Source organism: Pseudoruminococcus sp. (assembly GCF_047012705.1).
Taxonomy (GTDB): domain Bacteria; phylum Bacillota; class Clostridia; order Oscillospirales; family Acutalibacteraceae; genus Pseudoruminococcus.
This window is the reverse complement of record NZ_JBKXNW010000011.1, coordinates 57,672-104,814: the sequence shown is the minus strand read 5'-3', so window position 1 is coordinate 104,814 and position 47,143 is coordinate 57,672. Positions and strand designations below refer to the sequence as shown.

42 protein-coding genes, 1 CRISPR repeat array and 1 other annotated feature (1 of these 44 running past the window's edge) are annotated in these 47,143 nt (G+C 36.6%); of the genes, 38 read left to right on the top strand and 4 right to left on the bottom strand.

From position 1 onward, the window contains the following. Nucleotides 1–24: 24 nt before the first annotated feature. A complete protein-coding gene (locus ACLU24_RS11430; RefSeq protein ID WP_412612767.1) occupies nt 25–357 on the bottom strand; it encodes a plasmid mobilization protein in 333 nt (110 codons plus the stop codon). A 223-nt stretch (nt 358–580) separates the two neighbouring features. Then, the gene (locus tag ACLU24_RS11425) at nt 581–1,663 is read right to left on the bottom strand and encodes an AAA family ATPase (protein ID WP_412612762.1); all 1,083 of its coding nucleotides are present in this window, start codon (nt 1,661–1,663) and stop codon (nt 581–583) included. Nucleotides 1,664–1,824: 161 nt separating this feature from the next. On the opposite strand from ACLU24_RS11425, the gene ACLU24_RS11420 reads away from it, so the two are divergent. From ACLU24_RS11420 to ACLU24_RS11350, 15 genes are all read left to right on the top strand, one after another. Beyond that, nucleotides 1,825–2,973, top strand: a complete 1,149-nt coding sequence (locus ACLU24_RS11420; protein WP_412612760.1) for a DUF6076 domain-containing protein — start codon at nt 1,825–1,827, stop codon at nt 2,971–2,973. Nucleotides 2,974–2,983: 10 nt separating this feature from the next. Next, entirely contained in the window at nt 2,984–3,793 is an 810-nt protein-coding gene (locus tag ACLU24_RS11415; RefSeq protein ID WP_412612759.1) for a sigma-70 RNA polymerase sigma factor region 4 domain-containing protein, read from the top strand. Between the two features lie 149 nt (nt 3,794–3,942). After that, nucleotides 3,943–4,377, top strand: a complete 435-nt coding sequence (locus ACLU24_RS11410) for a GNAT family N-acetyltransferase (RefSeq protein WP_412612757.1) — start codon at nt 3,943–3,945, stop codon at nt 4,375–4,377. Between the two features lie 10 nt (nt 4,378–4,387). After that, nucleotides 4,388–4,831, top strand: coding sequence for an aminoglycoside 6'-N-acetyltransferase (gene aac(6') / locus ACLU24_RS11405; protein ID WP_412612756.1), 444 nt, complete (start codon nt 4,388–4,390; stop codon nt 4,829–4,831). Nucleotides 4,832–4,842: 11 nt separating this feature from the next. Continuing rightward, entirely contained in the window at nt 4,843–5,352 is a 510-nt protein-coding gene (locus ACLU24_RS11400) for a GNAT family N-acetyltransferase (protein ID WP_412612755.1), read from the top strand. Nucleotides 5,353–5,354: 2 nt separating this feature from the next. After that, entirely contained in the window at nt 5,355–6,128 is a 774-nt protein-coding gene (locus ACLU24_RS11395; RefSeq protein WP_412612754.1) for a class I SAM-dependent methyltransferase, read from the top strand. Between the two features lie 233 nt (nt 6,129–6,361). Next, entirely contained in the window at nt 6,362–6,682 is a 321-nt protein-coding gene (locus ACLU24_RS11390; RefSeq protein WP_412612753.1) for a TfoX/Sxy family protein, read from the top strand. After that, nucleotides 6,682–7,311, top strand: coding sequence for a GyrI-like domain-containing protein (locus ACLU24_RS11385; RefSeq protein WP_412612751.1), 630 nt, complete (start codon nt 6,682–6,684; stop codon nt 7,309–7,311). Before ACLU24_RS11390 ends, ACLU24_RS11385 begins: the two co-directional genes overlap by 1 nt. Nucleotides 7,312–7,335: 24 nt before the next feature. Continuing rightward, on the top strand, nt 7,336–7,824 hold the full coding sequence (locus ACLU24_RS11380; RefSeq protein WP_412612749.1) for a GNAT family N-acetyltransferase: 489 nt from the start codon (nt 7,336–7,338) through the stop codon (nt 7,822–7,824). 41 nt (nt 7,825–7,865) lie between these two features. Beyond that, nucleotides 7,866–8,774 (top strand): hypothetical protein, encoded by a 909-nt coding sequence (locus ACLU24_RS11375; RefSeq protein ID WP_412612747.1) that lies wholly within the window; start codon nt 7,866–7,868, stop codon nt 8,772–8,774. 67 nt (nt 8,775–8,841) lie between these two features. Then, the gene (locus tag ACLU24_RS11370) at nt 8,842–9,720 is read left to right on the top strand and encodes an AraC family transcriptional regulator (protein ID WP_412612745.1); all 879 of its coding nucleotides are present in this window, start codon (nt 8,842–8,844) and stop codon (nt 9,718–9,720) included. 299 nt (nt 9,721–10,019) lie between these two features. Beyond that, complete coding sequence (locus tag ACLU24_RS11365; RefSeq protein WP_412612744.1) at nt 10,020–11,393, top strand: AAA family ATPase; 1,374 nt, start codon at nt 10,020–10,022, stop codon at nt 11,391–11,393. A 10-nt stretch (nt 11,394–11,403) separates the two neighbouring features. Beyond that, nucleotides 11,404–11,709 (top strand): hypothetical protein, encoded by a 306-nt coding sequence (locus tag ACLU24_RS11360; protein ID WP_412612742.1) that lies wholly within the window; start codon nt 11,404–11,406, stop codon nt 11,707–11,709. Nucleotides 11,710–11,858: 149 nt separating this feature from the next. Next, on the top strand, nt 11,859–12,836 hold the full coding sequence (locus tag ACLU24_RS11355; RefSeq protein ID WP_412612741.1) for a hypothetical protein: 978 nt from the start codon (nt 11,859–11,861) through the stop codon (nt 12,834–12,836). 241 nt (nt 12,837–13,077) lie between these two features. Then, complete coding sequence (locus ACLU24_RS11350; RefSeq protein WP_412612739.1) at nt 13,078–14,832, top strand: hypothetical protein; 1,755 nt, start codon at nt 13,078–13,080, stop codon at nt 14,830–14,832. Nucleotides 14,833–15,793: 961 nt separating this feature from the next. Here ACLU24_RS11350 and aroB read toward each other — a convergent pair. Together aroB and ACLU24_RS11340 are read right to left on the bottom strand one after the other, a co-directional pair. Continuing rightward, a complete protein-coding gene (aroB, locus tag ACLU24_RS11345) occupies nt 15,794–16,903 on the bottom strand; it encodes a 3-dehydroquinate synthase (protein ID WP_412612738.1) in 1,110 nt (369 codons plus the stop codon). 60 nt (nt 16,904–16,963) lie between these two features. Beyond that, complete coding sequence (locus ACLU24_RS11340; RefSeq protein ID WP_412612736.1) at nt 16,964–17,407, bottom strand: hypothetical protein; 444 nt, start codon at nt 17,405–17,407, stop codon at nt 16,964–16,966. 294 nt (nt 17,408–17,701) lie between these two features. Between ACLU24_RS11340 and ACLU24_RS11335 the strand changes: the two genes are divergently transcribed. The 23 genes from ACLU24_RS11335 to hcp form a co-directional block, all read left to right on the top strand. Beyond that, nucleotides 17,702–18,037 (top strand): anti-sigma factor antagonist, encoded by a 336-nt coding sequence (locus tag ACLU24_RS11335; protein WP_412612733.1) that lies wholly within the window; start codon nt 17,702–17,704, stop codon nt 18,035–18,037. Then, the gene (gene spoIIAB / locus ACLU24_RS11330; protein ID WP_412612732.1) at nt 18,021–18,461 is read left to right on the top strand and encodes an anti-sigma F factor; all 441 of its coding nucleotides are present in this window, start codon (nt 18,021–18,023) and stop codon (nt 18,459–18,461) included. Before ACLU24_RS11335 ends, spoIIAB begins: the two co-directional genes overlap by 17 nt. After that, on the top strand, nt 18,454–19,107 hold the full coding sequence (locus tag ACLU24_RS11325; protein WP_412612731.1) for a sigma-70 family RNA polymerase sigma factor: 654 nt from the start codon (nt 18,454–18,456) through the stop codon (nt 19,105–19,107). The genes spoIIAB and ACLU24_RS11325 overlap by 8 nt, the downstream gene beginning before the upstream one ends. Before the next feature lie 335 nt (nt 19,108–19,442). Continuing rightward, nucleotides 19,443–20,462, top strand: a complete 1,020-nt coding sequence (gene galE, locus ACLU24_RS11320) for a UDP-glucose 4-epimerase GalE (RefSeq protein ID WP_412612729.1) — start codon at nt 19,443–19,445, stop codon at nt 20,460–20,462. Nucleotides 20,463–20,468: 6 nt separating this feature from the next. Next, complete coding sequence (locus ACLU24_RS11315) at nt 20,469–21,020, top strand: NUDIX hydrolase (protein ID WP_412612727.1); 552 nt, start codon at nt 20,469–20,471, stop codon at nt 21,018–21,020. A 2-nt stretch (nt 21,021–21,022) separates the two neighbouring features. Next, nucleotides 21,023–21,793 (top strand): histidinol-phosphatase, encoded by a 771-nt coding sequence (locus ACLU24_RS11310; protein WP_412612725.1) that lies wholly within the window; start codon nt 21,023–21,025, stop codon nt 21,791–21,793. Nucleotides 21,794–21,966: 173 nt separating this feature from the next. Further along, complete coding sequence (locus tag ACLU24_RS11305; protein ID WP_412612723.1) at nt 21,967–22,164, top strand: hypothetical protein; 198 nt, start codon at nt 21,967–21,969, stop codon at nt 22,162–22,164. A gap of 136 nt (nt 22,165–22,300) precedes the next feature. Then, a complete protein-coding gene (locus tag ACLU24_RS11300) occupies nt 22,301–22,477 on the top strand; it encodes a DUF4250 domain-containing protein (protein ID WP_412612722.1) in 177 nt (58 codons plus the stop codon). A 66-nt stretch (nt 22,478–22,543) separates the two neighbouring features. Beyond that, nucleotides 22,544–23,152, top strand: a complete 609-nt coding sequence (locus ACLU24_RS11295; protein ID WP_412612721.1) for an acyl-CoA thioester hydrolase/BAAT C-terminal domain-containing protein — start codon at nt 22,544–22,546, stop codon at nt 23,150–23,152. A gap of 20 nt (nt 23,153–23,172) precedes the next feature. Next, complete coding sequence (locus tag ACLU24_RS11290) at nt 23,173–23,973, top strand: SDR family NAD(P)-dependent oxidoreductase (protein WP_412612720.1); 801 nt, start codon at nt 23,173–23,175, stop codon at nt 23,971–23,973. Between the two features lie 504 nt (nt 23,974–24,477). After that, nucleotides 24,478–24,691: a binding site (T-box leader), on the top strand. Nucleotides 24,692–24,732: 41 nt separating this feature from the next. Next, nucleotides 24,733–25,932, top strand: coding sequence for a threonine ammonia-lyase (gene ilvA, locus ACLU24_RS11285; RefSeq protein WP_412612719.1), 1,200 nt, complete (start codon nt 24,733–24,735; stop codon nt 25,930–25,932). Nucleotides 25,933–25,960: 28 nt separating this feature from the next. Then, a complete protein-coding gene (locus ACLU24_RS11280) occupies nt 25,961–26,335 on the top strand; it encodes a RidA family protein (RefSeq protein WP_022265660.1) in 375 nt (124 codons plus the stop codon). A gap of 352 nt (nt 26,336–26,687) precedes the next feature. Continuing rightward, nucleotides 26,688–29,078: a CRISPR-associated helicase Cas3' gene (gene cas3, locus ACLU24_RS11275; RefSeq protein WP_412612717.1), complete on the top strand. Its 2,391-nt coding sequence runs from the start codon at nt 26,688–26,690 to the stop codon at nt 29,076–29,078. 227 nt (nt 29,079–29,305) lie between these two features. After that, complete coding sequence (cas5c, locus tag ACLU24_RS11270) at nt 29,306–30,064, top strand: type I-C CRISPR-associated protein Cas5c (RefSeq protein ID WP_412612716.1); 759 nt, start codon at nt 29,306–29,308, stop codon at nt 30,062–30,064. Further along, nucleotides 30,048–31,976: a type I-C CRISPR-associated protein Cas8c/Csd1 gene (gene cas8c / locus ACLU24_RS11265; protein WP_412612714.1), complete on the top strand. Its 1,929-nt coding sequence runs from the start codon at nt 30,048–30,050 to the stop codon at nt 31,974–31,976. Before cas5c ends, cas8c begins: the two co-directional genes overlap by 17 nt. 2 nt (nt 31,977–31,978) lie before the next feature. Further along, the gene (gene cas7c / locus ACLU24_RS11260; protein WP_412612713.1) at nt 31,979–32,827 is read left to right on the top strand and encodes a type I-C CRISPR-associated protein Cas7/Csd2; all 849 of its coding nucleotides are present in this window, start codon (nt 31,979–31,981) and stop codon (nt 32,825–32,827) included. Next, nucleotides 32,824–33,483, top strand: a complete 660-nt coding sequence (gene cas4, locus ACLU24_RS11255) for a CRISPR-associated protein Cas4 (RefSeq protein ID WP_412612711.1) — start codon at nt 32,824–32,826, stop codon at nt 33,481–33,483. Before cas7c ends, cas4 begins: the two co-directional genes overlap by 4 nt. Nucleotides 33,484–33,486: 3 nt before the next feature. Further along, nucleotides 33,487–34,518: a type I-C CRISPR-associated endonuclease Cas1c gene (gene cas1c / locus ACLU24_RS11250; protein ID WP_412612709.1), complete on the top strand. Its 1,032-nt coding sequence runs from the start codon at nt 33,487–33,489 to the stop codon at nt 34,516–34,518. Nucleotides 34,519–34,529: 11 nt separating this feature from the next. Next, on the top strand, nt 34,530–34,820 hold the full coding sequence (gene cas2 / locus ACLU24_RS11245; RefSeq protein ID WP_412612708.1) for a CRISPR-associated endonuclease Cas2: 291 nt from the start codon (nt 34,530–34,532) through the stop codon (nt 34,818–34,820). 163 nt (nt 34,821–34,983) lie between these two features. After that, a CRISPR array of direct repeats spans nt 34,984–43,724; the repeat unit is 33 nt; unit sequence GTCGCTCTCCTCACGGAGAGCGTGGATTGAAAT. Between the two features lie 452 nt (nt 43,725–44,176). Continuing rightward, nucleotides 44,177–44,353, top strand: coding sequence for a hypothetical protein (locus ACLU24_RS11240; RefSeq protein ID WP_412612707.1), 177 nt, complete (start codon nt 44,177–44,179; stop codon nt 44,351–44,353). Between the two features lie 118 nt (nt 44,354–44,471). After that, nucleotides 44,472–45,002, top strand: coding sequence for a hypothetical protein (locus tag ACLU24_RS11235; protein WP_412612706.1), 531 nt, complete (start codon nt 44,472–44,474; stop codon nt 45,000–45,002). A gap of 602 nt (nt 45,003–45,604) precedes the next feature. Further along, the gene (locus ACLU24_RS11230; RefSeq protein ID WP_412612704.1) at nt 45,605–45,790 is read left to right on the top strand and encodes a ferredoxin; all 186 of its coding nucleotides are present in this window, start codon (nt 45,605–45,607) and stop codon (nt 45,788–45,790) included. 13 nt (nt 45,791–45,803) lie between these two features. Then, on the top strand, nt 45,804–47,143 hold the 5' portion of the coding sequence (gene hcp / locus ACLU24_RS11225; protein WP_412612703.1) for a hydroxylamine reductase. The gene runs 226 nt beyond the window's last position; the window shows 1,340 of its 1,566 coding nt (coding positions 1–1,340); it begins with the start codon at nt 45,804–45,806; its stop codon lies off the right edge, out of view.

Below are 47,143 nucleotides of genomic sequence, written 5' to 3'. Positions count from 1 at the left end.
TGAATCTTTTGTAAATTTGCTCTTTTACTTGTCTACTTTATTGACTATGGTCCACTCCGACAGTTTTATGATTGCATCATAGATTTTTCTTTGCATAGCAATCATTTCACTAAAGTTGTATGAATTAAAAGCACCGCTGTTTATCTTTCTCGTTATCTGATTCAGGTTGTTGCCAATCCTTTTTAGCTCAACAAGCAACGGTTGTAAATCAACTACTTTGATTTCACTTTTTAATGAAGATTTCAAAATATACTCAGTCAATGTCAGCTGAGCTTTCTTTGACATTTTATAGATTGCAGACTTTTCAGATTGAGTTAATCTTATACTCAATGTTTGATTTCTCTTACGATTTTCTATTTTTATGCACCTCCGTATTAAAGTGGGTCCGGGCTTCGCTCGGTTTTATGTGTTCGGCGGACAGCCGGGCGCTCTGCTTGCCCCGGACAAGTCCGGGAAATGTAGCCCCAACCTCTGCTACTGAAAATAAACTTTCAATTCTGCCGTAAATCCGCCCCAATTGCGATTTTTACTTGCAGTCGGATACTTCCTCCACCTCTGCAAAATAATCGCACAAATCGGCTCACGTTGGCTGACACAGCTCGTCAGGGTCGCAAGTGACGAAAGGAACGCAAGTTTTGGCGCTAATAATATTTACGTCACTTACGGCACTTGAGTCACTATCGGGCAGATAGTGAACATTTACAAACCTTTTACCGTTACTTCTGTATGAGCTAAAGAAAACATCGTTATCCTCTAATTCGTAGCGCCATTTATTCATCATCTGTTTTAACGCTTTTGCAGAGATTTCTTTACAGCAGAAAGAATTAAATTCTTCTGCGAATTCGGTATTCGTACCTTTGAAGATTTTTACCTTTTTCATAAACTCAATCAACTGAATCATCTCATCCGACAAAAGTATTTCAGGACTTTCTACACTGTCCGAAACTAAATCCCATATATGATTGTCTTTTGAAAAGTTCAGTTCCAACTCTCTGTATTCAATATCCCTGCCCGTGCAAATCATAGTTGCGTTGTTCTGACTTCTCTTGCTCTTATCAAGAATAAATGTTGTATCAACCGCACCGCTGATTCCTGTTGTGCCTGAGATTTTATTTAGAGGATCATTGTCACCTTGCTTGCGCAGATGATGTACAAGCAGAAGAGAAATTTTCAGCTTGTCCGCTAATCTTTTCAGTTCCTCAATTTCCTGATAATCATTTGCGTAAGTAGTATCCTTATTTTTACTTCGTATCATCTGAAATGTATCTATGACAACAAGAACCGTATCTTTATGCTCTGCGACAAAACTTTCAATCTGTTCTGCAAGTCCGTCCGACAGCGAACACGAAGATGTTGCAAAGAATACATTGTTCGGAACTTCATCTGTAATTTCATTTAGCCTTTGTTGGATTCTGCTCAAATTGTCCTCAAGACAAAGATACAAGGTAGTTCCCTTCGTAGTTTTAAAATTCCACACCTCCTCTCCTTTGGCTATGCGAACACACCAATCAAGCACTAACCACGACTTACCTATCTTCGGAGCACCGCAGAGCATTGATACTCCCTGCGGAAGCAACGAGTCAATGCAAAAGCTTATCGGCTTGATTCGCATATTCATTAATGTTTCACCGTCAACGACAGCAAGATTTTTGTTGTTACGCACTATAACTACTCCTTCCATAAAATATTAGAAGCTTTTTGCTCCCAATATATAAATGTCAGAAATTTTCAAAAAGCCGTAAAAGTCCGTGACAACACAATTTGCTTTCCTATACACTTGTGATTTTATTTTCAAAGTGATATAGTATAAACGGAGTTGATACTATGGACTTAAAGGACAATGTGCTGAAAAAGCTGAATACTACTAATCTTTTTAGCATCACATATAGAAAAGATAAGTTTTCAATCAGCGATAAGGAATATCCTATCGGTTACACAAGTTTTCTTGTAATGGACACCGACAGTCGCTTTATTGATGAAAATATTTTTGAAGATTTAAGAAATTTCACGGAAAAATTATTAGACAAGGATTTTAGCAGAACTGATTTTTTAGATTACCATTCAAAAATAATTTCAGCTATCGATGTTTTGAGTCAATATGAAGTTTTTAAAATATTTGATATAAAGAAATGCAAAGAGGAAATAAATAAGCTTTTCGCAGAAGAAAAAATCAAGCTTTATGAAGAATATGACCGATTCACGAAGAATGAATATAGAATAAAGATTTCAGAAAAATTAGACGAGTTAATCAAAGCGTCTGTTGATTTGGAAACGGCTTTCTCAATCGGTTTCTATATCTCGTCGGCTGTAAAGGAAGTAGAATATTATTCATCTGTCGTGTTTCAGATTACAAATAAAATAGTAAAAAATAACGCACGAACAAAAGCAAAACTTGCAGAAGCATTCAATGATTTTGTAAAAGACCCGTATATGAATTTTATATTTGATGTTAACAGCCACCCATTCGGCACGAGAGCAACAATAATTCCGGTGGTAGAAGTTGCAGACGGCACAAGCAAGATTTATCGAAAGGTTTATTACAATAATCTGAAAGACTTTTTGATGACAGACTTGTTTGAAGGATATATTCACGGTCACTATCTTTGGAGATGCGATATTTGCGACAGATATTTCTTTATGACAACAGCACGCAATCAACTGTATTGCAGTACGGTAAATAAGAAATACGGTGTGCCTTGTTCATACATCGCTAAACACCCGGAAGTCACAAAAAGGAAAATGAAAAAACAGAGAAAATCCGACAGCCCATATTATGTTCTATGGAAAAATCGTTACGATTCTATCCGTAAAAATAAAAGCCTTAGCAAATACAGTGCGAATGTATCTGCCAAGGCAAAGGAGCTTATTGATTATTATTTTAATTTAGCAAATGTTGATTTTGACTATGCCGAAAATCAATACGAGAAAGATATGGAGCTTTCAAAAATTTATGAGGAGGCTATGAAAGATTAAGGAAAATAAAATGTATCAGCTTAATTATGTTCCAATCAGGCTTGCTAACTTGAATGATTATTTTGTACGCTACAAAGAAACAAAGGACGAAAAATACTTTAATGAATTTCTCTATTTTTATGAGCCTGTACTCAACAGAAATGCCCAACTGTTTATAAATAAATACAGCTTGGATAATAACAGAATTAACGACTTGAAACAAATCTTTTCATCTCTGCTGTGGAGCGAACTGCAAAGCTATGATTCGGATTTACCTTTACTACAGCTCATAAAATATAAAGCGCTCAAAGCTTGGCACAAATATGTCCGTACTGTTTGCGGTAACGTACATATCAATAATGATAATCTGTATCAGAATTTAAGGAAAGTAGCATTGCTGTACTCGCAACAACCGAATGACAAACCTCTTGAAGAAGCAGTCACGGACATTGCAAATGAATTGAATATTTCAAAGAACACAGTTCGCAACTGCATTATTACTTCAACTCAGTTTAAGCAGAACAATAATCTTGATATTCACAATAAAGATAATGAAAATTATTTTATTTCTTCAATCACTGATATTGAGATAGATACACTGTCCCCCGAAGAAATATATTTCAAAAACGAACAGCAAGAAGAGTTAAAAACGGCTTTGAGCAAACTCAAGCCACAGGATTTAAGATTGATTGAGTTAGTATTTGGTATCTGTCCCAACTGCCTGAAAAGTAAGGAGAAAACAACAATCCGTAAAGCATCATTGATAGTTGGTATGACAGCCGAGGGAGCAGAAAAGAGATTAAAGAAAATTCTAAAGCGATTAATAGAAAATTTAGAATAATAAGGGTATGAACCACACTTCGATTCACATTTTTGCTTTGTTATTTTTTGTGAAATTTATAGCGTTTTAATTTTCAAAATAATTGCTATATTATTGTTTTGATGGTAGAATTTAAATAAATATTGATATTAGTAATTACGGTGATGAAAGTGATTAGAGAAATCAAGACAAACGAATTGAACAAATTGCTTGAATTATATACTCATTTGCACGAGCTTGGTGTTCCTGAGAATACAGAACATTTAGAAAAAACATGGAATACAATTTGCAATGACGAAAATCATCACATTATTGTTTCTGAGATTGAAGGCAAAATTGTTTCTTCCTGCGTGTGCGTTATAATTCCAAATCTTACAAGAAATATCCGTCCATATGCATTTATAGAAAATGTGGTCACGCACACTGATTACAGAGGAAAAGGCTATGCAACCGCTTGTCTGAATTATGCAAAGGAGATTGCACAGAAAGCGGATTGCTACAAAATGATGCTACTTACAGGCTCAAAGAACGATAAAACTTTAGATTTCTATAAAAAATCAGGCTACAACTCAGAATACAAAACTGCATTTATCCAATGGTTATAGGGGTGATATTTTGAAAATAGAGTACAGACAAGCAACGAATACCGATAGTGAAGCTATTGCCTTATTAGCTGTTCAGATGTGGGCAAGCCATACAGTAGAAGATTTGTCAAACGGTTTTTCTTCGTTAATGAAGAGCGATAATAATGCTTTATTCCTGTTGATTATTAACGGTACTATACAAGGGTTTGCACAATGCGGATTAAGGCACGATTATGTTGAAGGCACAAACAGCAGTCCAGTAGGATATTTAGAAGGAATTTTTGTACAAGAAGAATATCGAAAACAAGGCTATGCAAAACAGCTTTTGAATTACTGTGAGAAGTGGGCAAAAGAAAAAGGTTGCAGTGAATTTGCCAGTGACTGCGAACTCGATAATGAAATCAGTCGCCAATTTCATATAAATTTAGGCTTTGACGAAGCAAATAGAATAATCTGCTTTACAAAGAAAATATGATGAGGAAAACAATGAATATACAATACAGAAAAGCAACTTCAGAAAATTTTGATAAAATAATGGAGCTTATCAAATCCGCTATAATTAATATGAATGAAGCAGAAATATATCAGTGGGATGCAATTTATCCCGATGAAGCTACTATAAAACAGGATATTGACAATAATGACTTATACATAGGAATTGTTGACGAAAAGATAGCTGTCATTTATGTAATAAACAATTCCTGTGACGAAGAATACAATAATGGAGATTGGCAGTATCCCGATACAAAATATAGAATCATTCACAGGCTTTGCGTTCACCCTGATTTTCAAAATAAAGGTGTCGGCAAAATCGTAATGGAATATATTGAATCCAAACTTAGCAATGCAGGTATTGAATCTATACGGCTGGATGCTTTCACCAAAAATCCTTATGCACTAAAGCTTTATAAAAACCTCGGCTACAAAATCGTAGGCTATGCCGATTGGCGTATGGGAAGATTTTATCTAATGGAAAAATATTTAACAGGTAACTGAATATGGACTTACGAAAAACCTTCAATACAGATGAATACAATTACGACAAGTCAAGACCTGCTTATCCGAAAGATTTATTTGAGGATATTTTTGATTATGTAAATTTATCAGAAAACAGTAATGTACTTGAAATTGGAATTGGCACAGGACAAGCTACTTTGCCGTTCTTAAATAAAGGTTGTAATGTGACTGCTGTTGAACTTGGCGACAAGCTTTCAAGATATTGTGCGCAGAAATTTTCATATTTTGATAAATTCAATATTATTAATTCAGATTTCATTGAAGCTGATTTGCCTGAAAAGAGCTTTGACCTGATTTACAGTGCAACCGCTTTTCATTGGATTCCAAAAGACAGCGGATATGCAAAAATAAAATCATTGCTAAAGTCTGACGGTGTTGTCGCCTTATTCTGGAATCATCCATTTGTCAGCAATGTAAGTGACGAAACAAATCTTGCGAGTATAGCTGTTTATAAAAAGTACCGTTCGAATGATAAAATACCTGTTGAATTTGATTCGATAAAATGTCAGGAGCAAATCAATGAGCTTAAGCAATATGGATTTACCAATGTAAAATCAAAAGTATATAAACGAATCCGCAGGCTGACAAGTGAGGAATACATATCTTTAATCAAGACTTATTCCGACCATAACGCTTTACCAAAAGAAGTGCGGAAAGCTTTTGAAAAGGATATGAAGAAAGCTATTGATGATGTCGGCGGAGTTATTAATATTTACGATACGATTGATTTGTATTTAGGGAGATATTCACTATGAACAAAATTACGGAATCACTGATTAAATCACGTTTGAAGATTGTTTATGCATCTTGCTTGCATATTTTCCGCCATTTTGGCCAAAATTCCGCACACTTCTAAGGATGCGCAAAAATTTTGAACAATCTGACAAAAAATCTGACGGCGCAATATGCACAAACGATTTAATCAGTGCTTCCTTAGAAAAATAAATTCTGTCTTAACAGTTTATCGGACAGAATATAAGAGGTAAATATGGCTTCAACAAAAGATTATTTAGACTTTATTCTAGAACATCTCAGCACACTTGATGAAATCACCTACCTTGCTATGATGGGAGAGTATATTATTTATTATAGGGGCAAAGTAATTGGCGGCATTTATGATAACCTATTTCTCGTAAAGTCATCAAAATCCGCAAAAGTGCTGATGCTTGATGCACAGTTTGAATTACCATATGAGGGTGCAAAAGAAATGCTCTTGGTAGAAAATATTGAGGACAGGGAGTCCTTAGCGGAACTGTTTAACGCAATGGTTGATGAACTGCCTGCACCAAAAAAGAGGGGAACAAAATAATGGCTTTCGATTACAAAAAAGAATACAAGGAATTTTATATGCCTAAGAACAAGCCGGGTATTGTAGATGTACCGGCTATGAATTATATAGCCGTCAGAGGTAAAGGCGATCCAAATGACGAGAACGGCGAATACAAGCAGTCTATCGGTTTGCTGTATGCTATTGCCTTTACAATCAAAATGAGCAAAATGGGCAATCACAAAATTGAAGGCTATTTTGATTATGTTGTTCCGCCGCTTGAAGGCTTCTGGTGGCAGGAGGGCGTGCAGGGGATTGACTACACTCACAAGGAAAACTTTTGTTGGATTTCGCTGATACGGCTGCCTGATTTTGTGACTAAGGCAGATTTTGATTGGGCAATTGCCGAAGCAACTGCAAAGAAGAAAACCGATTTTTCAAAGGTGGAATTCTTTACCTATACCGAGGGGTTGTGCGTTCAATGTATGCACCTGGGCTCTTATGACAGCGAGCCTGCAACGGTTGCGTTAATGCACGAATATGCCGCAGATAACGGCTATGAAATTGACATCACTGAAAGCCGTTATCACCACGAAATTTACCTCAGCGACGCAAGACGGGTTGCCCAGGAAAGGCTGAAAACGGTCATCAGGATACCGATTACAAGATAATCTTAATAAAATAACGGAGTAAATATGGACTACACCATAAGAGAAATGAGAACTGATGAATACCCTCTGCTTGATGATTTTTTATATCAGGCAATTTATCAGCCTGATACAACGGACTTAGCACCAAAATCAATTATCAATAAGCCCGAGCTTCAGGTTTACATAAAGGACTTTGGAAAGCAAAAGGATGATTATTGCTTTTGTGCTGAAGTTGACAACAAAGTTGTCGGAGCTGTATGGGTGCGTAATATCAATGGATACGGCAGTGTTGACAATGTTACAGTTGAGTTTGCTATCTCGGTTTTTGACAAATATCAAAAAATGGGGATAGGCACTACACTGATGAATAAAATGCTTGAGCATCTAAAAGAACTGCATTATCCAAAAGCCTCTCTTGCTGTTCAAAAGGTAAACTACGCTGTCCGAATGTACCAGAAAGTAGGTTTTGAAATCGTCTGCGAAAACGAACAGGAATATATTATGATACATAGGTTAGGTTACGAAAATGACTAATTCGGATACTATAATTTGCTAAATTATTGAGGAGAATGATTATGAACAATTTTAAAAAAGCAAAAGGATTTGTTTACAGAAACGCCCGTCCACTCGACCTCGCCAGATTCCGATTCCATTTTGAAAACGGAAGTGCTGATGAAGTGCTTTATGCACTGTCCTTTTATCAGAATGACGACGGCGGTTTTGCCTATGCGATTGAACCTGACAATTGGAATGAAAGTTCAACTCCAATCGGCACTTGGGCAGCAACTATGATTTTACGGGAAATAGGATTTTCAGATACTTCTCACCCTATTATCAGTGGTATTCTGAAATATCTTGACAGCGGAAAAGATTTTGCCGACGGCAAGTGGTTTAATACCGTTCTCGGCAATAATGATTATCCTCACGCTGTTTGGTGGAAATGTGATGGAGCCGGACTGCCTGCGGATAACCCCACCGTCAGTCTTGCGGGATTTGCACTGCGCTTTGCAGATAAAGCAAGTGCGCTTTACAGAAAAGCGTGCGAAATAGCGACAAAATCTGTGGCTGAATTTATGAAAAATCCCACTGACGAATGTCATACCGTCAGGTGCTTTGCTGATTTACTCGGCTATTGCGAGCAAATTGAGGAATTCAATCTATTTGACATTAATGCCTTTCGCAATGCGATAATAAAAAAAGTGAATGAAACCATCTGCAAAGATACAAGCAAATGGGCAAAAGAATATGTATGCACACCGTCCTTCTTTAATTTTAAGAAGAACAACATTATTAAGTGTATCGACCTTAAGCTTTGTGAATACGAGGCTGAAATCATCAGGAATGCCCAGTTACCTGATGGTTCTTATCCTGTTACCTGGCAATGGTACACTGATTACAAGGAATTTGAAATCGCCTCAAATTGGTGGAAGTCGGATATTATCATAGGGAATATGCTTTATTTGCGAGAGCTTGGAAAGATATGATTATGTCCTCAAAAAGTCGGACAATAAATAGAAAATCCTGATATGATACTATCAGGAGGTAAACATTATGGATATTCTAAAACAGCTTAACAATACAGTTATTTATATTGAGAATAACCTATGCGGTGAGATAGATACTGACAAAATTGCAGAAATCGCTCTTTGCCCTTATGACAAGTTCAAACGCTTTTTCAGCTATATGACAAATATGTCGGTAAGCGAGTATGTCCGAAAACGCAGGCTCTCGCTTGCGGCATATGAATTGTTGAATAACAAAGTAAAAATCATAGAACTTGCTGTCAAATATGGATACAACAGTGCTGATTCATTTACGAGGGCATTCGCAAAACAACACGGAGTATTGCCGACAGAAGTGAGTGCAGATACATCGCTGAAGGTTTATCCGCCGGTTTCATTCCACATTGCAATTAAAGGTGCAAATGAACTGAATTTCAGAATCGTAAACACAGATGAAATCAAACTCAAGGGTATCTCACGACAGTTTACAGGCTTAGCCGCTGACCGCTTTGAGCAGGAACATATTATGTGGTCAAATCAGCACGGCGATGTTCAAAATCAAGTCTGCACTACCGTTGAAGGTGTTTGGTACGGTATATGGGATAACGGAGTTTATTCAATAGCCAAGAAAGCCAATGAAATTGATAATCCTAACCTTGAAAGCATTAAAATTCCAGCAGGCAAATATGCAGTATTCTCAACCGACTTTGGCGGTTTTGCCGGCGATGTTCTCCCAAAACTCAGAGAGAGAATATTTGATTGTTGGTTTCCTGATTCAGAATATGAACAGACTCATGATTACGAAGTGGAAATTTACTACCTTTATCCCAAAAACGAAAAGAATAAACGGTACTATGAAATTTGGATTCCAATTATAAAAATAACTATGGAATCTGAAAAATTTTGCCTGCCGAATGCTTGGCTTTAAAGGGATTCCCTAAAGATTTTAGAATTGTCGATATTCCCATTAAGGGTGCGTATAAATTGATTGGCAACTAGATATGTATGCCAATAATTGAAGCAATTGCAAATAACATAAAAAAACAGCGTATAAGCTACAAAATCGTGCTTATACGCTGTTTTGCTCGGATTTTTACAGCGTTATTTTGTTGTAACAAACAAAAGCTTGACAAATATAAGATGTTATGATATGATTGAATCAAATTAAAACGCTGAATGCGTTTTAATTCTACTCAGATTACTAAGAATGTTCGGAGGTTGTTTATTATGTTGATGAGTTTTTCGGTTGAAAACTTTGGCTCTATCGGTCATATGCAGACATTAAATCTAATGACCGGCAAATCAAGAGGAAAATCAAGCCATCTTATGCCTGTATATAAAAAGAAATCCCTAAAATTTTCGTCTATATACGGCGGTAATGCATCAGGAAAATCCACTCTAATTCGAGCTATTCATTACGGGAAGATGGTGATTCAGAACGGATATATGGACAAAAGATTTATGTCTGTTAATAAGACTAATTCTAAGTGGATTGAAAAGCCTTCAACTTTTATTTATTCGGTTTTCATAAATAAAAAAATCTATGAGTATGGTTTTTCTTTGATATGGGATCAAGAAAAGATTGTTAAAGAATGGTTAAAAGAAAAAAACTCTCGTTATGAGGAACAAACAATTTTTATAAGAGATTCACTTGAAAACAAATTTGAAATAAGTTTAGCTAAAAGCCTTAATGACGAGATTTATAATAGAGTTTGTATCTACTTCAAAGATTCTGCTCAAGAGGATAATAATTTATTTCTCAAAGAAATCAACTATAAAAAAGGAAATTTGTTTGATGAATCCTCACTACAGTTTTTACGAATATTGTATAATTGGTTTGATACAAAGCTTAAATTTGTATATCCAAATGACGATTCCGATTTGGGCCAATACAATTTCATTAACTATCCCGAAAACAATGATAAATTGTATGAATGCCTTTTTAGATTAGATATCCCCATAGATAGAATGTCTTATATTGACACTACATTTGAACACGCTTTCAAGAGTACGCCTAGACCTATAATTGAAAAAATACAAAACGATATTAAAACTTTATATGAAAGAGAAGAAATGAAAGACAAAGCTCCTACTTCCTTTGTACTACGTTTAGGAGATAGCTATTACATTTTAGAAGCGGGTTCAGATGGGTTAACCAAGATTAAAACAATAGTTTTCTCACATAATTCTTTTGGCAACTATGAGTTTAGCGAAGAATCTGATGGTACAAAAAGAATTTTAGAATTATTGGAAATAATTACTTCCCCTGAAAAGGATGTAACATATTTTGTTGATGAAATTGATAGAAGTTTACACCCCTTGTTAACGGAACAGTTTATAACTATGTATCTTAATCCGGAAGAAATAAATTTCAATCAATTGATAATTACTACGCACGAATCACGTCTTTTGAATCTTAAGACATTGAGGAAAGATGAGATAAATTTTATTTCCAATATTAATGGTGAATCACACATTGTCAGATTAGATGAATTTGAAGCCAGTGAATCTCGCTCTGATATTAATTTAGAATTAGCATATTTAAACGGGAGATATAACGGGATTCCAAACATTATAAAGCCTGAATGTGGCAATAAGTAGGTGAGTTTTTGTGAGACCAAATAAGATCATTTACATTTATTGCTCATTAAGTGATTGTATGCTCATCAAAAAAACGCTACCAATGATCCAAAACGGCTATATTCTATCACTTTATATAGCACAAAAAGAGACGTCAATCAAACAGATTAGAAAAGTTCAGTTAAAATCAAAATATACTCAGGGAGATTATTTAATTTTAATTGATACTCCCAAAAGACTGAGTTTTAGAGATGACTATGCTTCAGCAAATATTTTACACTTTTCAAATGTTGACGCTTTTTTTATTTGGATTTCTTCGATTGAAAGGGGTGATTAATTTGATTGTAATAAAAAAGCATTGATATCTGCGACAATAGACATCAATGCAAATGGCATCAACCCGTAAACACAGGAACTATGATACCCTATCTAATTTAATTATATCATAGATTTCCTGAAATTCAAGATATTAACGAAAATTTTTATATGAAAGGAAAATTTATGCATATAAGTAAGCTATTTTACTTAAGAACAACAGGTCATAAAGACCTTGACTTTGTTGATATTGATGAAGTAAAAGACACAAAACTTTTTATTGACCCTTATGTCATTCAAGCTTTAGACGATGGTTTTTGTATTGAAGCGCAAAAAAGTATTAACTCCTTCTTTAGAGAACTGTTTATTGCTTGTAAAAAGCGTGATCTTCATCGCTTGAGAGAACTTTTGGAACACGCAACAGAACCTAACGAAACAAATTTAGGTATGAAAACCAAAAGTATCTATGGAAAAGGTGCTACAGCAAGTGAACTATCATCTCTCTTTTTGGAGTTTTTCAAATTAGTCTGCAAAAATCCCACGCTTGAGAACGATCCATTAGCTCTATGTATCTATATCAAAAATTTTGATAAAGACAAAATGTCTGACTTAATAACCAACATTATTAGAAAACATCTTTATTATTTCACGATGCAACAGGTTGATAAGCATAAAATTCAATTATCTGATGAAATTGTTCCGATTGGATATTATTGGAACGATAAGTCTTTAATGTGGGAAGAATTAAAAGGAAAAGCTCTCTGTACAGGTTATGGATTAGTTTTATTAGTACCAAAAAACATAGTTCGTAGTCGATATATTTTTAATGTTGAATGTTACATAAAGCAGTATATTATGTCCGTACTTCAGAAGAAACACCTTGATAACAGAACTGACCTATGCACAAAGCGCGAGATGAAAAACGGCACCGTCAAACTTCTTCCTCCGACGAAGAAAGAACTGTATGCCAAAGAAGTTAATGGTACTATACACAAGGACTATGCTTTTAATTACAGTATAAATGATAAAGATACCGAAAATAAATTTTTAAATAATATGCTATTGCGTATCAAAAAAGGGGAAGGAAAACTCTCCGATGATGAACTAGATAGATTAGTTTATGAAAAACGAACTAAAATAGCTTCATAATTCATTTTTTAACATAAACAACAACTAATAAGTAGCAATGGATATTCACTAGTAAATCCGTTTGGTATTAGGAAGCCTTTTCTTATGAGAAGGCTTCCTGAAATGACTTCAAATATCAAATTAGACATTATAGCTTTATTAAGAGTTTTTAACAAGGCATCAGTCGAATTACAAACATAAAAAGCGGTTTATAAAACGAATAATTATAACTAAACAAAAGGAACGGGAGGTATATAATAGTATGAAAAAAGACAAAGCAATAGACAACATATATGAAGAAAGAGAAAAATTTATTATTGTAGGATTGACGGGTAGAACAGGATCTGGGTGTACTACTGTTTCAAAAATATTGAGCACTGAAATATTTGAAGAGCTAAACTTACACGAACCCAAAACAACTGATTTTGATACTAACGAGCAGAGAAAGTATCAAATAGTATACAGCTATATAAAACAACATTGGAGTCCTTTCTTTAGAATAAGCATGACTGACGTTATATTTTCTTTTATAATTCAAGAATCATTTGATAATTTAATAGACAAATTAAGTGGCATTATAGGGAAAGAACTTGCAAAAAATATTAGTAACGAATTAAACGCCAAATTTCCTAATCTTAGAGCTGAGTATTTTTATCTGAATAAAGAAATATCTAAGATATTTGGAACAGATATTCATCTTGATAGATCTAATCGCAACAATTTAAAAATCGCGTATAATATTCTCATAAGATTGTCTAGCATTCAATCAAAATTCAGAGAAGTAATGAATAATAATATATACATTGATAAATCTAACAACACGACAGTAAGCACATTTACTTATTGTTTACAAGAGTTTGGAAATAGGATACGCAATCACGGGGATATAAACCCCGATAAAGAATTTAGTGGAATTCATATGTTTGCATTAGCAAGGAGAGCAAATGATTTTATAAAGGCTGTACAGGCAGTAAATAAAGCAAACAACCATCCAACATTTATTTGCCTTGATGCTATACGCAGTCCGTACGAAGCAACATATTTCCAAGACAGATATTCATCTTTCTATTTAGTTGCCGTTAGTACAGATGATAACGAAAGAATAAGAAGATTAGGAGAAAAACTAAGTCATGAACAAATAAAAGCTTTAGATTCAAAAGAATATCCTTCTAAGCTAAAAGATGAATCAAGATTTACTAATCAGGATATCGGTGCGTGTCTACAACTAGCGGATATATATCTGTATAATCCATACGAATCAACAAATGAAAAGTATTTTATTACAGAATTAATCGTTAAATATATTACTCTTATGAAGCATCCTGGATTAATTACGCCAACCAGTGTTGAACGCTGTATGCAAATTGCATACAACGCTAAATTAAACTCCGGTTGTCTTTCAAGACAAGTTGGCGCAGTAATTACAGATTCTCATTATAGCGTTAAGGCTGTCGGATGGAATAGTGTAGCTGAGGGACAAGTTCCGTGCAACTTAAGGAATGCTGAAAATTATTTGATAAATAAAGATAAAAGTTCATTCAGTACCTATGAACTTGAAAACCAAGAATTTATCGATCACATGCACAAAGAATACAAAAGAAAAATTGGGCTTTCATCATTAAAAGGACGCTTATGTTCATATTGTTTTAAGGATGAGTATGAACAAATTACACTACAAAAGAATCAAGTTCATACCCGTTCACTTCATGCAGAAGAAAATGCTTTTTTACAAATTGTAAAGTATGGCGGAGAAGGAATACAAGGCGGTAAATTATTTACGTCTGCAAGTTCGTGTGTCTTATGTTCCAAAAAAGCCTTTCAATTAGGAATAAAAGACATTTTTTACATTGATCCATATCCGGATATTGCAACATCGCATATCCTTTCATTTGGTAAAGATAAAACAAAATGTCCAAAATGCCACCTCTTTTACGGAGCAATTGGAAGAGCATATACATGCTTATATACACAAAGAATAGCAATTAAAGATGAATTATCGTGTTTGTATTCTGATTAAGTGAACGCATGCGTTAAAATTAGTTTTGTGATGCAAATTATATTATTATTATCATTGTGAAGCAATAAAACGATTTGCTTGACTTAAACTACGATATTTATTTTAATACGATTCTACGATTTGACTGCGATCATTTTAGCCATATAGAAAATTTTAAGAAGTTTACTCAATGTCTGATGAATTTTAAAAACAATGAAGTGTTTAAGCTTTGTATTATCACTTTTCTAAAAAATATTACCACATATTTCGGATAACAGACATATAAATAATTATTTCACCGAAGTGGTGTAATCATCAGGTCCATATGAATGCAAATTCATGCAGGTTCAAGTCCTGTTATCCGCACCATAACTTTTAAAATCCCATAAATGCTGAAAATACAGTGTTTATGGGATTTTTTTGCTTTAAATTCGTTAAAAACAGGCTTGTAAGATATGTATAACTAACAAATAACAAACGAGCAGCTAACAAAAAACGCCCATACATTTTCCAAAGCTGTATGGGCGAAATTACTATTAGCTATATTAAATTTATTGCGTTTATAAGTTCTTGAATTTAAATACAGCAACGGAAAATTTTATTCGGGCTATCGAGGAATAAGATTGAGAAACTGATGACCAAGTTCCCGCTGTCTGAGGAACGCATTATAGGCGAGCAATGGAAGAAAAAATTTATCATGCAGTTTGGTGCGACCCTACATATACGCAACCTGCTGACTTGTTTAAATGGGATTGCCTTAAATGAGATTTTTAGCAAGATTTCCATATATTGTTCAAATATTTTCTGGGTGCTGCAATTTAAAAATACCTATAAAAATTTATTAAACTGAAATTGTTAATAAGATAAAAGTAGAAAAAGCTAAATATGCTTTAATAATCATTTTATAGAAAATTTATTTTTTGACAATGAAAAAGCGATAGAACCAAATTTAGAGGTTCTATCGCTTTTTTGCTGAGTAAATTTACATATTCTCTATAATTTTTGCAATCTGATTTTCAGCAATTTCTAAGCCGTAAGCATTATCACCAAAGCACATAACATCACCGATTTCCTTTTGGAAAACAAATCTCAGCTTTCCGTCACGAACTTTTTTATCAGTATAGAGCTTTTTAACGAGAACATTTTTATCAATATAATCAGGAATTGTTATAGGCAAATTAGCTCTCTTATAGAGGTCAATAACCCTATTCATATTTTCTTCAGAAATAAATCCGAGTTCATTGCCAAGCTTAACTTGAGCAACCATACCAATGGAAAGAGCCTCACCGTGTAAAAGCTTATAATTAGAAACAGTTTCAATCGCTCTGCCGACAGTGTGTCCAAGATTGAGAATTTCTCTCAAACCGCTTTCACGCTCATCTTTCATAACGACATTATATTTAACTCTGCAATTTCTCTCAGCAATGAATTCACAAGCCTCAACATTATTTTGAAGAATCTTTTCGATGTTTTTCTCCAGATATTCAAACATTTCCAAATCGCCGAGGCAAGCGTGCTTTATGGTTTCCGCAAGACCGCTTGAAAGCTGTCTTTCAGGAAGAGTTTTCCAAGTATCTATATCTATGTAGACCTTTTTAGGCTGATTGAACATTCCTATGAGATTTGTGGCAAGCGGCGTATCAACAGCAGTTTTTCCACCGACAGAAGCGTCGGCCGCTGAAAGAAGTGTGGTTGCATAGTTGATGAAAGGTACGCCTCTGCCAAAAGTACCGGCAACAAAACCAGCCAAATCAGTAACAACTCCACCGCCGATTGCAAGCACACAGCAATCTCTGCGATAACCTTTATTTAACATGGAATCTTCAACAAATTCTTTCATTGGGCGAGTTTTTGATTTTTCACCCTCGGGAATAACGAATAAATCTGCTTTAAAACCTTTTTCAATAAGCTTATCAAAGATTTCCTTTGCATAAAGATTCTCAACGATAGAGTCAGTAACAACAGCAAATTTCTTGATTTTACCGACTAAACCATTCTGTATGTCATTTATGAGCGTGTCAGAAAGTTTGTGACCGATTTCAATGTCGTAAGAGTCGTCTACAACCTTCTTGAGTTCACAATAAAATTTCATTTATACCACCCTTGCATTTTTCTTTCATTATATCATATATGTAAAAAATTATAAAGCATTTTAATTGCCAGATTTTTTGCTGTAAATAAAATTTTTTATTTTATAGAATCCCATAGCAGATATTAAGATTAGTAATGAATGAATAATATATGTGAAATCATGTCCTAACATCATAAGCATATCAGCAGGTGAAACCTCAAAATTTTCAGGTTTAAAGTTATTATATATAAATTTAGAAGGTAATGGAAAAACTGATGATAATGCAATAATAATAAATACTGAAATAGTTGATACTCTAAATGCTAAAGAAATTGTATTAAAAGTGTCCGATTTTTTTCTTGAAGAATAGAGTAAACCAAAAAGAATCATAATTACAGATATTATTAGTCGGTCATAATTTTCTCCTAAAAACCAATATACTGCAAATGTTGCGTCCATCAAAAGTGAATATAACAATCCACCTATAACAGCCTTTGCAATGATTTTTTTATCATTGTTATGCAAGAAAACCACCCCTATTAAAATACTAAAGTGATACTCGGTTTTGTTTTACATTATAGCATAGCAATTTTGTGTTTTCAACATATTTATTACAAAAGAATTGCTTTTTTATTGGTTTAAATCGGCGTAATGTGCTTATATCTGACTTAATATAGCCTTGTGTGTCGAGTAAAAATATCATTCCTGAAACTTTTTTCGCCGTAATTTTTGTGTATAAAAAGCTATTATTTTATTGAAGCAAGAAGCATATCTATATATGTGGATGGCTAAAAATTTTGAAAGGACTGAAAAAGAAAAATGGATGTGAAAATCATCACCGACCATGGCGAAATGACAGCGAAGCTATTCGGTGAAATCGACCATCATAAAGCTCGTTCTATGCGTGAAACCATAGATTCAGCCGCCGAGAGAAATAAGCCGACAGTGCTTTATCTTGATTTTGGCGGTGTGACATTTATGGATAGCTCAGGAATTGGTCTTATTATGGGCAGATACCGAACTATGAAGCTGCTCGGCGGAGAGGTTCGTGTGTTGAATATTCCGCCGAGTATGGAGAGAATGGTTGAGCTGTCTGGATTGTCGGCATTAAAGCTGTTTGAGAAAGGGTGTGAAAAAAATGAAGTTAAAAAATGAGATGAGCCTGACCTTTGAGAGCCGTTCATCAAATGAAGGTTTTGCAAGAACGGCGGTTTCGGCGTTTATCTCACAGCTTGACCCGACAATAGGCGAAATAACCGATATAAAAACGGCAGTTTCTGAAGCTGTAACAAATTGTATAGTTCACGCATATAAAGAAAGCGTTGGACTTATATACATAAGAGTAAAAATCTTTGAGGGTGCAGTTGTTGTAATTAAAATAAGAGATAAAGGTTGTGGAATTGCAGATATAGAACAGGCAATGGAACCGCTTTTCACAACAGGCGGAGAGGAGAGAGCAGGTTTAGGCTTTGCTGTTATGCAAAGCTTTACGGATAAGGTCAAAGTTACATCAAGAGAGGGCAAAGGCACAACAGTTGTTCTTGAAAAACGGCTTATGAGCCGTATAAAAGATGTATGACAGAGATAAGGCAGTCAGTGAGAATCTTGGACTTGTACATTCCTGCGCAAAGCGTTTTCGTGGCAGAGGAATAGAGTATGATGACTTGTTTCAGGCTGGCTGTGTAGGCCTTATAAAAGCGATTGATAATTTCGATGAAAGTAGGGGATTAAAGCTTTCAACCTATGCTGTGCCGGTAATATTGGGGGAGATAAAAGGACTTTTTCGTGATGGAGGTGCAGTGAAAATTTCAAGGGGATTAAAAGAACTCTCCCTAAAGGCTACGAGAGAGGTTGCACGATTCTTAAAAGAAAACGGCAGAGAACCACAGATTTCAGAGCTTGCACAGATTCTTGGCGTAGAACCTGAACAGGCAACAGAGGCACTCAATGCATCAAGATTGCCTGTTTCACTTACAGCCGATGAAGAAAACGGTTCAGGACAGCTTGATATTCCTACTGATGCACCGGATGAAAAACTAACGGAGGTTATATCACTTCACGATGAAATAAAAAACCTCGAACCAAAGGATAGAAACCTCATATTATTACGGTTTTTCAAAAATAAAACTCAATCAGAGACAGCAAAGGAGTTGGGAATGACACAGGTACAAGTATCACGCAGAGAGAAAAAACTTTTAATATATTTAAGAGAGAGGTTGATATAAAAATTACACAATAAGTGTTATAACGCTTGACAAATGCTTAATAATTTCCTATAATTAAATATAGAGATACACAATAGGTGTTTAAAACGATTTTTAAATTACATTTGCAGCGAAGAGGTCGCTAAAAGTGTCGAGGCATAAGAAAGCATTGCCAATTATAAAAATTGTTTTAAAGATTCCAAGATATAAAAGCGAGGTGATAATTAGATATATTTATCTTTCTAAAAAAGCTATAAAGCCTTTGATTTGACAAATGATTGCCAATATTGTATACTTAATTACAATATAAAATTATTTATTCGGATAAAATCACTAAAGAAAAGGAAGTATATGATATGGCAATTTTAGTTACAGGTGGTGCAGGATATATCGGAAGTCATACTTGTGTAGAACTTCTCAATGCAGGATATGAAGTAGTTGTTTGCGATAACTATTGCAATTCCGTTCCAGAGGTTTTAGAGAGAATTAAGCAAATCACTAATAAGAATATAACGGGCTATGATTGTGACATAAGAAATAGAGCGGGCTTAGAGAAAATCTTCTCTGAAAACTCAATCGAGGCTGTTATTCATTTCGCAGGCTTAAAGGCTGTCGGTGAATCTACAAGAGAGCCAATAATGTACTATGATAATAATATTTCTGGTACAGTTACACTTCTTGATGTTATGAAAGAATATAACTGCAAGAGCATAGTTTTCAGTTCATCAGCAACTGTTTATGGCAACAATCCTATTCCTTATGAAGAAACTATGGTAACGGGTGATGTAAGTAATCCTTACGGCAGAACAAAGCACTTCATCGAGCAAATCCTTGGTGATGTATATGTTTCTGATAACGAGTGGAGCATTTCACTTCTCCGTTATTTCAACCCAATCGGTGCTCACGAGAGCGGACTTATCGGTGAAGACCCGAACGGTATTCCAAATAACCTTATGCCATATATTTCAAGAGTTGCTATTGGTAAGCTTCCACAGCTTACTGTATTCGGCGGAGATTATGACACTAAGGACGGCACTTGCATTCGTGACTACATTCATGTAGTAGACCTTGCAAAGGCTCATCTTTGTGCATTGAATAAGCTTAAATCCGACCCACACAGCATAGATGCTTATAATATCGGAACAGGTATCGGATATAGCGTTCTTGATATTATCAATGCTTTTGAGGACGCAACCGGTCAAAAGGTTAATTACAAAATTGGTGAAAGACGAGCAGGTGACCTTCCGGCATTCTATGCAAATCCTAAGAAGGCAAATGAGGTTCTTGGTTGGCACGCAGAGCGTAATTTGCATGATATGTGCGAAGATACATGGAGATTCCAGAAGAATAATCCAAATGGCTATAAGAAGGACTGATTTTCTGTGTCGGAATATTTTGACATATTAAATCCTGACGGAACACCAACGGGTAAAATCAAAGAGCGTAATGCCGTACACCACGATGGTGATTTACATGGAAGTGTTCATATATGGCTTTTTCGTGATGGCAAGATTCTCTTGCAAAAACGCAGAGATGACAAGGAGTCCTTTCCGTCTTGCTATGATGCCGCTTGCACAGGACATATTTCCGCAGGTGAAACACCGATAGAGGCGGCTATTCGTGAAACCGAAGAAGAAATTTCACTCAAGCTGAAGCCTGAAGATTTGCATTTTTTGCACGACCAGATGCTTACTGTTCATCAGGGCGATTTTATAAGCAATGAATTTAATCGTGTTTATTTTGTCGATGAAAGTGTTTCGCTTGATACGCTTAAATATGACGAAAAAGAAATTACAGAACTTCGTTTCTTTGAGATTGAGGACTTGAAAAATAGACTTAAAAACAAAGAAAAGGGATTTTGTATGACCTATGATGAACTTATTCGTGTGATTAATTGTGCTGTTTCTCAAGGATTGTTGGAAAGCAGGGAATGATTTTGAAAAGTAATTTTCATACACATACTAAACGCTGCTGTCACGCATTTGGCGTAGAAGTAGATTATGCAAAAGAGGCTTATGATAAGGGGCTTTCAGTGCTTGGATTTTCCGACCACGCACCTTTTAAAGATGTTGATTACGGTTACCGTATGCAGTTTTCGGAACTTCCGAAATATATTTCTGCCGTTCAGACCGAAAGAGAACGCTATGCAGGAAAAATGCGTATTCTGACAGGCTTGGAGATTGAATATCTTCCGAAATACTGCGAATATTACGAGTGGCTTTTGAATGATATGAAGCTCGATTATCTTGCCTTAGGTGAACATTTCTTTAATACAAATGGAAGATTTTGCAGTATCTTTGGCTCTGAAAGCACAAATGAATATATCCCTTATGCAAAGGCTATTTCAGAGGCTTTGAAAACTGGATATTTTTCAGTGCTTGTTCACCCTGATATTATGTTTATGAATTGCTTTGCATGGGATAAAAACTGCGATAAAGCTTGTGAGATAATCGTAGATGCGGCAATGCTTACTAATACGCCTGTTGAATATAATGCAAATGGTATTCGACGAGGACAGCAAGACTATCCTGATGGCAGGAGAGACCCATATCCTCACCCTAAATTTTGGGCGATGGCAAAAGATGCCGGCTTAAAAACCTTAATTGGTTCAGACGCACATAGTCCTGAGCAGGTTTATGATGAATCTATGGAGCTTGCGGTAAAGCGTGCAAAAGATTTTGGACTTGACATAATCAGCGAATTTTAAGACAATTTCAAAAAGCGACTTTTTTGAATTATTTAAATGATATAATTTACAAAAATAACCATATGAATTTACAACCTGTTTATAGATTGTTTAAATTTGTGTGTTAAGATTATATCATCAAATAGATTACAAGAAATTTTTTATATATAGTATTTAAGAAAGGAGTTGATAAAATGGAAATCGAAAAGCCGATGTATTATAGTCCATTATTGTTTTTTAAACTTATGGCTCACACACTTTCGCCGAATCCACAGATTCGCCGTGCAGCAATGATTGCATTAACTAAGGTTGCAAAGGACTATCTCGGCACCTACTTTAAGATGTCAGTTACACCTGCGTTACCTCAGCCTAAGACAGTAGATTCAAAATAAAATAAATTTATTTTATAGAAATCGAACGCATATCCGCTTGGATATGCGTTTTCTGATTTGTAAGATTTATTTCTTGATTTGTGGGCGTGTTTGTTGTATAATAAACTGCATAAAAAGAAAATGGGAGAATGATAAAATGTCACTGCCTAATGACCCGATGATTTTATTATCGTATGTAAATACTCAATTAAGAGATTTTTACCCATCTCTTGAGGAATTCGCAAAGACTAATAGTATAGATACTGATACTATCAAAGAAAAGCTTTCAATAATAGGATATGAATATAATGCAGAATTAAACCGTTTTATTTAAAGATTGCTACAAAAATGTGGCTTTAAAGCTAAGTTAGCTATTGCTAACTTAGAAAGGGAGATAAAATTGAAGCATAAAAGTTTTAGTATGGAAAAAGACGGCTTTGTAGGGCATTTAGCGGAAACTGATGAAAATTCAGATACCGCAGTCATAGTTATAATGGGCGGAGAAAAAAGCGTTTTACCAGCAATTAAAGTTGCCGAGCGTTTCGCTGAATATGGAATTGTTGGTTTAGCTGTTTCACTTTATGATGCTGAGGGTTTGCCCAAGAGTGTTGATAGGATTCCACTTGATATGTTTAAATGTGCAATTTCTTATCTTAAAAATGAATTGAAAATAAAGAAAGTTTCAATTTATGGAATGTCTATGGGAAGTCTTTTTGCGGCAATGACTGCCATAAATATTGGTGAAGTTGATTCTGTTATTATGGTTTCACCGTCACACACAATATTTGAGGGAAGCGACAGTAAAAAACATATGACAGGTCATAATATGATGACCTACAACGAAAAAGAATTTTCGGTTGTAAAGCAAGATTTTGAAAACAACGCTATGAGGCAAGCTTTTAATGATGCTTATAAGGACAAAAAACTTGAAGAAAATGCCTCTATTTCGATAGAAAAGATAAAGGTAAGAAATTATAAAATGGATAAAGGCATAGAATGTTATAAATAATTTTTAAAGGAGATGCTTATATGGGTTTCTTAGCAGGTAAAACAGCAATTATTACTGGAGCGGGCAGAGCTGTTCTTTCTGATGGCAGTTGTGGTTCTATCGGGTATGGTATTGCAACAGCTTATGCAAAGGAAGGTGCTAATCTTGTTATCACAGGCAGAAATATAGAAAAACTAAATGCTGCAAAAGAAGAACTTGAGAGTAAATATTCTATTAAGGTACTTGCGGTTCAGGCAGATATTTGTGCAGGTGCAGATAATGAAACTATTGCAAAAAATACTGTAAAAAAAGCTATTGATGAATTCGGAAGAATTGATGTTCTTATAAATAATGCACAGGCTTCTGCTTCTGGAATTACTCTTGCTGAACATACAACAGAACAATTCAATCTTGCTTTATATTCTGGACTTTATGCAACATTTTACTATATGAAAGCGTGTTATCCATATCTTTGTGAAACTAAAGGCTCTGTTATAAATTTTGCATCTGGTGCTGGTATTTCAGGTAACTTCGGACAATGCTCATATGCTGCTGCAAAGGAAGGTATTCGTGGGCTTAGTCGAGTAGCGGCTACTGAATGGAGTAAGGACGGTATAAATGTAAATATTATTTGTCCGCTTGCATGGACTGCACAGCTTGAAAAATTTAAGAGTGAATTTCCAGAGGCGTATGAAAAGAATGTGAAAACACCTCCGATGGGACATTTTGCAAATCCTGAAACAGAGATTGGCAGGGTTTGTGTTCAGCTTGCCTCGCCTGATTTTAAGTATATGACAGGTGAAACTCTTACCCTTCAAGGTGGTACTGGTCTTCGTCCTTAAAATTTAAGTTAAATGACAGCGATAAGTTCGTAATAGCTTTGAAAGTTATTAAGTTCAAAATTATTATGAACATTTTTCTTTTAGGAAAATAGTTATTGAAAGGGTCAGATGCAGGGGCGAACTTGTTTGTCTGTTCGGTAGTTTGTTACTAACGAAAGTATTAAGCGGCGGATAAAATTCGCCGCTCAAAGGGCAAAGAATGTTAAGGGCGTTGCCCTTAAAACCCATGGGGGACTCCGTCCCTCGACCCTGCAAGCTTTTGAAAAAGCTTGAGCAAAACTTTTAAGTGTTTTTGGGGAGGATAACTTATTTGAACGATAGTTTATTGACAATTTTTCTTATCCATATGAGCGAGACTTGTCGAGCGATTCCGCGTCTTGGGTGAGGAAACACTCCGCCACGTTGTTAAGAGTGACATATTCTATATGAAAAGTCAAAAAATGTTCGGCGAAAAATATTCGCATAATTCTCTTGACTTTTCAGAAGAAAAGCGGTATATATTATATATAAGCTTTGATAGGGAACGGTATTGTGGTTATCCTGTTTCAGAGAGCTGTCGTTTGGTGTAAGACAGTACAGAGCCATTTTACAAATCACCCTTGAGCTTGTCGCTGAACATCTTAACAGATAAGTAGGAGGATACGGTTTCTCACCGTTATTTGAGAGTACATTTTTTGATGTATTAAAAGGTGGTATAGCGAATTATTTCGTCCTTTTAAAGGACGATTTTTTTTATTTTATGCTTAAGGAGAAATTATAATGCTGACACTTGACAAAATCTATCACGCTTCATATGTTCTTAAAGAGGTTATCCGTCCAACAGATATGATTAAAGCCACTAATCTTTCAGATGATTGCAATATCTATCTCAAAACAGAAAACTTACAGGTAACAGGCTCATTTAAGGTTCGTGGTGCTTATTATAAGATTTCACAGCTTTCTGAAGAAGAAAAGGCAAAAGGCGTTATTGCTTGTTCAGCAGGAAACCATGCACAGGGTGTTGCACTTGCAGCTGCAAAAAATCATATTAAGTCACTTATCTGTATTCCAAGCGGTGCGCCTATTTCTAAGGTTGAGGCAACAAAGGGCTATGGAGCTGAGGTATGTCTTGTAAATGGTACTTATGATGATGCTCACGATAAGGCAGTCGAGCTTCAGAAGGAAAGCGGAGCTACATTTATTCACCCTTTTGATGACGAACAGGTTATTGCGGGACAGGGAACAATTGGCCTTGAAATCTTAGACCAGCTTCCTGACCTTGATGCAGTTATCGTTCCTATCGGTGGCGGCGGACTTATCAGCGGCGTTGCATTTGCTATTAAGCAACTTCGTCCTGATGTAAAGGTTTACGGCGTACAATCCGCAGGTGCTCCATCAATGTATCTTTCAGTTGCTCACGATAAAATAGAAACTTTGCCTGGTGTAAATACAATTTCTGATGGTATCGCTGTTAAGACGCCTGGTGATAATACATTTGAAATCTGTAAGCAGTATGTTGATGAAATTATGACTGTAACCGATGATGAGGTTGCAACAGCTATACTTACACTTATGGAGAAACAAAAGCTTGTAGCTGAAGGTGCAGGCGCAGTATCAGTTGCAGCAGCTTTATTTAATAAGTTCCCGATTAAGGGCAAGAATGTTGTATGCCTTGTTTCAGGCGGTAATATAGATGTTACAATTCTTTCCCGTGTTATCAATCGCGGCCTTAAAATGACAGGCAGAGTAGTTGATATTACACTTGAGCTTACTGATAAGCCAGGAGAACTTCAGAATGTTTCTAAGATTATTGCAGATCTTGGTGCAAATGTAGTTTCGGTAAACCACGACAGAGCAGAAATCAACAGCGACATTAATTCCTGCTATCTCAGACTTTCTATGGAAACTCGTGACCATGGACATATTTTAGCTATTAAGAAAGCTCTTAAAGAGCATGGATATAATATCATTAACGGATAAATTATTTATTTGAAAGGAAGTTTTTATTATGGCAGAAAAAGTTTACACAAAGAATGCACCTGATGCAATCGGTCCTTACACACAGGCTATCAAGACAAACGGTTTCGTATTTACATCAGGACAAATCGCAATCAATCCACAGACAGGCAATGTTGAGGCAACAACAATCGAAGGACAGACCGAACAGGTTATGAAAAACCTCGGAGCAATTCTTGCAGAGGCAGGAAGTTCCTTTGATAAAGCGGTTAAGACAGTATGCTTCTTAGCTGATATGGGAGATTTTGCAGCATTTAACGAGATTTATGGCAAGTATTTCACAAGCAAGCCGGCTCGTTCATGTGTTGCAGTTAAGACGCTTCCAAAGAATGTTCTTGTAGAAGTAGAAGTTATAGCTGAGGCTTAATCAACTTAATATTTGATTTTAAGATGATTTCAAAAAGTGTAGCAAAGAAATTTGCTACACTTTTTTGTTATGCGGAAAAATGATTATTGCTTAATAATGAAGATTTGTTAACTTGAATCACAGATATTAATAAATAAGAGGTATTTTCAAAAGTACTAATTTTTAAAAAGAAAAAGTTTTGTATAATACTATACAACTTTAACAAAAAATAATTAAATGGTTTACAATTATATTTATATCTGTTATAATAACTATATCGAATTTACATATGTTTTGCTGAAATTTGTGAATTAAATAGAATCTGATATATACCTTTCAAAATAAATAATTAAGAAAGATTGGAGAAAGCTATATGGAATATGCAGCACATTTTACAGAGGACGGAAGATTACAAACTGTTAAAGAACATCTTATTGGTGTAGCCGAAAGAGGTAAAAAGGATTCTGAACTTATAAATATGCCAAACCTTTATTATCTTTCAGCAATTTTGCACGATATGGGTAAAAACACTGCTCGCAGTGATGAATATCAAAGGACGGTTGGTTCAGGTGGTGAATGGAGTAAAGGTAAGGTTGTACATTCAAATTGCGGTGGAAGATATATCTATGAAAAATTTATAAAGAACAATGATTCTGACAAAACAGATGAGTATACTGCTGAGATTATTTCTTCGGTTATTATGTCACATCATGGTTTGTTTGATTTTGATTATCCTAAATCAGGCAAAGAAAATGGCTTTGTTACAAAAATAAATAATACAAACTACGATTACGATGAATGTAAAAAACTTACACTTGATGAGGTTATAAGCGAAAAGGAAATTGAAAAGCTTTATCTCAATGCTAAAAAGGAAGTTGATGAATTTCTAAAGTTTTGCAGTAAAAATGAAGACAAAAGAAAAGATGACGAATCTCCAGAAAGGATTAAGCTATTTAATTTCTCTTTGTTGATAAGAATGTTACTTTCGATATTAGTTGATTCTGACCATTCTGATACTGCGGAGTTTGTTAACCGGATAGAGCGACCTAAACTGTACGGAGATGCAGAACTGTGGGAGAAGTGCTGCGATTACTTTGAAGAAAAGATTAAGTTATTTAATAAAGATACTGAACTCAATAAAATAAGAGCAGAAATATCTGATAAGGCATTAGCTTATTCGGAAAATTCTGAAAATATCGTAAGAATGACTGTTCCAACAGGTGGTGGAAAGACTATAAGCTCACTAAGATATGCCATTCATCATGCTAAAAAATTTAATAAGAACAGAATTTTTTATGTCGCTCCGTTTAATTCCATACTTGAACAGAATTATAATGAAATAAAATCTTTTTTGCCTGATGATGTTTCTGTTTTACCACATTTCGGAGATATGCTTGATTGTAATTATAGCGAAAGTTTAGCTACTGAACAAAATATTAAATATATGAGTGAAAATTGGAATTCTTATGTTGTGGCTACATCAATGGTGCAGTTTTTAAATTCTCTTTTTGATGGAAAAATAAGTTCAATAAGAAGAATGAGAGGTCTTATAAATTCGGTAATTATTATAGACGAGGTGCAGTCTATTCCATATGAATTTATTAGGTTATTTAATATGGCAATGGAATTTCTTGCTTATGTATGTAATTGTACGATTGTTTTATGTACAGCAACACAACCGCCTTTTGAGGTTATGAATTATTGTTTAAGGCTTGATGAAAGTTGTGAAATGATAAACGGTTTTGAAGATTACAGCGAAAAAATGAGGCGTACAAGAATTATAGATAAAACAATTTCAGGAGGCTATACTGCTGATAATGTTGCTGATTTTTTACATTTGCTTTCAGAAGATTGCCGAACTATTCTTTGCATAGTTAATACAAAAAAAGCGGCTTTTGAGGTGTTTAAAAGTGCAAAGAATTTGTTTGAAGATGAAGAAATAATTCTGGTGCATCTTTCAACTAATATGTGTCCTGAACACAGAGCTAATGTTATCAAGAAAATGAAAGATGATATGAAAAAAGGTAAGCGTGTTCTTTGTATAAGTACTCAGCTTATCGAAGCAGGCGTTGATATTTCTTTTGAAACAGTTGTCCGCTCTCTTGCTGGTACAGATAGTATTGTACAGGCGGCAGGCAGATGTAACAGAAATGCTGAAAGAGATATTGGCTATGTTTATATAGTGAATATAAGCAATGAATATGAAAATGTTTCAAGCTTAAAAAGCATACAAAAGGGTAAAAGTGCTACTATTGGTTTGCTTAAACGCATAGAGAAAAAACCAGATGAATATGAGGATTTACTTGATCTGAATGCAATAAAAAAATTTTACATTAATTATTATAGAAATTTTGAAAAGAAAGATTTATATATTAAAGATTTTAAATGCTCAATATTTGAAATGCTTTCCACTAATGAAAAGAGCTCAGACCCATATGGAAATTATGATAAAACCTTGCTTAAAGCAGCTATGAAAACCGCTGGAGAGTGCTTTGAAGTTATAACTGATATAAATGAAACTGTGCTTGTGCCTTATAAAGACGGCAAGGAGATTATTTCTGAGCTTTTATCAGATGGATATAAGGATTATGACGCAATTATAAAAAAGGCTCAGCGATATTTGATAGGATTGCCGAAAAATAAGCTTAAAGACTCTTATATAAGTGTGGATAAAAAAACTGGTATTCGTTTTCTTGCAGACGGATATTATGATGAAATATATGGTTTCTCGGAAAATCCTAATCTGGAATTTTGTTATTTCTAAATAAAAAGCCAAAGTAATAATTTCAATCCACATAGTTAATATATTAACTATGACAAAAAGAGTATAACATAAACTAATTTGTTTTACAAATTGTATTGGCAATTCCCAAAAAACAGATTAGAATATTTTATAATAAGTTTAAATAAATAGAAGAATAAATGAGGTGCTAAAAATGTTTTATTAGAAATACGAAAAAGTAGTCAAATGAATTTTAAAGGAGTGAAAAAATGAAATACAAAAATGAATTTTGTTATAAGGTCTATGGAGATTATGCACTTTTTTCCGACCCTATAACAAGAGTTGGCGGAGAAAAGATGAGCTACCCAATACCTACATATGCAGCTCTTATAGGTATTACGAAAGCTATCTATTTTAAACCGACTTTGCTTTATGTGATTGATTCTGTAAAAGTGCTTAACCAAATTAGAACAGTATCTAAGGGAGTCAGACCAATTAAATACAACAACGGCGGAAATGACCTCTCAATTTATACCTATCTTACTGATGTTGCTTATGCAGTAAAAGGGCATTTTATTTGGAACGAAAATCGTCCCGAATTTACAAACGACAGAAACGAGGACAAGCATTATCAAATACTTAAACGAATGATAAAGCTTGGTGGCAGACGTTCTCCTCAGCTTGGTGTTAGCGAGTGTCCGGCGTATGTTGAGCCTTGTAATTTTGATGAGGAGAAAAGTTGCTATGATGATAGTAACTCGGAAATCTCATTTGGCTTGATGTATCACAGCATAATCTATTGTGATGAGGCTATTAATGAGGAAGACAAGGGTAAGATGACTGTTTGTTTTCATGCACCTGTTATGAAAAATGGACAGATTGATTTTATAAGACCTGAGCAATGCACAATTAAGCGTCATATAAGAGACGCTAAACAGAAAGTTTTTGATACGAAAAAATGTGAGAGTGTTTATACACTTCATACGGAACTATTTGGGGAGGTAGACAAAAATGAGTTGGATAACTGAAACTGCCGCCTTATACGATGAAATCAAGGAAAAGGTTGATGATAGCGATGAAGGGGAACCCCTTCTTCCGCTTTATCATTCTACAAGTAATGCACAGATACAGGTTACTATTTTTAGTGATGGTACATTTTCACACGCAGAAATAGTCGATACTGATGACGCAGAAACTGTAATACCTGTTACGGAAGATTCAAGTTCGAGAAGTTCTGGTATCGCACCACATCCACTTTGTGATAAGCTGATTTATATTGCGGGTGATTACAGCACATATGTTGCAAAAGCTAAAAGTAATGCTGACGAATATTTTGTGGCATATATCAAGGCTTTAAAGGCTTGGGCAGAGTCGGAGTATTCAGATATTTATATTACAGCTATATACGATTATCTAAGTAAAAGAATGCTTATAAACGACCTTATAGGCGATGGAATACTGAAACTAAAAGGTGCTGTTCTTGATGAAGAATATAAAATAACAAAATCAGCAAAGCAAATAGAGGCGTTTGTACGCTTTGTTGTCAATGATTTAGATTCAGGTGAAAATATAAAGGTTTGGAAAAGCAAGGCACTTTTTGATAAATACATAGCTTATTATGAATTTTTGGGTAAAGAAAGAGATTGCCAGCTTTGTTATGCAAGCGGAAAAATCGTTCCTGTAACATATAAACATATGGCTAAAGTCCGAAATGCAGGTGATAAGGCTAAACTTATTTCTTCAAACGATGAATCAAATTTTACTTATAAAGGTAGATTTGCAAATAAAGAAGAGGCTTTTGCGGTAGGTGAAATTGTAAGTCAGAAAGCTCATCTTGCTTTAAGATGGCTTATTAAAACTGGTGGTATAAGTGTTGGTGATGAAAAATATGTTGCATGGGAAAGCCGTCTGAATGAAATACCAAATGTGTTTGGTAGAATAGTGCTTGATGAAAGCAAAAATTTTAGCTCTTTTATAAAGGATAAAGACGATAAGGTTTATGCAAAGACGGCAGAGCAGTATAAGAATATAATTGAAATGGCAATTAAGGGATATAAAAGAAATTTGAATTTCGATTCTAAGGTTATTCTTATGGCATTAGATTCTGCTACACCTGGCAGGCTTTCGATTATTATGTATCAGGAACTTACATCTACCGATTTTTATAAAAATATTCAAGAATGGTATAGTAAAGTATACTGGCATAGTTGCTATAAGACAAGCGATGGTGAAGTTATACATTGTGTACAGACACCTACCCTTGTCGAGATTGCAAGATGTGCTTATGGCAACGAAAGAGATGGAGAGCTTATTATTGATTATAAATCTGGTATTTTTAAGACTGTAATTAAGCAAATCTATCCTTGCATTACTCTTGGGGCAAGATTTCCGGAGAACATACTGAAAAGAATTTTTACAAGAGCCTCAAACCCTCAGCTTTATAGTGAACAAAACAACTGGAAAAGGGTTCTTGATGTCTGCTGTGCATTATATAGAAAATATTATGATAGAAAATATTATGAAGGTGAAGGAGTTGAACTTACTATGGAACTTGATAGAAGTTACAATGATAGGAGCTATCTTTATGGTAGACTTATGGCTGTTGCTGAGAAGCTTGAAACTGATACATATGATGATAACGAGGCAAGAATGACTAATGCGGCAAGATTTATGAGCTCGGTTATTGCATCTCCGTGTAAGTCTTGGGGAAATGTTCGTAAAAGACTTGACCCATATATGAAAAGAATAATAAACAAAAATTATGGTCTTTATGTTTATTATCAGAAAGAGCTTGGAGAAATACATAATATGTTTAAAGCTGGAGAATATGAAATGAAAAAGCCTCTGGAGCCTTTATTCTTTATGGGCTATTACGGCGAACAACAATATCTTTATACATCAAGAAAAAACAAAAATGATGATAACAAGGAGGATTTATAATTATGTCAGTATTTAATAACAAGGTGGATTTTGTAGCTTTTATTTCCGTTAGTCATGCAAACCCTAATGGTGACCCAATCAATGGTAATCGTCCGAGAGATACAATGGAAGGTTTTGGGGAGATTTCTGATGTCTGCATTAAGCGTAAAATAAGAAACAGACTTCAGGATATGGGTGAGTGTGTGTTTGTGCAATCAGACGAGCGTAGCGACGATGGTTGTAAGAGCCTTAAAGAACGAGCAGATAGTTATGAGGAATTGAAAAAGCTTTCAAAGGGTAAGGAAACAGGCAAAGATGCTTTTGCTAAATTGGCTTGCGAAAAATGGATTGATGTAAGAAGCTTCGGACAGGTTTTTGCTTTTAAAGGTGATACTGTTTCAGTAGGTGTAAGAGGCCCTGTTACTATTCAACCTGCATTTAGTCTTGAACCAGTCGAAATCGAAGATATACAGATTACTAAGAGTGTTAATAGTGAAAGCAAGTCGGGTAAGGCATCTGATACAATGGGTATGAAACATAGAGTCAAGTTTGGCATATATGTATTAAAAGGGAGCATCAACTGCCAGCTTGCAGAAAAGACAGGCTTCACAGAAGAAGACGCTGAGAAGATTAAAAATGCAGTCGCAACACTTTTCGAGAATGACTGTTCCTCGGCTCGTCCTGATGGAACTATGAATATTGAAAAGCTTTTCTGGTTTAAGCATAATTGTAAGTCGGGACAATATTCATCAGCAAAGGTACATAATAGCGTTATCGCAAAGGCTTTGTGTGAAGAGCCTACATCAGCCAAGGATTATGAATTTATATATGATGGAAGTCTTGAAGGCTTAACTCCGGAAGTGATTGAATGACTTATGATGATGACAACATACTGAGTATATCTGGAATACAGCATTTTGTGTTTTGTCGCAGACAATGGGCTTTAATTCATATTGAACAGCAATGGGCAGAAAATTTGCTTACTGTCAGTGGCAAAATTATGCACAATAAGGCTCATGACAACACTTTTTCGGAAACAAGAAACGGTGTAATAGTATCAAGAGGAATGCAGGTTGCTTCATATGAACTTGGAATATTCGGCGAATGTGATGTTGTTGAATTTATTCCGTCTGAGAGCGGTGCATTGCTTTATGATAAGCCTGGAAGATATACTATCATTCCAGTTGAATATAAGCATGGTGAACCAAAGGTATCAGATGCAGATATATTACAGGTTGCTGCACAAGCTTTGTGCCTTGAAGATATGTTTTGTACAAGTATAGATGAAGTACATATATTCTATGGTAAAATAAAACGCAGACAAAGAATAGAACTTACTGATGATATAAGAAATCGCTTAAAAGGTGTAATAGAAGAGATGCATGAGCTTTATAGACGAAAATATACACCTAAAGTTAAGCAAAATAAAAATTGCAAGGCATGTTCACTAAAAGATTTATGCTTGCCAAAGATAACAAAAATAAAAACTGTAAAAAAATATATTTCTGATATGACAAACGAGGATTGAATTATGAAAAAGCTTCTTAATACACTCTATATCAGTTCTCCGGATACATATTTATCACTTGATGGAGAAAATGTTGTTCTATCAAAAGAAAGACAGGAAATAACGAGAGTTCCATTGCACAATATAGAATCAATTGTTACTTTGGGATATAGCGGAATAAGTCCTGCTTTGCTTGGAAAATGTGCTGATAATAGTATAGGTGTTTCATTTCTGAGCAGAAGTGGGAGATTCCTTGCAAATGTGGTGGGGCCATATTGCGGTAATGTGATTCTTAGGAAAACTCAATATAAACTTTCTGATGATGAAAATGCTTGTACTGAAATAGCCAGAAATATGATAGCTGGGAAATTGTATAATTCTCGTTGGGTTATTGAAAGGGCAACTCGTGATTATCCTAATTCGCTTGATATCGATAAACTAAAGAGTGTTTCTGCAAAACTTAAAGATTCAATGGCAAATCTTAATGACTGCAAAAATACTGAACAGCTTAGAGGTATTGAAGGCGAAGCGGCAACAAGATATTTTTCTGTATTTAATGATTTGATTTTACAACAAAAAGATGACTTTGTTTTTAATGGAAGAAATAGAAGACCTCCAACAGACAGAGTTAATGCTTTGTTATCATTTTCATATACATTACTTACAAATATGACAGCTTCGGCTCTTTATTGCGTTGGATTTGACCCATATGTCGGATTTATGCACAAAGATCGTCCCGGAAGAGTATCACTTGCACTTGATATGATAGAAGAACTCAGAGCAGTTTTTGCAGACCGTTTTGTACTTACTGTGATAAATAAAAAAATCGTAAATAAGAATGATTTCTTTATCAAAGAAAATGGAGCAGTCTTACTTAATGATGAGGGTAAAAAGAAAATTATTAAGTCATGGCAGAATAAAAAATCACTTGAAATAAAACATCCATATTTAGAAGAAAAAGTAGAATGGGGTATGGTTCCTTATGTTCAGGCATTGCTTCTTGCAAGATGTCTTAGAGGTGATCTTGATGGTTATCCGCCCTTTATGTGGAAGTAGGTGTCATTTATATGCTTGTGCTTATTACCTATGATGTAAACACGGAAACTGCTGATGGCAAAAAACGCTTGCGTAAGGTTGCAAAAGAATGTGTAAACTACGGAAAAAGAGTTCAAAATTCGGTTTTCGAGTGTGTCATGGATGCAGCAAAATGTAGGCAAGTCAAAGAAAAATTAATAAATATAATAGATGAAAAATCTGATAGCATAAGATTCTATTACCTTGGAAATAACTATAAAACTAAAGTGGAACATTATGGTGTAGATAATACATTTGATGTTGAGGGGGTGTTGTTATTTTAGTGCGAATGGTAAGCTTACATAAATTTACAGGGATATTCGCACTATAAAAAATACAATTTTGCAAGTCTAATGTTAAATTTACTTTTATATATTTGACTATAATTTTGTGAAAAAGTGTAGATATATAGCTAATTTAATGGTAAATATTATGTTGGATTTTGCTGTCGCTCTCCTCACGGAGAGCGTGGATTGAAATTGAAAATACCGCTACAAATAACGAAAGTTTTACCCAGTCGCTCTCCTCACGGAGAGCGTGGATTGAAATAGAATGCCAGTTTTAGTAAGGGTAAATGGTTTTATGTCGCTCTCCTCACGGAGAGCGTGGATTGAAATTTGAATTTGGTGAAACAATCGAAGAAATATTCGTGTCGCTCTCCTCACGGAGAGCGTGGATTGAAATTGAGAAATTTGTTGTTGTTGTGTCATCAATAATACGGTCGCTCTCCTCACGGAGAGCGTGGATTGAAATAAATTAACAGTGTAACTCGTCAAGGCGAGTATAAGTCGCTCTCCTCACGGAGAGCGTGGATTGAAATTAATTTATGTGTTTTAAATTTTATTAAAATTGAAGTCGCTCTCCTCACGGAGAGCGTGGATTGAAATTCAATATAGTGACCAAAGTTTAAAAACTGTTGGCGCTGTCGCTCTCCTCACGGAGAGCGTGGATTGAAATACCAAGACGAAAAAAGCACCGGAAGGACAAAAACAGTCGCTCTCCTCACGGAGAGCGTGGATTGAAATTATCTCGTCAAGTTTCAGCTCCTGACGGACAGCAGTCGCTCTCCTCACGGAGAGCGTGGATTGAAATTTCAGTCCCCCCGCCGGAGGCGAAAAAGAGTTAGAGTCGCTCTCCTCACGGAGAGCGTGGATTGAAATAAGAATTGCTTTTTTGTCATAGCTATCTATTTCAAAGTCGCTCTCCTCACGGAGAGCGTGGATTGAAATACCGTGAACGGTAAAGCCTATACAAAGTCTATAAAAGTCGCTCTCCTCACGGAGAGCGTGGATTGAAATGATTTTGTAAATCACGGTGCTTTACAAAATCTCTGCGTCGCTCTCCTCACGGAGAGCGTGGATTGAAATTGTCAACCGCTTGTTTTTTTAAATTTTTTTTAGCGTCGCTCTCCTCACGGAGAGCGTGGATTGAAATTGAAAATAGCGCTACAAATAACGAAAGTTTTACCCGTCGCTCTCCTCACGGAGAGCGTGGATTGAAATCCACGAAGTGATTATAACCTTGCAGGTGTAGTAAGTCGCTCTCCTCACGGAGAGCGTGGATTGAAATCTCATATAAGATTGCATATATTAAAGAAGACGGCTGTCGCTCTCCTCACGGAGAGCGTGGATTGAAATTCGGAGGTTTACCTTTAAAGCCTCCGCCCATTGCCCGTCGCTCTCCTCACGGAGAGCGTGGATTGAAATAGAACGAGCAATAAGAACCAAAGCAGAACGAGGAGTCGCTCTCCTCACGGAGAGCGTGGATTGAAATTGCTCAAGTGTTCTAATGCGCTCTGTATTTTGTGTGTCGCTCTCCTCACGGAGAGCGTGGATTGAAATGTATTAACTACATTAGGACGAAATGCAAGCTTGCGTCGCTCTCCTCACGGAGAGCGTGGATTGAAATGTATTTAAGAATAGCTATAAGTAGCTCTTAAATGGGGTCGCTCTCCTCACGGAGAGCGTGGATTGAAATATCGTCTACTGATGCGTTTAAACAAAATTTACAAGTCGCTCTCCTCACGGAGAGCGTGGATTGAAATTCACTTTTATAAAATCCGTAAGTATTAAAGATGATGTCGCTCTCCTCACGGAGAGCGTGGATTGAAATTTATCATACTCAAGATGATTAGCTACAAAACTATAAAAGGTCGCTCTCCTCACGGAGAGCGTGGATTGAAATCAGTAAAAATTACCTCTATCGAGACCCCAACCTGTCGCTCTCCTCACGGAGAGCGTGGATTGAAATAAACTGACCTTATGGGTTATGTAATGATTGCCGTAGTCGCTCTCCTCACGGAGAGCGTGGATTGAAATCTGCGACAGATTACAATGATAAAGTTGACGGTGGTCGCTCTCCTCACGGAGAGCGTGGATTGAAATGTCATTTAGTCTATCACTAATGCCGAGTGCGGAATGTCGCTCTCCTCACGGAGAGCGTGGATTGAAATTTTTTTGTTAATTTGAATGTTAGGAATACCAATATGTCGCTCTCCTCACGGAGAGCGTGGATTGAAATTCAATATAGCGACCAAAGTTTAAAAACTGTTGGCACGTCGCTCTCCTCACGGAGAGCGTGGATTGAAATATATTTTAAATCATTTTGAGTACCCATATTATTTGTCGCTCTCCTCACGGAGAGCGTGGATTGAAATTCGTACTTTGCGGTTGGGTGTTTTTACTCTATGGTCGCTCTCCTCACGGAGAGCGTGGATTGAAATATCCTCGTTCTGCTTTGGTTCTTATTGCTCGTTCTGTCGCTCTCCTCACGGAGAGCGTGGATTGAAATTCAATATAGCGACCAAAGTTTAAAAACTGTTGGCACTGGTCGCTCTCCTCACGGAGAGCGTGGATTGAAATACAAAGTCATAACCTACACCGTCAATAGCACGCGTCGCTCTCCTCACGGAGAGCGTGGATTGAAATGCCTGTTTCAGGGTCAACAGTAAAACCGTCATAAGTCGCTCTCCTCACGGAGAGCGTGGATTGAAATCTCCGCAAATCAGCCTTTACTGTGCAAGGGCAAAGCCAGTCGCTCTCCTCACGGAGAGCGTGGATTGAAATAATGTTGTTAAAGGGCTTACAGACAGCCTCAACGCGTCGCTCTCCTCACGGAGAGCGTGGATTGAAATGTACTCGTCTAAACTCATATCTCCCAAGTACGCAGGTCGCTCTCCTCACGGAGAGCGTGGATTGAAATCTCCGCAAATCAGCCTTTACTGTGCAAGGGCAAAGCCAGTCGCTCTCCTCACGGAGAGCGTGGATTGAAATTTTGCGATTGCTTGTGATGCCGCGGGTGTTGCTTTTCCGTCGCTCTCCTCACGGAGAGCGTGGATTGAAATATACGCTAAGGGACACAGAAAATTTTTTTGAAAAAGTCGCTCTCCTCACGGAGAGCGTGGATTGAAATCGCATTGAGCCACGCAAGGGAACCACGCTAAAAAGTCGCTCTCCTCACGGAGAGCGTGGATTGAAATTTTTTGATAGTCATAACCTCAGACTTAGAAAGTTCAACAGTCGCTCTCCTCACGGAGAGCGTGGATTGAAATGCTATGAAAACTTAAAAGCATTTTAGGAGTTATTTGTCGCTCTCCTCACGGAGAGCGTGGATTGAAATCGTCATCTTGTTGCATATACTTAAAAGGTATATCAGTCGCTCTCCTCACGGAGAGCGTGGATTGAAATTAGGGGTGTTAAACGCCCTAAGGTTGCACTTGTAACACGTCGCTCTCCTCACGGAGAGCGTGGATTGAAATAATTTATATAAGGTCAGGGTCAAATAAACCTACAGTCGCTCTCCTCACGGAGAGCGTGGATTGAAATTGCAAACCTTAAAAGATTATTACAGGTTATATCTGTCGCTCTCCTCACGGAGAGCGTGGATTGAAATTATTACTTGCTGCGCTGTTTTTGATATACTAAAGTCGCTCTCCTCACGGAGAGCGTGGATTGAAATATCAATGCAGTTGGCATTTATTATGCCCCTCAGAGTCGCTCTCCTCACGGAGAGCGTGGATTGAAATACCGTCCGAGTGCAACTCAGGAATAAGCAAGAAGTCGCTCTCCTCACGGAGAGCGTGGATTGAAATAAATATAACAATCAGTATGCCATTAATGGCGTAGTGTCGCTCTCCTCACGGAGAGCGTGGATTGAAATGACACTTTAAAAATTGCACAAAATGTTCTATAATGTCGCTCTCCTCACGGAGAGCGTGGATTGAAATGAAGAAGCTGCAGGAATGCATTTTTATAAAAAAAGCGTCGCTCTCCTCACGGAGAGCGTGGATTGAAATGTTACAATAATCATCGCCAGGTTCAGTATACAAAGGTCGCTCTCCTCACGGAGAGCGTGGATTGAAATCAAAATCAACAACAGTTGACACCTGAACAAATTGAGTCGCTCTCCTCACGGAGAGCGTGGATTGAAATGTTGTTCTAGGGGTGTTAAGCGACCAAAGGTCGCGTCGCTCTCCTCACGGAGAGCGTGGATTGAAATAAAACTCATCGGAAAATTAGATATAACATTGCGACGTCGCTCTCCTCACGGAGAGCGTGGATTGAAATAGTATGATATATCTGGAATTGTAGGTCATTGCGGTGTCGCTCTCCTCACGGAGAGCGTGGATTGAAATACGAGGTTTGCAAAAAGCTGAAATAATAGCAAAAGGTCGCTCTCCTCACGGAGAGCGTGGATTGAAATATTGTATGTCAATGATATTTACCATTTCTCCCGCACGTCGCTCTCCTCACGGAGAGCGTGGATTGAAATAATCTGCTACTAATGACCTTATTACTTATGCCGTCGCGTCGCTCTCCTCACGGAGAGCGTGGATTGAAATCCGTTGCTCAAAAACGCAACCACCCCACGGAAACGTCGCTCTCCTCACGGAGAGCGTGGATTGAAATTTAATGCCTACGGCGTGCCTCAGAATCTAAAAGCAGTCGCTCTCCTCACGGAGAGCGTGGATTGAAATCCCTAGAGCGTAGCCCGTGGAAACCGTTGAAAACTCGTCGCTCTCCTCACGGAGAGCGTGGATTGAAATCACCAGTTCAAGGCTTTTGCAATCCATAAACCTATTGTCGCTCTCCTCACGGAGAGCGTGGATTGAAATGTAGAAATCGAATTAACACCGCTTGTTAAAGCGTTAGTCGCTCTCCTCACGGAGAGCGTGGATTGAAATTAAGGCTCGTTGTTATGACACAATGGCATTATTTGTCGCTCTCCTCACGGAGAGCGTGGATTGAAATTGCTATTGTAGTATCTGCTTCCGCGGCTGATGGTGTCGCTCTCCTCACGGAGAGCGTGGATTGAAATCTTTAAGCGTTAAAAAATTTTTTATAAAAAAGTGGTCGCTCTCCTCACGGAGAGCGTGGATTGAAATTGCTTATGTTGTTGGTCAATACATAAAATCGCAAAGGTCGCTCTCCTCACGGAGAGCGTGGATTGAAATTTATCTTAACAAAACCTTGTCCCCAAAGAGTACGCAAAGTCGCTCTCCTCACGGAGAGCGTGGATTGAAATCCCTTGCGTGGCATATGCGGTATTACTCAAAAACGTCGCTCTCCTCACGGAGAGCGTGGATTGAAATAAATTATGTCAATGAAGTAGTACCAATTCACCCCGCGTCGCTCTCCTCACGGAGAGCGTGGATTGAAATATTCGAATAAGCTTTATACGCTTGCACTCTCCAGTCGCTCTCCTCACGGAGAGCGTGGATTGAAATTAAAGTTGTAAAAGGTGTTTATGCTACTGTTGAATCGCTCTCCTCACGGAGAGCGTGGATTGAAATATAATATAAAATCTCCTTTTTTGTATTATATGACGTCGCTCTCCTCACGGAGAGCGTGGATTGAAATTAAAAGTGAGGATTGCAGTCCTCACTTTTTCTTTTGCGTCGCTCTCCTCACGGAGAGCGTGGATTGAAATAATCATTATCGTCATCATCTGACTGAAAATATTTGTCGCTCTCCTCACGGAGAGCGTGGATTGAAATACTCGTTCTTAGTACTGGGGAAGTGCGTGAGGTTGGTCGCTCTCCTCACGGAGAGCGTGGATTGAAATAAGTTGACTTGCAGGGTGTTTAGTGTTATAATATTCGTCGCTCTCCTCACGGAGAGCGTGGATTGAAATAATTCTGATGATATTAAAAATACAATCTTGCACGGTCGCTCTCCTCACGGAGAGCGTGGATTGAAATTCGTGGTATAGTATATCCTACGGTAACAACAATGGAGTCGCTCTCCTCACGGAGAGCGTGGATTGAAATATCTGAATATGGCATCCAATACACATCGCAATAATGTCGCTCTCCTCACGGAGAGCGTGGATTGAAATTGTCAGTGTTACTAATATTAGTAATCTTGCATTGGTCGCTCTCCTCACGGAGAGCGTGGATTGAAATACTTACCAGCAAGTAAACTAACGCATAAGTTTGTGTCGCTCTCCTCACGGAGAGCGTGGATTGAAATTGATATTCCAATAACATCAAAAATTTTAGAAAGGGTCGCTCTCCTCACGGAGAGCGTGGATTGAAATTACAACCTTTACCGCACATATTAACCATAATACCCGTCGCTCTCCTCACGGAGAGCGTGGATTGAAATAAAGGTGGTGATTATAAATGAACAAGCTACAAACAGTCGCTCTCCTCACGGAGAGCGTGGATTGAAATCGTCAACCGATTACAATGATGAGGTCGACGGCGATGTCGCTCTCCTCACGGAGAGCGTGGATTGAAATGCTAAAAAAGTCTTTAACTCGTTGATTTGCATTATGTCGCTCTCCTCACGGAGAGCGTGGATTGAAATGGTATCTGCGGCGAAAGCCGAAACACAAGACATACAGTCGCTCTCCTCACGGAGAGCGTGGATTGAAATATAACCTTTTTTACTCCACAATCGCCAAAAATCATCGTCGCTCTCCTCACGGAGAGCGTGGATTGAAATCAGTATTTTTACAAAATTTATAAATGCCAGATGGGTCGCTCTCCTCACGGAGAGCGTGGATTGAAATTGAATACATTTTATCATCTCCTTTGCTTGCATTTTAGTCGCTCTCCTCACGGAGAGCGTGGATTGAAATGGTGTTGGCATTATAGCTGGTTGTTTAATTTCACAGTCGCTCTCCTCACGGAGAGCGTGGATTGAAATTTGAATATTATGGAAAACTTAGTTTATATTGTGAGGTCGCTCTCCTCACGGAGAGCGTGGATTGAAATATCTGATAAACCTAGTATATAATCTGCTGATACATGTCGCTCTCCTCACGGAGAGCGTGGATTGAAATTTTACCGGCTGAAATAGATTTGTATTTAAAAGACTGTCGCTCTCCTCACGGAGAGCGTGGATTGAAATTAACAGAGGGGTAGAGAATACATATACAAAGGAGGTCGCTCTCCTCACGGAGAGCGTGGATTGAAATTCATTTGCGTTTGTTTAAGCAGAGTGATAATATTCCCGTCGCTCTCCTCACGGAGAGCGTGGATTGAAATATCAACATTATCAAAGTCGTAAACAACGAACAAATGTCGCTCTCCTCACGGAGAGCGTGGATTGAAATGCCTGCGGTTGCGTTTTTGAGCTACCGCAGGCGGAGTCGCTCTCCTCACGGAGAGCGTGGATTGAAATGATTTTGTAAAGCACTGTTTTCCGTTGGAGATTGTCGCTCTCCTCACGGAGAGCGTGGATTGAAATAAAATTAGATAAAACAATTAGAAAAGAGGTATTAAAGTCGCTCTCCTCACGGAGAGCGTGGATTGAAATATATCATCATACCTCAGATTTTCTAATCTGTCAATGTCGCTCTCCTCACGGAGAGCGTGGATTGAAATTTATTCTGATGATATTAAAAATACAATCTTGCACGGTCGCTCTCCTCACGGAGAGCGTGGATTGAAATTCGTGGTATAGTATATCCTACGGTAACAACAATGGAGTCGCTCTCCTCACGGAGAGCGTGGATTGAAATATCTGAATATGGCATCCAATACACATCGCAATAATGTCGCTCTCCTCACGGAGAGCGTGGATTGAAATTGTCAGTGTTACTAATATTAGTAATCTTGCATTGGTCGCTCTCCTCACGGAGAGCGTGGATTGAAATACTTACCAGCAAGTAAACTAACGCATAAGTTTGTGTCGCTCTCCTCACGGAGAGCGTGGATTGAAATTGATATTCCAATAACATCAAAAATTTTAGAAAGGGTCGCTCTCCTCACGGAGAGCGTGGATTGAAATTGATATTCCAATAACATCAAAAATTTTAGAAAGGGTCGCTCTCCTCACGGAGAGCGTGGATTGAAATTACAACCTTTACCGCACATATTAACCATAATACCCGTCGCTCTCCTCACGGAGAGCGTGGATTGAAATAAAGGTGGTGATTATAAATGAACAAGCTACAAACAGTCGCTCTCCTCACGGAGAGCGTGGATTGAAATCGTCAACCGATTACAATGATGAGGTCGACGGCGATGTCGCTCTCCTCACGGAGAGCGTGGATTGAAATAATAATGGAAATTTAGGGGAAAACGCACGGTTTTCCCCGTCGCTCTCCTCACGGAGAGCGTGGATTGAAATTCTTAAATCTCTTAATCTCTTGTAATAGTAACCCAGTCGCTCTCCTCACGGAGAGCGTGGATTGAAATAGTAAACCGTGCTACGCATTTTTTAAAATTTTTTTCGTCGCTCTCCTCACGGAGAGCGTGGATTGAAATAATCCATTGGATATGGTCTTCATCTAAAATACTTCGTCGCTCTCCTCACGGAGAGCGTGGATTGAAATATTGTATGTCAATGATATTTACCATTTCTCCCGCGTCGCTCTCCTCACGGAGAGCGTGGATTGAAATTCTCTTGAAGATTATATTACCGTCGAGAATGTAAGTCGCTCTCCTCACGGAGAGCGTGGATTGAAATGTGTAACATTTCCCATTTCCGTATAATCAACAAGTGTCGCTCTCCTCACGGAGAGCGTGGATTGAAATAAGAAAAAAACACCACGGTGCAGTGGGGCCCCCAGTCGCTCTCCTCACGGAGAGCGTGGATTGAAATTTTTCGCAACTCAAGACTGCTACGCACTTTTTTATGTCGCTCTCCTCACGGAGAGCGTGGATTGAAATTGCATTTGTAATCGTGCTGGCCATTGCAGATAAAGTCGCTCTCCTCACGGAGAGCGTGGGTTGAAATAACAGAGAAAAAAACTCTCCAAATTATATCTCGTTATTTTGACAAGTACAGAAATAGATATAATGTTTACAATAATGTAAATGGTGATGAAGACGAATGGACATATGCAAATGAAAATAACGACCTTGACCTCGTGGTTGATTGGAAAAACCCAGTTGAAATTTATGTCGATTTCAATTTTTGGAGTGAAAATGAAGAAATCGAGGAATATTTAAAAGAAAAGTATGGCAAACAAATTGAACAGAATACAGATTTACTAAAAAAGGAAGAATAATAAAAATATATAGAAATGAAGAATTAGAGTTATGTTTTGATATAGAAATATAAGTAAACTATTTATTTTCTAAAACTGTTTAAATTTATATTGAAAAAGTCTTGAATTAATAGAAAAATTATTTGGATTTATTATAGTAAAAAATAATTATAAAGAATTTAATAATGGAGGTATACTAATGCCAGTTTTAATTTTACTTGGTATCTTTTTAATTTGTGGTATAATAGATTTGCATAAAACTTGTAAAAAAAATGTACATTCACATTCTCGTGATGAAGTAGAACAAATGCTCAGTAAGATGGTTGGCAAATCAAAACGAGAGACAAGACATATTGTTAAGTATTATAGGAAGTAATTGTAAAGCAAATATCTAACTACTTTTAAAAATACTTGATAATTAGAACAAAATATGTTACAATATAAGTAACTTAAAGAATAAGCAATAATATATTTCAATTTAAAAGGAAAGAATTATGTTAATCAATCAGAATATGGATATAGATACTAATACAAAACATGATATTAAAGTTATTGATGGGGTAACACATGTTTTTATTATTAATGAAATTGTGGTCAATAATAATGACTTTGAGCAACGTGTTAAGGTTGCAACTATTCTTTCAAATATGACTCTTGGAGATGTTGCAAAACAATTTGGTGTTACACAAGCAACTTTTTCTACCAGGTGTAAAACTGGTAAAATGAATTTTATTGAACAGCGTAAAGTTGCAGAGATTTTGGGCTGTACTTCGGTTATAAAGTTTATATTCGATGATGGTTCAGTATTTGAAGGACATACGGTTAAACAACTTGTAATGGATGCTTGTGCCCATGTCAACATAACTCAGATGGAACTTGGAAAGCGTCTTGGAAAGTCCAGACAGAGCTTTAACGATAAATTAAATAAAGGACGATTTACCGATGACGAAATCAGAAATATTGCAAGTAAAATTGGTTGCACATATTATAACTACTTTGAAATGGAGGACGGCACTCAGATTTGAGAGTTTGTTTCTCTTTGATCGTAAGCTAAAATTAAAAATATTTTGTCGTTCTCCTCACGGAGAGCGTGGATTGAAATATTGACTTATTGAAAGGTTTATATTATAATATAGGTGGCTTTGAGGGAAGCTCTTAACTTCTCTCTCCACCTTTTTGGTTATCCGTTGATAATCTTTATCAAGATTAAAATCCAACCAACTAAGGATACAATCTTGATGACGAGTTTTTCAAGTTTCTCAACTAACTTGATTAACTCGTCAATTTTTTTTGCCTTACATTTTCTTCACCTCCTCTCTATGTTCATATTATAGCACGAAAGTCGTTCTCCTCACGGAAGATGTGTATTAAAATGCAGAATCAGCCTTGTTTTTAAAGCTAAGGCTATTGCATCTTCCTTATTTATAAGAACTAATCTGAAAAAGATTGGTTCTTATTTTTTATGTGAAAACCTATTGGCAAATGAGTAATCAGATATTTTTACTTTGTGAATTGTTTAAAGAATAATTTAAAAATATTGGAAGTATTAAAAATAATAATTAGGTAAATAATAGAATTGGTGGTAAAAAATCTAATAAAATGTGTTTAATTGATTTGAGGTGTATTTATGAATGCAAAAGTAAACGAAGATTGTATTGGTTGTGGATTGTGCAACAGCATTTGTCCCGAAGTTTTTAGTATGACTGATGAAGGCGTTGCAACGGCTCGCTCTGATATTCCTGAGAAGCAAGATGAATTAGTACAAGAAGCGGCTGATAACTGTCCTGTAGATGCAATTGAAGTAGAGTGTTAATTGGAGGTAACAAATGAAAGATATGTTTTGTTTTCAATGTCAGCAGACTGCACACAATATAGCCTGTGAGGGTAAAGCTGGAGTTTGTGGTAAAAAATCTGATACTGCAAATTATCAGGATGAGCTTGTAGGTGCGCTTATCGGACTTGCAAGAGCTGCAAAAAGCGGTAATCCGACAGCTCATACAGACGAATTGATATTAAAAGGACTTTTTACCACAATCACAAATGTTAATTTCAACAATGTGACAATCAAGCAAATAAAGACCGAAATCGAAAAGGAAAAGGGCAGAATTAACAGTGAAAAATTTGAAGATTACGATATGAAGAATATCTGGGATGACCATGAAGATATTCGTTCGCTTAAATCGCTGATACTGTTCGGCATAAAAGGAATGGCGGCTTACGCTTACCATGCATTAGCTCTGGGCAAAAGCGAAAGTGAAATCAACAGTTTCTTCTATGAAGCTCTATATACTCTGGGAGAAAAGAAAAATCCAGACGAATTGCTTGAAATTGTTTTAAAAACGGGAGAAGTTAATCTAAAATGTATGGCGTTGCTTGATGAAGCAAATACAGGAGCATATGGGAATCCTGTGCCGACAGAAGTTCCTCTTACTATAGAAAAAGGCCCGTTTATCGTTGTAAGCGGTCACGATTTGCACGATTTAAAACTGTTGCTTGAGCAGACCGAGGGCAAGGGAATAAATATTTACACCCATAGCGAAATGCTGCCTGCTCACGGCTATCCCGAACTGAAAAAATATCCGCATCTCAAGGGTAATTTCGGTACAGGATGGCAAAATCAACAATCGGAATTTCATAATATTCCTGCACCGATTTTGTTCACTACAAACTGTTTGATGCCGGTGAGAGAAAGTTATAAGGACAGAGTTTTCACCACTTCCGTTGTATCTTATCCTGAGTTGGTTCATATCGGAGAGGATAAGGATTTTACACCCGTTATACAAAAAGCTATTGAGTGCGGCGGTTATGACGAAGATAAAGAAATGAGAGGAATGAATGGTGGCAAAACGGTAATAACGGGCTTTGCACACAATGCTGTACTATCCAATGCCGAAAAAATAGTTGACCTTGTTAAGCAGGGAAAAATCAAACATTTCTTCCTTATAGGTGGTTGTGATGGAGCATCTTACAGCAGAAGCTACTACACCGACTTTGCAAAGCTCACATCGCCTGATACGATTATTTTAACTCTTGCCTGCGGAAAATATCGTATTAACGATTTGGATTTGGGTGACATTGATGGGATACCGAGAATACTCGACTGCGGACAATGCAATGACGCATACAGTGCGATAAAAATTGCATTAGCTCTTTCTGATGCTTTTAA

What these genes read in the sequence shown, in the direction of transcription:
- ACLU24_RS11420 (WP_412612760.1), top strand. Translation starts at nt 1,825, where the DNA reads ATGGACTTAAAGGACAATGTGCTGAAAAAGCTGAATACTACTAATCTT.
- ACLU24_RS11415 (WP_412612759.1), top strand. Translation starts at nt 2,984, where the DNA reads ATGTATCAGCTTAATTATGTTCCAATCAGGCTTGCTAACTTGAATGAT.
- ACLU24_RS11400 (WP_412612755.1), top strand. Translation starts at nt 4,843, where the DNA reads ATGAATATACAATACAGAAAAGCAACTTCAGAAAATTTTGATAAAATA.
- ACLU24_RS11395 (WP_412612754.1), top strand. Translation starts at nt 5,355, where the DNA reads ATGGACTTACGAAAAACCTTCAATACAGATGAATACAATTACGACAAG.
- ACLU24_RS11390 (WP_412612753.1), top strand. Translation starts at nt 6,362, where the DNA reads ATGGCTTCAACAAAAGATTATTTAGACTTTATTCTAGAACATCTCAGC.
- ACLU24_RS11385 (WP_412612751.1), top strand. Translation starts at nt 6,682, where the DNA reads ATGGCTTTCGATTACAAAAAAGAATACAAGGAATTTTATATGCCTAAG.
- ACLU24_RS11380 (WP_412612749.1), top strand. Translation starts at nt 7,336, where the DNA reads ATGGACTACACCATAAGAGAAATGAGAACTGATGAATACCCTCTGCTT.
- ACLU24_RS11375 (WP_412612747.1), top strand. Translation starts at nt 7,866, where the DNA reads ATGAACAATTTTAAAAAAGCAAAAGGATTTGTTTACAGAAACGCCCGT.
- ACLU24_RS11370 (WP_412612745.1), top strand. Translation starts at nt 8,842, where the DNA reads ATGGATATTCTAAAACAGCTTAACAATACAGTTATTTATATTGAGAAT.
- ACLU24_RS11365 (WP_412612744.1), top strand. Translation starts at nt 10,020, where the DNA reads ATGTTGATGAGTTTTTCGGTTGAAAACTTTGGCTCTATCGGTCATATG.
- ACLU24_RS11355 (WP_412612741.1), top strand. Translation starts at nt 11,859, where the DNA reads ATGAAAGGAAAATTTATGCATATAAGTAAGCTATTTTACTTAAGAACA.
- ACLU24_RS11350 (WP_412612739.1), top strand. Translation starts at nt 13,078, where the DNA reads ATGAAAAAAGACAAAGCAATAGACAACATATATGAAGAAAGAGAAAAA.
- aroB (WP_412612738.1), bottom strand. Translation starts at nt 16,903, where the DNA reads ATGAAATTTTATTGTGAACTCAAGAAGGTTGTAGACGACTCTTACGAC.
- ACLU24_RS11335 (WP_412612733.1), top strand. Translation starts at nt 17,702, where the DNA reads ATGGATGTGAAAATCATCACCGACCATGGCGAAATGACAGCGAAGCTA.
- spoIIAB (WP_412612732.1), top strand. Translation starts at nt 18,021, where the DNA reads ATGAAGTTAAAAAATGAGATGAGCCTGACCTTTGAGAGCCGTTCATCA.
- ACLU24_RS11325 (WP_412612731.1), top strand. Translation starts at nt 18,454, where the DNA reads ATGTATGACAGAGATAAGGCAGTCAGTGAGAATCTTGGACTTGTACAT.
- galE (WP_412612729.1), top strand. Translation starts at nt 19,443, where the DNA reads ATGGCAATTTTAGTTACAGGTGGTGCAGGATATATCGGAAGTCATACT.
- ACLU24_RS11305 (WP_412612723.1), top strand. Translation starts at nt 21,967, where the DNA reads ATGGAAATCGAAAAGCCGATGTATTATAGTCCATTATTGTTTTTTAAA.
- ACLU24_RS11300 (WP_412612722.1), top strand. Translation starts at nt 22,301, where the DNA reads ATGTCACTGCCTAATGACCCGATGATTTTATTATCGTATGTAAATACT.
- ACLU24_RS11290 (WP_412612720.1), top strand. Translation starts at nt 23,173, where the DNA reads ATGGGTTTCTTAGCAGGTAAAACAGCAATTATTACTGGAGCGGGCAGA.
- ilvA (WP_412612719.1), top strand. Translation starts at nt 24,733, where the DNA reads ATGCTGACACTTGACAAAATCTATCACGCTTCATATGTTCTTAAAGAG.
- ACLU24_RS11280 (WP_022265660.1), top strand. Translation starts at nt 25,961, where the DNA reads ATGGCAGAAAAAGTTTACACAAAGAATGCACCTGATGCAATCGGTCCT.
- cas3 (WP_412612717.1), top strand. Translation starts at nt 26,688, where the DNA reads ATGGAATATGCAGCACATTTTACAGAGGACGGAAGATTACAAACTGTT.
- cas5c (WP_412612716.1), top strand. Translation starts at nt 29,306, where the DNA reads ATGAAATACAAAAATGAATTTTGTTATAAGGTCTATGGAGATTATGCA.
- cas8c (WP_412612714.1), top strand. Translation starts at nt 30,048, where the DNA reads ATGAGTTGGATAACTGAAACTGCCGCCTTATACGATGAAATCAAGGAA.
- cas7c (WP_412612713.1), top strand. Translation starts at nt 31,979, where the DNA reads ATGTCAGTATTTAATAACAAGGTGGATTTTGTAGCTTTTATTTCCGTT.
- cas4 (WP_412612711.1), top strand. Translation starts at nt 32,824, where the DNA reads ATGACTTATGATGATGACAACATACTGAGTATATCTGGAATACAGCAT.
- cas1c (WP_412612709.1), top strand. Translation starts at nt 33,487, where the DNA reads ATGAAAAAGCTTCTTAATACACTCTATATCAGTTCTCCGGATACATAT.
- cas2 (WP_412612708.1), top strand. Translation starts at nt 34,530, where the DNA reads ATGCTTGTGCTTATTACCTATGATGTAAACACGGAAACTGCTGATGGC.
- ACLU24_RS11240 (WP_412612707.1), top strand. Translation starts at nt 44,177, where the DNA reads ATGCCAGTTTTAATTTTACTTGGTATCTTTTTAATTTGTGGTATAATA.
- ACLU24_RS11235 (WP_412612706.1), top strand. Translation starts at nt 44,472, where the DNA reads ATGTTAATCAATCAGAATATGGATATAGATACTAATACAAAACATGAT.
- ACLU24_RS11230 (WP_412612704.1), top strand. Translation starts at nt 45,605, where the DNA reads ATGAATGCAAAAGTAAACGAAGATTGTATTGGTTGTGGATTGTGCAAC.